This is a genomic window from Pseudomonas fluorescens (assembly GCF_040448305.1).
Lineage (GTDB): Bacteria > Pseudomonadota > Gammaproteobacteria > Pseudomonadales > Pseudomonadaceae > Aquipseudomonas > Aquipseudomonas fluorescens_BH.
Genome location: NZ_CP148752.1, coordinates 1,893,923 through 1,951,593, shown reverse-complemented (window position 1 = coordinate 1,951,593; position 57,671 = coordinate 1,893,923). Strand labels below are relative to the sequence as shown.

Below are 57,671 nucleotides of genomic sequence, written 5' to 3'. Positions count from 1 at the left end.
TGAACTGCACAGCGTGCAGAAAGCCATGGTCGAGTGCCACGGCTCGCAATGCGGCTTCTGTACCCCTGGTTTCGTGATGTCGCTGTTTGCCCTGCAAAAGAACAGCGATGCACCGGATCATGCCAAGGCCCACGAAGCACTGGCCGGCAATCTCTGCCGTTGCACCGGCTACCGGCCGATCCTGGAAGCCGCCGAGCAGTCCTGCTGCGCCAAGCAACCGGACCAGTTCGACGCCCGCGAGAGCGACACCATCGCGCGCCTGAAAGCCATTGCCCCGACCGATATCGGCGAACTCAACAGCGGCGACAAACGCTGTCTGGTGCCGCTGACCGTGGCCGACCTGGCCGACCTCTACGACGCTTATCCACAGGCCCGCCTGCTGGCTGGCGGTACTGACCTGGCGCTGGAAGTCACGCAGTTCCACCGCACCCTGCCGGTGATGATCTACGTCGGCAACGTCGCCGAGATGAAACGCATCGAGCGTTTTGACGATCGCCTGGAAATCGGCGCCGCCACGTCCCTGTCCGATTGCTACGAGGCCTTGAACGCCGAGTACCCGGATTTCGGTGAATTGCTGCACCGCTTCGCGTCCTTGCAGATCCGCAACCAGGGCACCCTGGGCGGCAACATCGGTAACGCCTCGCCGATTGGTGACTCGCCGCCCCTGCTGATCGCCCTCGGCGCGCAAATCGTGCTGTGCAAAGGCGAAACCCGCCGCACCCTGGCGCTGGAAGACTACTTCATCGATTACCGCGTCACTGCGCGCCAGGAAAGCGAGTTCATCGAGAGGATCATCGTGCCCCGCGCCAGCGTCGAAAAACTGTTCCGCGCCTACAAGGTTTCCAAGCGCCTGGACGACGACATCTCGGCAGTCTGCGCCGCCTTCAACATTCGCCTGGAAAACGGCGTAGTGGCTGAAGCCCGCGTGGCCTTCGGCGGCATGGCGGCCATCCCGAAACGCGCCGCTGCGTGCGAGGCCGCCTTGCTCGGTTCGCCGTTCAACAACGCCACTGTCGAACGCGCCTGCGCTGCCCTGGCCGAAGACTTCACGCCGCTCTCGGACTTCCGCGCCAGCAAGGAATATCGCCTGCTCAGCGCGCAGAACCTGCTGCGCAAATACTTCATCGAACTGCAAACACCGCACATCGAGACTCGGGTGACCGCTTATGTCTAATCATCACGCCGTAGAGAAGACCCAAGCCGAATTGGCTGAACTGTTCGCCAAGGACCTGACCACCGGTGTCGGCCGCAGCGTCAAGCACGACAGCGCCGCCAAGCATGTGGCCGGCGAAGCGCAATACATCGACGACCGCCTGGAGTTTCCGAACCAGTTGCACGTTTATGCGCGCATGTCGGACCGTGCCCACGCGCGGATCATCAGCATCGACACCTCGCCCTGCTACGCCTTTGAAGGCGTGCGCATCGCCATCACCCACGAAGACGTACCGGGCCTGAAAGACATCGGTCCGTTGCTGCCGGGCGATCCGCTGCTGGCCATCGACACCGTGCAATTCGTCGGTCAACCGGTGATCGCCGTGGCGGCGAAAGACCTGGAAACCGCGCGCAAGGCGGCGATGGCCGCGATTATCGAATACGAAGACCTGGAACCTGTGCTGGACGTGGTCGAAGCCCTGCGCAAACGCCACTTCGTACTCGACAGCCACACCCACAAACGTGGCGATTCAGCCACCGCGCTGGCCACCGCTGAGCACCGCATTCAAGGCACCCTGCACATCGGCGGCCAGGAACACTTCTACCTGGAAACCCAGATCTCTTCGGTGATGCCGACTGAAGACGGCGGCATGATCGTCTACTGCTCGACCCAGAACCCCACCGAAGTGCAGAAACTGGTGGCCGAAGTGCTGGACGTGTCGATGAACAAGATCGTCGTCGACATGCGCCGCATGGGCGGTGGATTCGGCGGCAAGGAAACCCAGGCGGCGAGCCCGGCGTGCCTGTGCGCGGTGATCGCCCACCTCACCGGCCAGCCGACCAAGATGCGCCTGCCGCGGGTCGAAGACATGCTGATGACCGGCAAGCGTCACCCGTTCTATGTCGAGTACGACGTCGGTTTCGACAGCACCGGCCGCCTGCACGGCATCAACCTGGAACTGGCCGGCAACTGCGGTTGCTCCCCTGACCTGTCGGCGTCGATCGTCGACCGCGCGATGTTCCACTCGGACAACTCGTACTACCTGGGCGATGCGACCATCAACGGTCACCGCTGCAAGACCAACACCGCGTCGAACACCGCCTACCGTGGTTTCGGCGGCCCGCAAGGCATGGTCGCCATCGAAGAAGTGATGGACGCCATCTCTCGCCATCTGGCCCTGGATCCTTTGGCTGTGCGCAAGGCCAACTACTACGGCAAGACCGAGCGCAACGTCACCCACTACTACCAGACCGTCGAGCACAACATGCTCGAAGAGATGACCGCGGAACTTGAAGAAAGCAGCCAGTACGCCGAGCGTCGCGAAGCGATCCGTCGCTACAACGCCAACAGCCCGATCCTGAAAAAAGGCCTGGCGCTGACCCCGGTGAAATTCGGCATTTCCTTCACCGCCAGCTTCCTCAACCAGGCCGGTGCCCTGGTGCACGTCTACACCGACGGCAGCATCCACCTCAACCACGGCGGCACCGAAATGGGCCAGGGCCTGAACACCAAGGTCGCGCAGGTCGTGGCTGAAGTGTTCCAGGTGGAAATGGACCGCGTACAGATCACCGCGACCAACACCGACAAAGTACCGAACACCTCGCCAACCGCCGCTTCCAGCGGTGCCGACCTGAACGGCAAGGCCGCGCAGAACGCCGCCGAAACCATCAAGCAACGCTTGGTGGAATTCGCGGCTCGCCAGTACAAGGTCAGCGAAGAAGACGTGGAATTCCACAACGGCCACGTGCGGGTCCGCGATCACATCCTGACCTTCGAAGCACTGATCCAGCAGGCGTACTTCGCCCAGGTGTCGCTGTCGAGCACCGGCTTCTACAAGACCCCGAAAATCTACTACGACCGCAGCCAGGCGCGCGGCCGTCCGTTCTACTACTTCGCCTTTGGCGCGGCGTGCTGTGAAGTGCTGGTCGACACCCTGACCGGCGAATACAAGATGCTGCGCACCGACATCCTCCACGACGTCGGCGCCTCGCTGAACCCGGCCATCGACATCGGTCAGGTCGAGGGCGGGTTCATCCAGGGCATGGGCTGGCTGACCATGGAAGAGCTGGTGTGGAACAACAAGGGCAAGCTGATGACCAACGGCCCGGCCAGCTACAAGATCCCGGCCGTGGCGGACATGCCGCTGGACCTGCGGGTGAAGCTGGTGGAAAACCGCAAGAACCCGGAAGACACGGTGTTCCATTCCAAGGCCGTGGGCGAGCCGCCGTTCATGCTCGGCATCGCCTCGTGGTGTGCGATCAAGGACGCCGTGGCGAGCCTGGGTGACTACAAGCATCAGCCGAAAATCGACGCACCGGCGACCCCGGAGCGAGTGTTGTGGGGCTGTGAGCAGATGCGCCAGCTGAAGGCGGCGAAGGCTGTCGAAGCCGAGACCGAGTTGGCTTCGCTCTAAGACCGAGGTGCGGCCTTCGCGAGCAGGCTCGCTCCCACAATGGATCTCCAGCGGGCACAAATTTTGTGTATGACAGAGATCAAAATGTGGGAGCGAGCCTGCTCGCGAAGAGGCCGGAACAGACAACAGAGATGTTGAGGTGTTTATGTACAACTGGATCGACGCCCTCGCCGACCTGCAAAACCGGGGTGAGCCCTGCGTGCTGGTGACCATCATCGAAGAGCTCGGCTCGACGCCGCGCAACGCTGGCTCGAAGATGGTCATCAGCGCGAACCAGAGCTTCGACACCATCGGTGGCGGGCACCTGGAATACAAGGCCATGAAGATCGCCCGCGAGATGCTCGCCAGCGGCAAGCAGGACACCCATCTGGAGCGTTTCAGCCTCGGCGCCAGCCTTGGCCAATGCTGCGGTGGTGCAACCGTTTTGCTGTTCGAACCGATGGGCCAGGTTCAAGCGCAGATCGCCGTGTTCGGTGCCGGCCACGTCGGCCGCGCCCTGGTGCCGCTGTTGGCCAGCCTGCCCTGCCGGGTGCGCTGGATCGACTCGCGCGAAGATGAATTCCCCGAGCAGATCCCCCATGGCGTGCGCAAGATCGTCAGCGAAGAACCGGTGGATGAAATCGATGATCTGCCGGCCGGCAGTTATTGCATCGTGATGACCCACAACCACCAGCTCGACCTCGAACTGACCGCTGCGATCCTCAAGCGCAACGACTTCGCCTACTTCGGCCTGATCGGTTCGAAGACCAAACGGGTGAAGTTCGAACATCGCCTGCGCGACCGCGGTTTCGACAACAACGTCGTGCAACGCATGCGCTGCCCGATGGGCATCGGCGAAGTCAAAGGCAAGCTGCCTGTGGAAATCGCCATCTCCATCGCCGGCGAAATCATCGCCACCTATAACGCGAACTTCGGTCAGCACACCGCCAGCGCCGGATCGATTGCCAAACTGCTGCCTGCGTCACGCCGCAGTCAAGCCTCCAATTGAGAACTCACATGCCTTTGACTCGCAAAGCTTACCGCGCCGCCATCCTGCACAGCATCGCCGACCCAGCCGTCGTGGGCATCGAAGCCTCCTACGAGTATTTCGAAGACGGCTTGCTGGTTGTGGATAACGGCCAGATCAGCGCCCTGGGCCACGCCAGCGAACTGCTGCCGACCCTGGCGGCTGACGTCGAAATCACCCACTACCAGGACGCACTGATCACCCCCGGCTTCATCGACACCCACATCCACCTGCCGCAAACCGGCATGGTCGGCGCCTATGGCGAGCAATTGCTGGACTGGCTCAACACCTACACCTTCCCGTGCGAAAGCCAGTTCGCCGACAAGGCCCACGCCGACCAGGTCGCGGACATTTTCATCAAGGAACTGCTGCGCAACGGCACCACCACGGCGCTGGTATTCGGCAGCGTGCACCCGCAATCGGTGAACTCGTTCTTTGAAGCCGCCGAGCAGCTCGACCTGCGGATGATCGCCGGCAAGGTGATGATGGACCGCAACGCCCCGGACTACCTGACCGACACCGCCGAATCCAGCTACGTCGAAAGCAAGGCGCTGATCGAGCGCTGGCACGGCAAGGGCCGCCTGCACTACGCGGTCACCCCACGCTTCGCACCGACCAGCACCCCGGAACAGCTGACCCTGGCCGGCCAGCTGCTGACCGAATACCCGGATCTGTACATGCAGACCCACATCAGCGAAAACCTCAAGGAAATCGAGTGGGTCAAGGAGCTGTTCCCTGAGCGCAAGGGTTACCTGGACGTCTACGACCACTACCAGTTGCTCGGCGAGCGCTCGGTGTTCGCCCACGGTGTGCACCTGTGCGATGACGAGTGCGCGCGCCTGGCAGAAACCGGTTCGGCCATCTCGTTCTGCCCGACCTCGAACTTCTTCCTCGGCAGCGGCCTGTTCAACCTGCCGATGGCCGAGAAGCACAAACTCAATGTCGGCATCGGCACCGATGTGGGCGGCGGAACCAGTTTCTCGCTGCTGCAAACCCTCAACGAAGCCTACAAGGTCATGCAGCTGCAAGGTGCTCGCCTGAGTCCGTTCAAGTCGCTGTACCTGGCCACCCTCGGCGGCGCCCGCGCACTGCGCCTGGAAGACAAGATCGGCACCCTGCAACCGGGCACCGACGCCGACTTCCTGGTGCTGGACTACAACGCCACGCCGCTGCTGGGCTATCGCCTGAAGCAGGCCAATAACATTGCCGAGACGTTGTTTGTGTTGATGACCCTGGGGGATGACCGGACTGTGCAGCAGACCTATGCGGCGGGGAATCTGGTGCATCAGCGCTAAATTTCTTCAGGCATAAAAAATCCCCCGTTGCTTTTCAGCCCGGGGGATTTTTATTGCCTGTCACACCGCCTTCGCGAGCAGGCTCGCTCCCACAATAGATCTTCAGTGATCTTAGCTTATGTATTCAACACAAACCCTGTGGGAGCGAGCCTGCTCGCGAAAGCAGCGACTCGGCCTATCAGATTTTCGCCGGCGAGCGCCCAGGCTTCTTGGTCTGCAGCAAATGCGAGAACACCGCATGCAGATCATCCGAAGCACTTTCCTCGTCGAGGTTGAGCTTGCTGTCGATGTGATCCATGTGATGCATCATCAGGTCGACCGCCAGTTCAGCGTCGCGCTTCTCGATGGCATCGATCAACTGGGTGTGCTCATCGTAGGAGCAATGGGAACGGTTGCCGCTTTCGTACTGGGCGATGATCAGCGACGTCTGGGACACCAGGCTGCGCTGGAAGCTGATCAGCGGGGCGTTTTTCGCGGCTTCGGCCAATTTCAGGTGGAATTCACCCGACAGGCGGATACCAGCACCACGGTCGCCACGGGAGAAGCTGTCGCGTTCGTCGTTGACCATCTGGCGCAATTCGGCAATCTGCTCGGCGGTTGCGTGCTGAACCGCCAGTTCAGTGATCGCTCGCTCCACCAGACGGCGGGCCATGAACACCTGGCGGGCTTCTTCGACGCTCGGGCTGGCGACCACGGCGCCGCGATTCGGACGCAGCAACACCACGCCTTCATGGGCCAGGCGCGACAAGGCGCGGCGAATGATGGTGCGGCTGACCCCGAAAATTTCCCCCAGCGCTTCTTCGCTCAACTTGGTGCCGGGCGCCAGGCGCTGCTCGAGGATGGCCTCGAAGATATGCGCGTAGACAATATCGTCCTGGGTACCGCTGCGGCCGGCTTTGCCTGCTCGCGGTTGTTTCTTTAGGGGTTGCAACTGTTCGTTCATGGGCACTCGAGTCGGAAGAACTGCGGCGAATTGACCGCGACTGTAATACGGCACAGTGGGTCGCTGGCAAGTATCGCGTAAAAAACACTGCGATTGTACACAATGGAGGGTGGCAACACGACTGTACGGCTGAATGTTGCCTCGGCTGTATCGCAACGCCTGATTACTTTTGAGTTTAGGCTTGTTCGCAGAATCCGCCTTTGTAACGCAATCCCTGTGGGAGCGGGCTTGCTCGCGAATGCGGTCTGTCAGCTAAATCAATGTCGACTGACACGTCCTCTTCGCGAGCAAGCCCGCTCCCACAGGATTCAGCGTTGCAGCGGACATCTTCATCTGTAAAAGGAACACCACCGTCATGAACGACGCCACCCACACGCATATCCGCCCTCTGGCCGACACCTCGCCCTCGGCCATCGTCGCTGGCTTCATCGCCATGATGACCGGCTACACCAGCTCCCTGGTGCTGATGTTCCAGGCCGGGCAAGCGGCAGGGCTGAGCAGCGGGCAGATTTCTTCGTGGATCTGGGCCATCTCGATCGGCATGGCGGTGTGCTCCATTGGCCTGTCCCTGCGTTATCGCACGCCGATCACCATTGCCTGGTCGACCCCCGGCGCCGCGCTGCTGATCACCAGCCTGGGCGGCGTGAGCTACGGCGAAGCCATCGGCGCCTACATCACCTGCGCGGTGCTGGTGACGATTTGCGGGCTGACCGGCAGCTTCGAACGACTGATGAAAAAGATTCCGGCGTCCCTGGCCGCCGCCCTGCTGGCGGGGATCCTGTTCAAGATCGGCAGCGAGATTTTCGTCGCGGCGCAACACCGCACCGCCCTGGTACTGGGGATGTTTGTCACTTATCTGGTGGTCAAGCGCCTGTCGCCGCGCTACGCGGTGTTGGCAGCATTGCTGATCGGCACGGCATTGTCAGGCTTCATGGGGCTGCTGGACTTCAGCGGTTTCCATCTGGAAGTGGCCACGCCGGTCTGGACCACGCCGCACTTCTCCCTGGCGGCGACCATCAGCATCGGCATCCCGCTGTTTGTCGTCGCCATGACCTCACAAAACATGCCCGGCATCGCCGTATTGCGCGCCGATGGTTACACGGTACCCGCCTCACCGCTGATCACCACCACCGGCATCGCCAGTCTGCTGCTGGCACCGTTCGGCTCCCACGGGATCAACCTGGCGGCGATCAGCGCAGCGATCTGCACCGGACCGCACGCCCATGAGGATCGCAACAAGCGCTACACCGCAGCCGTCTGGTGCGGGATTTTCTACGGGATTGCCGGCGTGTTCGGCGCGACGCTCGCGGCATTGTTTGCCGCGCTGCCCAAGGAGCTGGTGCTGTCGATTGCGGCGCTGGCGCTGTTCGGCTCGATCATCAACGGCTTGAGCATCGCCATGAGCGAAGTGAAGGAACGTGAAGCGGCGCTCATCACCTTCATGGTCACGGCATCGGGGCTGACGCTGTTTTCCATCGGTTCGGCATTCTGGGGGATTGTCGCGGGGGTGGTGACCCTGGTGATACTGAACTGGCGCAAGGCCTGAAACCAAAAACCATCGGCATAAAAAAACGGCGACCCTTGGGTCGCCGTTTTTTTAGAACATCAAGCTACCGGATTGATCGGCTTTTCCGGGTACCAGACGTCCAGCAACGGGCTGACTTCAACGCTGGTCAGCTCGGTGCGGCCTTTGAGCCAGGCTTCAACGGCAGCGCGCTGTTCAGCGCTGACCGAGCCACGCTTCTGCAGGCAAACCAGACCGTAGTCGTCGCCGCCAACATAGCCCAGACCGTTGGCTTCCATGGCTTCTTTGAGGAACGCATCGAGGAAAGCATCAATGGCTTCATCAGCCAAATCTTCTTTGAAATCCAGGTTCAGTTCGAAACCCAGCTCTTGAAATTCATCGACGCACAGTTTTTTGCGCAGACGCTGGGAACGGTTAGTCGCCATTGGAACAATCCTCTTAAGTAATAACGGGCGGCACTTTAGCAGTTTAAGCCGCCGATTGCCTGACTCTCTGGGCCACCACGCCTACCGTCGGTAAAAAATAGCCGATCAGAATGCCCGCGCACGGCCCAAGCCGCGACACCTTGGGGCATAATGCCGACACTTTCATGACCATTGAGGGAATTTATCTCCATGCCCTCATCTTTTTTCCCCTCGGCTGTAGGGTTTTATTTCAGATGATCAAATCTTTGCGTCCATTGCTGTTGGCCGGTTTTCTTCTCCCCCTGGCCCTTCCCGTTTGCGCCGCTCCAATCAATACCGCGTTGTCGCCCAACGTTGAAAAAGCCCTGAAAGCCAGCAAGTTGCAGGACAACGCCCTGTCGCTGGTGATGATCCCGCTCACCGGCCCCGGCACCGCGACGGTGTTCAACGCCGACGTGTCGGTCAACCCGGCGTCGACCATGAAACTGGTCACCACCTACGCGGCGCTGGAAATGCTCGGCCCGAACCACCAGTGGAAAACCGAGTTCTACACCGACGGCACCTTGAGTGGAGGCATTCTCAACGGCAACCTCTACCTCAAGGGTGGCGGCGATCCGAAGCTGAACATGGAAAAACTCTGGCTGCTGATGCGCGATCTGCGCGCCAATGGCGTGACCCAGGTCACCGGCGACCTGGTGCTGGATAAAACCTTCTTCGTGCAACCGCAACTGCCGGAGTTCAATGACGACGGCAACGACGAGAACAAGCCGTTCCTGGTCAAGCCCGACTCGCTGCTGGTCAACCTCAAGGCGCTACGCTTCGTCGCGCGCAATGACTCGGGCAAGGTGCTGGTCTCGGTGGAGCCGCCGATTGCGAGCATCCGCATCGACAACCAGGTCAAGGCCCTCAATTCCAAACAATGCACCGGTGGCGTGCGCTACAACCCGGTGGCACAGGCCGACGGCAGCATGACCGTGACGGTCGGCGGTCAGCTGGGCGAAGGCTGCAGCTCACAGACTTACCTGTCGCTGCTCGACCACGCGACCTACACCGCCGGCGCCGTCCGCGCGATCTGGAAGGAACTGGGTGGCAGCATTCAGGGCAGGGATGTGCTGGCGCCTACACCGAAAGACGCCAAGGTCCTGGCCCGGGCGTTCTCGCCGGACCTGGCGGAAATCATCCGCGACATCAACAAGTACAGTAACAACACCATGGCCCAGCAGTTGTTCCTGAGCCTCGGCCAACGCTTCCGTACCGATGCCGACGGTGACGACGCCAAGGCCGCCCAGCGTGTCGTGCGTCAGTGGCTGGCGAAAAAGGGCATCACCGCACCGCACCTGGTGATGGAGAACGGCTCCGGCCTGTCCCGTTCCGAGCGTGTCAGCGCCCGGGAAATGGCCTCGATGCTCGAAGCGGCCTGGCACAGCCCGTATTCTGCCGAGTACATCAGTTCGATGCCGATTGCCGGCACCGACGGCACCATGCGCAAACGCCTGAAGACCACTGCCATGCGCGGTGAAGCCCACGTCAAGACCGGCACCCTGAACACCGTGCGGGCGATTGCCGGTTTCAGTCGCGACGTCAACGGCAACACCTGGGCGGTGGTGGCGATCCTCAACGATAAGGCCCCGTTCGGCGCCTCGTCGGTGCTTGATCAGGTGCTGCTGGACCTGTACCGCCAACCGAAACTGCCACAGACGGCTTCGGTGTTGTAACCGGATCTAAAGAACACTGTAGATCCCTTGTGGGAGCGAGCCTGCTCGCGATAGCGTCAGCCCAGTCAATACTGATGGTGACTGACACTCCGCTTTCGCGAGCAGGCTCGCTCCCACAGGACCGCATGCACTCTGGGCTAATTCATCTCCCCCTCAACCCTATCCCTTCCCGCCTGCTTCGCCGCGTAAACCCCCGAATCCGCGCGCAACAGCAAGGCATCGGCGCCCTCCCCGACCCGCCAACTGGCTATCCCGAAACTGGCGGTGACCGTACCGACACCTTCAATGGGTGAGCTGCGCAAGCCTTGCCACAATTGCTGGGCCAACATATAGGCATGTTCGCCGCTGATATCCGGGCACAGCACCATGAACTCCTCACCGCCCAGGCGGCAGAACACATCGGTGCGACGCAGCCGGTGTCCGATCCGTTGGCACACGGCCTGCAACACCCGATCACCGATGGCATGGCCATGCAGGTCATTGATGCGCTTGAAATGGTCGATATCGAGCATGATCACCGACAGATCCCCACCGCCGCGCTCCACCCGGGCCATTTCGGTGGTCAGGCGTTCCTGGAAATAACGCCGGTTGTGGATACCGGTCAGCGAATCGGTGACCGACAACGCCCGCAACTCCTCCTCCACCCGCTTCATATCGGAAATGTCCGAGATGTAGCCATGCCACAGCACGCCGCCACCCGGCAGTTCCTCCGGCGTGGCCTCGCCACGTACCCAACGCAGACCCCGTTGCGGCAATTGCACGCGGTATTCCTCGCGCCAGGGGCTGAGGGTGTCGGCCGAGGCGCGGATCGAGGCGCGGACACGGGTGGTGTCCTGGGGGTGAATCCGGGTGAAGATCGCTTCGGCATTGAACAGCAGCACATCAGGTTCCAGCTCGTAGATATCGCGAATGCCGTCGCTGGCATAGATCACGCTGAAGCGTCCGTCGAATTCCATCTTGAACTGGTAGATGCCGCCGGGCACGTGGGCGCTGAGCTTCTTCAACAACAGGTCCCGCGCCGCGAGCGCTTCATGGACCCGTTTGCGTTCGGTGATGTCGATGCACACCGCCAGGTGCCCGACCCAAAGGCCTTGCTCGTCGAGCACCGGCGTGGCGAGCATGTTGACCATCAAATGGCTGCCATCGCCGCGCACCAGCGTCCACTCCCGCGCCTCGTGGCCGCCCTCCACGTCGCCTTCGACCAGCATCGCCTGGCAAGTCGGCACTGGTTTGCCAAAGCGGCCGCTCAACTCTGTAGAGCGAGCGACCAGTTCCCGGGGCAGGTGCAGGTTCTCCAGGGTCATATGACCGACCACTTCGGCACTGGTATAGCCAAGCATCTGCTCGGCACCGGCGTTGAAGGTGCTGATGACGCCGCGCAGGTCGGTGGCGATGATCGCGACCTGGGTGGCGGCATTCAGCACGCCACGCAACTGGCCATGGGTGCCGCGCAGCTCCTGCTCTCGATCGCGCAGCTCCCGGGTGCGTTGCTCGACCAGTTTCAACGCCCGCTGCCGCTGGCTGACCAACACATACAGCAAGGCACTGAGCATCACGCTGAGCAATCCACCCAACACCACCACACTGGTCACGGAGGAATGGTTGGCCTGCACGAACGCGTCGCTGGGCTGGATATCGACTTGATAGTCATGGTCGGCCATGCGCAACAGGCGAGTGGCGGACAGCTCGCTGATGGCCGGCGGGTTGGGCGACTCGAACAGCACTTCGTGCTGGTCGTCGATCGACAAATCGAGGATGCGCACCGAGAGATAATCACGGCTCGCGTCCGGCAGTCCGTCCGCCAGCAACTGGCGCATGCTGATCACGGCCATGACATAACCGTAGGGCTTCGCGGCTTTGTGGTCCTGACTGTTGCGCTGCATGACCGGCGCGACCAGCAGCACACCACGCGCATAAGCCGGCTCGATACTCACCAGGTGCATCGGTTGCGACACCGCCATGCCGCCATGCTGATCGGCCCGATCGAGCGTGGCACGCCGCAGCGGCTGGGCCAGCAAGTCGTAACCGAGGGGAGCGCCGAGTTTGCTTTGAGTCTGGCTATACAGCACCGCTACGTACTCATCTCGCTCGCCGGCCGGGTGCAATTGGCCGTCGGCGTTGAGCTCTCTCAGGGCGAAGTTGCTCAAGCCTTCGTCACGCACCCGACGCTCGAACGTCGCCCGCTCTTCACGGGTGATCCGCTGGGCGTAGGAATAAGCCTGGGTTCGCAGCAGCAAAGGTTGGGTGTAGCCGTCGAATTCCGCTCGGGAAACCGAATCGGAATTGGCGAAAAACCGGCGCAGGCCATCGAGGCGCTGCTCCTGATCTTCGAAACGCTCTTCGATACGGCTGTAACGTTCACTGGCCAGCAGTTGGAAACGTTGCCGCAATTGATGGTGAAACAGATTCAGCGTCGACCACGCCAGCAACCCGGTGAGCACTCCACCGACAAGCAATACCAGCAACGCGACCAGCCAGGCCGAGACATCTTCACTGATAATTCCCAGGATCTTGGGGCGCACGGCGTGCAACGACATAAAACGCAAACTCAAAACGCCAGGTGCGGAGAAGCCCTTTGGCCATGAACTGAGTTATAGCTATTAGCCACTAATTTGACCAGCACTGTAGGAGCGAGCTCGCTCGCGATGGACTCAAGAACACCGCGTACATTCAGAAAGCACGCGTTATCGTTGTCGACCATCGCGAGCAGAGCTCGCTCCTACACAGATCCAGGTGTCAACGAGCCATGATTTTCCAGGCACGATGGATTTTGGCGTTGCGGGAAAAATCCGGATCGATGGTCTGGGCAGTGATCTCCTCGACCGCATAACGCTCGCCGAGATTGGCTTCCAGTTCGAACTTGCGGAAGTTGTTGGAGAAGTACAACACGCCGCCGGGCGCCAGTCGTGCCATGGCCAGGTCGATCAGTTGCACCTGGTCGCGCTGTACATCGAAGACACCTTCCATGCGCTTGGAGTTGGAGAACGTCGGCGGGTCGATGAAGATCAGGTCGTACTCGTCACGACTGGCTTCGAGCCACGCCATCACATCGCCCTGCTCCAGACGGTTCTTGTCGGAAAAACCGTTCAGCGACAAGTTGCGACGCGCCCAGTCCAGATAGGTTTTCGACAGATCGACACTGGTGGTGCTGCGCGCGCCGCCCTTGGCCGCATGCACGCTGGCGGTCGCGGTGTAGCAATACAGATTGAGGAAGCGTTTGCCGGTCGCCTCTTTCTGGATACGCATGCGCATCGGACGATGGTCGAGGAACAGACCGGTGTCGAGGTAGTCGGTGAGATTCACCAGCAGCTTGATCCCGCCTTCATTGACCTCGACGAACTTGCCCTGTGCTGCCTGGCGCTCGTACTGCTTGGTGCCGCTCTGACGCTCGCGGCGCTTTACCACCACGCGGCTCTTGTCGATGTTCAACGCCTGCGGGATGGCTGCCAGGGCATCGAACATGCGCGCCGAGGCCTTTTCCGGATCGATCGATTTCGGCGCGGCGTATTCCTGGACGTGGACCCAATCGTGATACAGGTCGATGGCCATGGAGTATTCCGGCATGTCGGCGTCATACACGCGGTAGCAGTCGATGCCTTCACGCTTGACCCACTTGCCCAGGGTCTTGAGGTTCTTTTGCAGACGGTTGGCAAACATCTGCCCGCCTTCGCTCAGGCGCGGCTGCTCGATCACCGGGGCCGGGGCTGGAACCGGTTTGATCGGATTGCCGTTTTTGTTGTATTTGCGCTCTTGCGGCTCGCTCGGCGCTTCATCGTAGGCCGCTTGCTCTCGCTCGGCCTGACGCTGTTCCGGAGTACGACGCTCACCGGTGACGAACTGATCCGGCAGCACCTTGATCAGCAACAGCTTGCACGGCAAGGCGCCGTTCCAGAACGAATACTGCTTGTGGCTGCGGATCCCCATGCGCTTGCCCAGGTTCGGCGCACCGGTGAACACCGCCGCCTCCCAGTTCAGGCAGGCCTGACGCAGGCGCTCGCCGAGGTTCTGGTAGAGGTAGAGCAGGCTCGCCTCATCACCCAGACGCTCGCCGTACGGAGGGTTGCAGATCACCAGGCCTTTCTGGTTCTGGTCCGGGCGCGGCTCGAAAGTCGCAACTTCGCCCTGGTAGATCTTGATCCACTCGCTCAGGCCGGCACGCTCGACGTTGTTGCGGCCCGGTTGAATCAGCCGTGGATCGGCTTCGTAGCCGCGAATCCACAATGGTGTTTTGGCCAGACCGGCAGAAGCACGCTCGGAAGCTTCTTCGTGGAGTTTTTTCCACAACGCCGGGACGTGACCGAGCCAGGCGGTGAAGCCCCACTGCTCGCGACGCAGGTTCGGCGCGATGTCGGCGGCAATCATCGCCGCTTCGACCAGGAAGGTGCCGACACCGCACATCGGGTCGGCCAGTGCGCCGCCTTCGGCCGCGATACGTGGCCAGCCGGAACGGATCAGGATGGCGGCCGCGAGGTTTTCCTTCAGCGGTGCCGCACCTTGCTGCAGGCGATAGCCGCGCTGGTGCAGGCTGTGACCCGACAGGTCCAGGGAAAGAATGGCTTCGCCGCGGTCCAGGCGCAGGTGAATGCGCAGGTCCGGGTTGAGCTTGTCGATGGACGGACGGTCGCCTTGCGGGGTGCGCAGTTTGTCGACGATGGCGTCCTTGACCTTCAGTGCGCCGAAGTGGGTGTTGTCGATACCCGAGCCATGGCCGCTGAATTCGACGGCCAGGGTGCCGTCATTGAGCATGTGGTCTTGCCACTCGATGTCCAGCACGCCGTGGTACAGGTCTTCGGCGTCCTTCATCGGGAAACGCTTGAGCACCAGCAGCACACGGTTGGCCAGGCGCGACCACAGGCACAGGCGATAAGCGGTTTCCATGGTGGCCATGCCGCGCACGGCAGAGGTGTGCTCGCGCGCTTCCTCAAGGCCAAGCCCGACGGCTTCCTCGATGAGCAGGCCTTCAAGGCCTTTTGGGCAAGTGAGGAAGAGTTCGAAATGATCGGACATGGGAATTCCAGAACCTTTAGCTGAGTGACCGGGCAACGCATTGCCGGTCCGGTTTTCAATCAGGCGCTTTTCTCGAAGAGCGCCCGCGTGGCACGAAGGTGTGCCGTTCCACCCCTGCTGCCCGGGTTAAATGAGCTTAGATGCAAGGACAGAAAAAAAAGTTGATGCAACAAAATGTCATAAGTCGACCCTTCGTCGAATAGTGCTTCCCGGCAACGGGAGCCATTCTCACTAAAGGATTAAGCCCATCATCCAGCGCAGGGCCGATCATACCGGGGTTTGGCCAATAAATACGCTAAAAACACGCTGTTACTTATGGCCTTAGCACATGAATAGTTACGTCCTTATGACAAAACGATCATTCCCTCGATGTGACGCATTGGTTAGAACTCAATACAGGTTGGCGCCGCAATGACGCCAACACCTTGGCTCGTCACGCCGGCAACGAGCCGCCAACGGCAGAGTTTTTCTGCCAGACCTCAATAGAGGTCGACGCGATAAATACAGTCAACAAGTGAGGGCAACACCCTATGAGAAGACTTAAGCGTGATCCGTTGGAAAGAGCATTTTTGCGCGGATATCAATATGGCGTTGGTGGTAAATCCCGTGAGCTTTGCCCATTTACTCTACCGTCGGTACGTCAAGCCTGGATTAACGGCTGGCGAGAAGGACGCGGCGACAACTGGGACGGTATGACCGGCACTGCGGGAATCCACAGACTCAACGAACTTCACGCCGTCGGCTAATTACAGGGCACAACACTCCGACACGACAATCTGATTTTGTACTGAATTAACCACGCACGTCCCATCCGGACGGCGGGCTACGGCCCAGGGGCTCCTTCATGGAGCCCTTTTTTATGCCTGCAGATTACTCACCTTCGAGTTGCAAACACACCTGTGGGAGCGAGCTTGCTCGCGATAGCGGTTTAACATTCAACGATGATGTTGACTGAAAGGCTGCCATCGCGAGCAAGCTCGCTCCCACAGGAGTTCAGCGTAGCGCTGCGATTGCGTCTACCGACTCACGAATCAGCGCCGGGCCTTTGTAGATGAAGCCCGAATAGATCTGCACCAGGCTCGCGCCTGCGGCGATTTTCTCCGCCGCGTGCTTGCCTTCGGTAATGCCGCCGGCAGCGATGATCGGCAGGCGACCACCCAGCTCCGACGCCAGCACTTGCACCGTGTGGGTGCTCTTGTCGCGAACCGGCGCGCCGGACAGACCACCAGCTTCTTCGCCGTGCTCCATACCTTCGACGCCTACGCGGCTCAGGGTGGTGTTAGTCGCAATGACCGCATCCATCCCGGTTTCGATCAGCGCCTGCGCAACTTGTGCGGTTTCTTCGTCGCTCATGTCCGGCGCGATCTTGATCGCCAGCGGTACATGCTTGCCATGACGCAATGCCAGTTCCGCGCGGCGCTCGGCCAGATCGGCCAGCAACTGCTTGAGCGAGTCACCGAATTGCAGGCTGCGCAGGCCCGGCGTGTTCGGCGAGCTGACGTTGACCGTCACATAGCTGGCGTGGGCGTAAACCTTGTCCAGGCAGATCAGGTAGTCGTCCACGGCACGCTCGACCGGCGTATCGAAGTTCTTGCCGATGTTGATGCCCAGCACGCCTTTGTACTTGGCCGCCGCCACGCGGGCCAGCAGGTGATCGACGCCGAGGTTGTTGAAGCCCATGCGGTTGATGATCGCCTCGGCTTCCGGCAAACGGAACAGGCGCGGCTTCGGGTTGCCCGGTTGCGGACGCGGCGTGATGGTGCCGATTTCGACAAAACCGAAACCCAGTTGGGCGAAACCATCGATGGCCGCGCCATTCTTGTCCAGGCCGGCGGCCAGCCCCACAGGATTGGGGAAGTCCAGGCCCATGACATTCACCGGCAGCTTCGCCGGGGCCTTGCACAGCAAGCCGTTGAGCCCAAGACGCCCGCCCGCGCCGATCAGGTCCAGGGACAGATCGTGGGAGGTTTCCGGGGAGAGTTTGAACAACAGCTGACGGGCCAGGGTGTACATGGGCGGATTTGACTCGATTGGCGGCGAATTGAGGCGGCGATTATAGCCGGGCAACGGGGTGGCAAGCGAGGCGCGTGATCAAATCAACGGATAATGGCATATGCCTTGCACCACTCTGGGCACCAGCACCCATGCCAACGACCGAATGTGTGCAAAGACAATGGCGTCGTCCCCGGCCTGCTCATGCAAGAACTCGGGACGACGTTTTTTTGCAAGGTGAACACGCGATGAATGAACCGTCAGCCGGCCCTCTGGCCTGGGTCAATGGCAGCGATGCCCCGGAAAAAACCGAAATCAATCTCGGCTTCATGGCCCTGAGCGACTGCGCCTCGGTGGTAGTCGCCGCCACTCAGGGCTTCGCCCAACCCCACGGCCTGACCCTGAACCTCAAGCGTCAATCGTCATGGGCCAACCTGCGGGACAAACTGGTCAGCGGCGAACTCGATGCCGCCCACAGCCTCTACGGTCTGATTTATGCCGTTCACCTGGGCATCGGTGGCGTGGCCGCAACCGACATGGCTGTGTTGATGGGCCTGAATCAGAACGGCCAGAGCATCAACCTGTCCCGCGGCTTGCAGACACTAGGAGTGACCAGTCCTGAAGCACTGGATCGGCACGTGCACCAAACTCGCTCAAAACTCACCTTCGCTCAGACGTTTCCCACCGGCACCCACGCCATGTGGCTGTATTACTGGCTCGCCAGCCAAGGCATACACCCGCTGCTGGATGTCGACAGCGTGGTGGTACCGCCGCCGCAGATGGTCGCGCACCTGCGAGCCGGGCGTATCGACGGGTTCTGCGTCGGCGAACCCTGGTCCGCCAGCGCCGTGCAACAGGACCTCGGCTTCACCCTGGCCACGACTCAGACCATCTGGCCCGATCATCCGGAAAAGGTCCTCGGCTGCACCCGTGCGTTCGTCGAGCAATACCCCAATACCGCCCGGGTGTTGGTGATGGCGGTTCTGGAAGCCAGCCGCTTCATCGAAGAAAGCACCGAGAATCGCCGCAGTACCGCACAATTGCTCAGTGCCGCGCAGTACCTTGACGCGCCACTGGACTGCATCGAACCACGCCTGCTGGGCGAATACGCCGACGGCCTTGGTCACCGCTGGCAAGACCCGCACGCGCTGCGCTTGCATGGGGATGGCGAGGTCAACCTGCCGTACCTGTCCGACGGCATGTGGTTCATGACCCAGTTCCGCCGCTGGGGCTTGTTGCGCGATGATCCGGACTATCTCGCGGTGGCCCGGCAGGTCCAGCAACTGGACCTCTACCGTGAAGCCGCCCGTGCCGTCGGCGTCGCTTCATCAGCCGAGCAAATGCGCAGCAGTCAATTGATCGACGGCAAAATCTGGGACGGCTCGGACCCGGCCGGTTATGCCCGCAGTTTCAAACTGCACGCCATGAGCGACAGCTCACACCGATCCGCCAGCCGCTGACAGGAGACCACGAACATGCTGCGTATCCTGCTGATCAACGACACCGCCAAGAAAGTCGGACGCCTGAAGGCCGCCCTGACCGAGGCCGGATTCGAAGTGATCGATGAATCCGGCCTGACCATCGACTTGCCAGAACGCGTCGAAACGGTGCGTCCGGATGTGATTCTGATCGATACCGAGTCACCGGGCCGCGATGTCATGGAACAAGTGGTGCTGGTGACGCGCGACCAGCCACGACCGATTGTGATGTTCACGGACGAACACGACCCCGATGTGATGCGACAGGCGATCAAGTCCGGGGTCAGCGCCTACATCGTCGAAGGCATTCACGCACAACGCCTGCAGCCGATTCTCGACGTGGCCATGGCACGCTTCGAGAGCGACCAGGCCTTGCGTGCCCAGTTGCATGCCCGCGACCAGCAATTGGCCGAGCGCAAGCGCATCGAACTGGCCAAGGGACTGCTGATGAAAATGAAGGACTGCAACGAGGAAGAGGCCTACACACTGATGCGCCGCCAGGCGATGAGCCGCCAGCAGAAGCTGATTCAAGTGGCGGAGCAGATTATTGCCATGAGCGAGTTGCTCGGCTGAAACCCAGTGGTGAATGTTCTATCGCATTCGCGAGCAAGCCCGCTCCCACAGTTGATTTGTGTTCGACGCCATTCCCTTGTGGGAGCGGGCTTGCTCGCGAATGGCAGCGACTCGATTTCGGTTGTTGGCACAAATCTCGCTATGTAATCGATACAGGTAACCAACGGCGGTTGCCCCACCTACGACAAAGACGTCGCGCACCTCATTTGCCCTTGGCGGATCGGGTGGCGGCGTTTTTTCGTTTTGGCCCCACAGCATGGGGCCGGTGGTGCGGCCGTAACGGCGCCCCACCTGCAAGCTCATGACTCCTTTCGAGACTCTTCACAGCTGAGGTGCGCGATGAATTCAAGCTTCTGGAAATCCGGCCATACACCTACATTGTTCGCAGCCTTCCTCTATTTCGACCTGAGCTTCATGGTCTGGTACGTGCTCGGTCCTCTGGCGGTACAGATCGCCGCCGACCTGCACCTGACGACGCAGCAACGGGGTCTGGTGGTCGCCACGCCGATTCTGGCCGGGGCGGTGTTGCGCTTCGTGATGGGGATGCTGGCTGATCGCCTGTCGCCCAAAACCGCCGGCCTGATCGGCCAGGTCATCGTGATCTGCGCCCTGTTCGGCGCCTGGAAACTCGGGATCCACAGCTACGAGCAAGCGTTGCTGCTGGGACTGTTCCTCGGCATGGCCGGCGCTTCGTTCGCCGTCGCCCTGCCCCTGGCCTCGCAGTGGTATCCACCGCAGCATCAAGGCAAGGCCATGGGCATCGCCGGTGCGGGTAACTCGGGCACAGTGCTCGCCGCATTGATTGCCCCGGTGCTGGCGGCAGCGTTTGGCTGGAGCAACGTGTTCGGCTTTGCCCTGATTCCGTTGATCCTGACCCTGATCGTCTTCGCCTGGCTGGCCCGCAATGCCCCCGAGCGGCCAAAAGCCAAATCCATGGCCGACTACTTCAAGGCCCTGGGTGATCGTGACAGCTGGTGGTTCATGTTCTTCTACAGCGTGACGTTCGGCGGTTTCATCGGCCTTGCCAGCGCCCTGCCCGGTTATTTCAACGACCAGTACGGCCTGAACCCGGTGACTGCCGGCTACTACACCGCTGCCTGCGTGTTCGGCGGCAGCCTGATGCGCCCCTTGGGTGGCGCGCTGGCTGACCGGTTCGGCGGCATTCGGACCCTGTTGGCGATGTACACCGTCGCGGCGACCTGCATTGCCGTGGTCGGCTTTAACCTGCCGAGTTCCTACGCCGCACTGGCGCTTTTTGTCTGCACCATGCTCGGTTTGGGTGCAGGCAATGGCGCGGTGTTCCAGTTGGTGCCCCAGCGGTTTCGCCGGGAAATTGGCGTGATGACCGGCCTGATCGGCATGGCCGGCGGCATCGGCGGATTTGCCCTCGCGGCCGGCATGGGCGCGATCAAGCAAAGCACCGGCAGCTATCAACTGGCGCTGTGGTTGTTCGCCAGCCTCGGCGTTCTGGCCTGGTTCGGTCTGCACGGCGTGAAACGTCGTTGGAGAACCACTTGGGGTTCGGCCGCCGTGACGGCTGCGCGGGTTTGACGCCTCGATGAGCCTGCAACTGAGTTTCGCCGAAGCCAGCGCCATCGGTCCTCGCGAGGAAAACCAGGACGCCCTGCGCCTGGTCACGCCGGCTCCGGCGCTGGCCGCAAGCAAGGGTTACCTGTTCGCCATCGCCGACGGTGTCAGCCAGTGCGTCGATGGCGGTCTGGCTGCCCGTTCGACGCTGCAGGCCCTGGCGCTGGATTACTACGCCACGCCGGAAACCTGGAGCGTCGCACAGGCACTCGATCGTCTGCTGCTAGCGCAAAACCGCTGGTTGCAGGCCAATGGCGGCGGGCAACCGCTGCTGACCACCCTCAGTGCGCTGGTCCTGCGCGGCCGGCGTTTTACCCTGGCTCATGTCGGCGATTGTCGGGTGTATCGCTGGCACGCCGACCAATTGCAGCGAATCAGCGAGGATCACGTCTGGGACCAGCCGGGCATGCAGCATGTGCTGAAGCGGGCGCTGGGGCTCGATCAACACCTGGTGCTGGATTTTCTCGACGGCGAGTTGCGCCCCGATGAAAGCTTCGTCCTGCTCAGCGACGGCGTCTGGGCCGTCCTGGGCGATACCGCGATTGCCGCGATCCTGCGCGATCAACCGGACTTGCACAGCGCTGCGCAAACCCTGGTCAATGCCGCGCACCTCGCGGGCAGCCAGGACAACGCCAGCGCCTTACTGGTACGGGTCGATGCCCTCGGCGAAGCGAGCATTGGCGATGCGCTGATGCACTTACAGCAATGGCCACTGCCGCCAGCCCTGAAACCAGGTCAGGCGTTCGAGGGCTGGCAGGTCGAAGGAATCGTCGCACAGAGCCAGCAATCGCTGCTTTATCGCGTTCGCGACAGTCAGCAACAACCCTGGCTGCTGAAAACCCTGCCCGGTCGCCTGCACGACGATCACCAGGCCGGGCAAGCGTTACTGTCGGAAGAATGGTTTCTTAAACGCGTGGCCGGTCGACACTTTCCTGAAGTCCATCCAGCCAGTCAGCGTCAGCATTTGTATTACGTGATGCGTGAATACTCGGGCGCTACCCTGGCCCAACGGCATGAACAAAGCGGACCCTTGCCGCTGCCCCAGTGGCAAGACATCGCCGAACGCTTGTTGCGAGCGGTCGGCCTCTTGCATCGACGGCAGATCCTGCACCGCGATATCAAACCGGAAAACCTGTTGCTGGGAGATGATGGTGAGTTGCGCCTGCTGGATTTCGGCCTGGCCTACTGCCCCGGACTCTCGCAAGACCTGCCCTGGGCGCTGCCGGGCACACCCAGTTACATCGCGCCCGAAGCCTTTCGCGGCGATGTACCGACGCCACGGCAGGACTTGTACGCCGTCGGTGTAACCCTGTATTTCCTGCTCACCGGGCACTATCCCTATGGCGAAATCGAAGCGTTCCAACGCCCGAGGTTTGGCCTCCCGGTCAACGCCAGCCGCTACCGGCCCGACCTGCCGGACTGGATCGCCCATAGCCTGGAGCGCGCCGTGGCGGCGGCCCCCGACCAGCGTTTCGAAACGGCGGAAGAATGGCTGCTGCTGATGGAACAGGGCGAACGCCGCAGCTTGAGCGTACGCCCCAAGCCCTTGCTGGAGCGCGAGCCGCTGAAGGTCTGGCGGACATTGGCGCTGGTATCGTTGCTGCTGAACCTGGTGCTGCTGGTGGTTGCGCTCCATTAGTGGGCAACGCGCCTTGAATCGGTGCATTCCCTCACGGCTCTACCCTTGTGAACGGGGAAAAAGCCAACAAACACGGGATTTGAGCGACTTGGCATAACCACTGCATTAGCTCTTGCAACAGACATACAGCGCAGGCTTCAACGACGAAGGTTGCACTTCCCGAGAGAACGGGACCAGGACAAAGGCGTCCTCGCTAGGCAACTAGCGGGACGCCTTTTTTTGTTTGCGCAAAATTTGTCGAGCATGGCCTGAACCCTGATGAGGCAGGCCTGAGCTCCCCGGAGAACCTGATGAAAAAACTAAAACTGGTGATGATCGGCAATGGCATGGCCGGGGTCCGGACCCTGGAAGAGCTGCTCAAACTGAGCACTGAGCTGTACGACATCACGGTCTTCGGCGCCGAACCGCACACCAACTACAACCGCATCCTGTTGTCGCCGGTGCTGGCGGGCGAACAGACCTTCGAAGAGATCGTGCTCAACGACCTGGACTGGTACCTGGAAAACAACATCAAGCTGCTGCTCAACCGCAAGGTGGTGGAGATCGACCGGGTCAAGCGCCGGGTCATTGCCGAAGACGGCAGCGAAGCCGAATACGATCGCCTGCTGATCGCTACCGGCTCAACGCCTTTCATCCTGCCCATTCCCGGCAACACCCTTGAGGGCGTGATCGGCTACCGCGACATCGCCGACACCCAGGCCATGATCGACACCGCGAAAACCCATCGGCACGCCGTGGTGATCGGTGGCGGCCTGCTCGGCCTGGAGGCCGCCAACGGCCTGATGCTGCGGGGCATGCACGTGACCGTGGTGCATATCGGCGAGTGGTTGCTTGAGCGGCAGCTGGACAAGACCAGCGGCCAGCTGCTGCAAAGCGCTCTGGAATCTCGCGGCCTGCACTTTCGCCTGTGCGAGCAGACCCAGGCCTTGCACGACGCTGGTAACGGCCGGGTCGGTTCGGTGCAATTCAAGAACGGCGACATCATCCCCGCCGACCTGGTGGTGATGGCCGCCGGCATTCGCCCCAATACCGAACTGGCGGAGAAATCCGGCATTCCGTGCAGCCGCGGGATTCTGGTCAACGACACACTGCAAACCTACGACCCACGGATCTATGCGATCGGCGAGTGTGCCAGCCACCGCGGCATCGCCTATGGCTTGGTGGCGCCGCTGTTCGAACAGGCCAAGGTCTGCGCCAACCACCTGGCCCAACTGGGTTTTGCCACCTACAAGGGGTCGGTGACCTCGACCAAATTGAAGGTTACCGGCATCGACCTGTTCTCCGCCGGCGACTTCATGGGCGGTGAAGGCACCGAGACCATCACCCTCTCGGACCCGATTGGCGGGGTCTACAAGAAACTGGTGATCAAGGATGACGTGCTGGTCGGTGCCTGCCTGTACGGCGATACGGCAGACGGCGGCTGGTATTTCCGGCAGATCCGTGAAAATCACGCCATCGGTGAGATCCGCGATCACTTGATGTTTGGCGAAAACGCTTTAGGCGACGTAGGACATCAAGGCCAGGACAAAGCCATGAGCATGGCCGACACGGCCGAAGTCTGCGGCTGCAACGGCGTGTGCAAGGGCACCATCGTCAAGGCCATTCAGGAACACGGGCTGTTCAGTGTCGACGACGTCAAGAAACACACCAAGGCTGCCAGCTCCTGCGGTTCCTGCGCCGGCCTCGTCGAACAGATCCTGATCAACACCGTGGGCGGCGCGGCGGACGTCAAACCGAAAAGCGAAAAGGCCATCTGCGGCTGCAGCGACCTCAACCACGGGCAAATCCGCCAGGCCATCCGCGAGCAGCACCTGCTGACCATCGCCGGCACCATGAGCTACCTGAACTGGCGCACACCCAACGGCTGCGCTACCTGCCGGCCGGCGCTCAACTACTACCTGATTTCCACCTGGCCAGGGGAAGCCAAGGATGATCCGCAATCGCGCCTGATCAACGAACGCGCCCACGCCAACATTCAGAAGGACGGCACCTACTCGGTAGTCCCGCGGATGTGGGGCGGTGTGACCAATCCTTCAGAGCTGCGGCGCATTGCCGACGTCGCCGACAAGTACAACGTGCCGATGGTCAAGGTCACCGGTGGCCAGCGCATCGACTTGCTGGGCATTCGCAAGCAAGACCTGCCGGGGGTGTGGAAAGACCTGGACATGCCGTCCGGCCACGCCTATGGCAAATCCATCCGCACGGTGAAAACCTGTGTAGGCAGCGAGTTCTGCCGCTTTGGCACCCAGAACTCCACACAACTGGGCATTGAACTGGAACATGACCTGTTCAACATGTGGTCGCCGCACAAGGTGAAGCTGGCTGTCTCCGGTTGCCCGCGCAACTGCTCGGAAGCCGGTATCAAGGATGTGGGAATTATCGGTGTGGACTCCGGCTGGGAGATGTACATCGGTGGCAACGGCGGGATCAAGACCGAAGTCGCGGAGTTCTTCGTCAAGCTGAAGACCGCCGAAGAAGTGCGCGAATACAACGGTGCATTCCTGCAGCTCTATCGCGAAGAAGCCTTCTACCTCGAACGCACCGTGCACTACCTGCAACGGGTCGGCATGGAACACATCAAGAAAGCCGTGCTGGAAGATCCGGACCGGCGCAAGGCGCTCAACGATCGCCTGCAATTTTCCCTGTCGTTCGAACAGGACCCGTGGAAGGAGCGCCTGGAACAGCCCCAGCTGAAAAAAGAATTCGACGTCATCCCCGTGAAAAACCTGGAGGTGCTGGCATGAACTGGCTGGATATCTGCGCACTGGAAGAGATCAATGCCCTGGGCTCACGGATCATCGCCGGGCCAAAGGGAGACATCGCGATTTTTCGTACCAGCGACGACGAAGTGTTCGCCCTTGACGACCGCTGCCCGCACAAGGGCGGCCCGTTGTCCCAAGGCCTGGTCTACGGCAAGCGGGTGGCCTGCCCGTTGCACAACTGGCAAATCGACCTGCAAAGCGGCGAAGCCCTGGCTCCGGACATCGGCTGTGCCCATCACCATCTCGCCCGGGTGGAAAATGGCCGGGTGATGCTGGCCCTGCGGGATGCAGGCTGATGGACCGCCAGATCACTGCATCCACCTGCTGTTACTGCGGGGTCGGCTGCGGCGTGCTGATCGAGCACGACGGTTCACGCATCCTCGGCGTCAGCGGCGATCCGACGCACCCGGCCAATTTCGGCAAACTGTGCAGCAAGGGCTCGACCCTGCACCTGACCGGCGACTTGACGGCGCGGGCGCTGTACCCCGAACTGCGCCTCGGCAAAGGCCTGGCCCGCCACCGCACCGACTGGGATACCGCCCTCGATCACGCCACCAGCGTGTTTGCCGCGACCATTGCCGAACATGGCCCGGACAGCGTCGCGTTCTACATTTCCGGGCAACTGTTGACCGAGGACTACTACGCCTTCAACAAGTTGGCACGTGCCTTGGTAGGTACCAACAACATCGACAGCAATTCGCGCCTGTGCATGTCCTCGGCGGTGGTCGGCTACAAGCGCAGCCTGGGTGCCGACGCCCCGCCCTGCAGCTACGAAGACCTGGAGCTGAGCGATTGCGTGATGATCGTCGGCAGCAACATGGCCTACGCCCACCCGGTGCTGTTTCGCCGGCTGGAAGCAGCCAAATCCCGCCGGCCGCAGATGAAGGTCATCGTCATTGACCCACGTCGTACAGATACCTGCGATCTGGCAGACCTGCACCTGCCGATCTTGCCGGGCACCGATGTCGCCCTGTTCCATGGGATTTTGCATCTGCTGCTGTGGGAAGACTGGATCGATCGTGACTTCATCCGGGACCACACCGAAGGCCTGGCCGAGCTGAAAAACCTGGTGCGTGACTACACGCCGCAAATGGTTTCGCAGCTCTGCGGAATCAGCCTCGGGCAATTGCAGCAATGTGCCGAGTGGATCGGCACATCACCGAGCTTTCTGTCGCTGTGGTGCATGGGGCTTAACCAGTCCACCGCCGGCAGCGCGAAAAACAGTGCACTGATCAATCTGCACCTGGCCACCGGGCAGATCGGTCGTCCCGGTGCCGGACCTTTCTCCCTCACCGGTCAGCCAAATGCCATGGGCGGGCGGGAAACCGGCAGTTTGTCCAACCTGCTGCCCGGCCACCGTGACGCCGCCAATCCGCAACACCGTGCGCAAGTGGCATCCTACTGGGGCGTCGAGCAACTGCCGGAAAATCCCGGGCTCACCGCGATCGAACTGTTCGAGCAAGTGCGCAACGGCAAGATCAAGGCGTTGTGGATCGCCTGTACCAACCCCGCGCAATCCATGCCGGACCAGACGGCCGTGCGCGCAGCCTTGCAAGCCTGCCCGTTCGTGGTGTTGCAGGAAGCCTTCAGCACCACTGAGACCGCGAAATTCGCCGACCTTCTGCTGCCCGCCGCCAGTTGGGGGGAAAAGGAAGGTTGCGTGACCAACTCCGAGCGGCGCATTTCCCACGTACGCCAGGCAATCGTCGCACCGGGTGAGGCGCGGCCGGACTGGGCAATCACCGTAGATTTCGCACAACGCCTGGAAAAACACCTGCGTCCCGGCCAAACCAGCCTGTTTGAATTTGATAATCCCGCTCAGGTCTTTGACGAATACAAACAACTGACTCAAGGTCGCGATCTGGATCTGTCCGGTATCAGCCATGCACTGATCGATCGTCTCGGCCCGCAGCAGTGGCCCTTCCCGGCGGGTGCCATTGAAGGCACGGCACGGCTTTACGTCGACGGGAAATTTGCCACTGCCAATGGGCGCGCACAGTTCGTGGCCGATCCATACCGCGCCGCCAAAGAGCAACGCGATGCACGCTTCCCGCTAACCCTGATCACCGGCCGCCTGCGCGATCAATGGCACGGCATGAGCCGCACCGGCACCGCCGCGCAGCTGTTCGGCCATGTCAGCGAAGCGGAGTTGAGCCTGCACCCGTACGAACTGCGTCGCCATCGCCTGCAGCCGGGGGATCTGGTCAGCCTGAAAAGCCGCCGCGGCGCAGTCGTCGTCGCGGTTGCCAGCGATGACAGCGTGCGCCCGGGCCAGGCCTTTTTGCCGATGCATTGGGGTGACCGTTTTCTCAAGGGCGGGGTGAACAGTCTCACCCTGCCCGCATTCGATCCTTTGTCGAAACAGCCCGAACTCAAACACAGCGGTGTTCGCCTGGATCCGGTGGATTTGCCCTGGAAACTGTTCGCACTGATCGAGGGCGATGTTCAACGGCATTTTGAGGCGCTACGACCGCTCTGTGAGGCGTTTTCCTACGTCAGCCTCAGCCTTGTTGGTCGCGAGCGCCCTGCCCTGCTTGTACGGGCTGCCAATACTTCAGCACCTTCGGCAGAGCTGCTAAGCGAAATCGATAAAAACCTGGCGCTCGATGACGGCCCGGTGCTGGCTTACGACGACCCTCGACGGGCCATTGGCAAGCGCGTGCGAATCGAAAATGGCCGGATCACTGCCATTCGACTGGCCGGTGAAACCCTTGCCCAACACTGGTTGCAGGGGCTGTGGCTCGAAGGTCGCGCGGACCAGCAACTGCGGCGCTGGCTGCTTGCGCCGCTGAGCGCACCACCGGGCAATCTCGACGCGCCCGTCAACGCGAACAAGATCCTGTGCAATTGCAAGAACGTCGGCCAGAACGCGATCTGCGCCGGCATCAGCCGTGGCTTGGACTTGCAGGGACTCAAGCAGGAACTGGGTTGTGGCACGCAATGCGGGTCCTGCGTTCCGGAAATCAAACGCCTGCTGGCTGCCACGGCGCAGCCAGTCACCGTCTTCTCGTGAGGAAAACACTATGAGTGCAAAAGTCTGGCTGGTAGGTGCGGGCCCGGGTGATCCGGAGTTGCTCACGTTGAAAGCGGTACGTGCCTTGCGCGAGGCAGATGTGGTGCTGATCGACGACCTGGTTAATGTCGCGGTACTCGAGCATTGCCCTGGGGCGCGGATCATCCCGGTGGGCAAGCGCGGCGGCTGCCGCTCTACCCCGCAAGCGTTCATCCATCGCCTGATGCTTCGTTATGCCCGGCAGGGTAAATGCGTGGCGCGGCTCAAGGGCGGCGATCCGTGCATTTTCGGCCGCGGCGGTGAAGAGGCGCAGTGGTTGCGTGAGCGTGGGGTCGAAGCCGAGTTGGTCAACGGCATCACTGCCGGGCTGGCGGGGGCAACGCAATGCGATATTCCGCTGACTTTGCGCGGTGTCGCCCGTGGTGTCACGCTGGTCACCGCACACACCCAGGACGACAGCCAATTGAACTGGCAGGCACTGGCCCAAGGCGGAACGACGTTGGTGATTTACATGGGAGTGGCCAAGCTCGGTGAAATCCGTGAGCAGCTGTTGGCCGGCGGCATGGCGACGGATACGCCCGTGGCCATGATTGAAAACGCCTCTTTGCCCCATCAACGAGAATGTCGGAGCACTCTCACAGACATGGATGAAGCTGCCTACAGATTCCAACTGAAAAGCCCTGCCATACTGGTGATCGGTGCAGTGGCAGCCTGTGCAACTCAATCCCTTTGGGAGCGTGATTTACCTGCGATGGCGGCAGATCAGTCAGCTTAGTTTCATCTGTTTCACCAAATCGCAGACAAAGAAAAGCCCGGCCTGAGCCGGGCTTTTCAGAGCTGCGAGCTAATTACTTAGCTTGAGCTTCAACCTGCGCTTCTACGCGACGGTTAACAGCGCGACCAGCTTCAGTTTTGTTGTCAGCAACTGGGCGGGATTCGCCGTAGCCAACGGACTGAACGCGGGACGACTCAACACCGTACTGGTTGGTCAGAACTTGCTTAACGGCGTTTGCACGACGCTCGGACAGTTTCTGGTTGTAAGCGTCAGGACCGACGGAGTCAGTGTGACCTTCAACAGTAGTGGTGGTGGATGGGTACTGCGTCATGAAGTCAGCCAGGTTCTTGATGTCGCCGTAGCTGTTTGGCTTGACTACCGACTTGTCGAAGTCGAACTTCACGTCCAGCTCTACACGAACGACTTCAGCAACAGCTGGGCAGCCATCAGCGTCAACAGTTACGTTGGCCGGGGTGTCCGGGCACTTGTCAACGTTGTCGCAAACGCCATCGTTGTCGCTGTCGGAGCAAACTTCTGGTACTGGAGCTGGAGCAACCGGCTTGCTGCCGCCGCCGAAGTTTACACCGACACCGACGCTAGGAGCCCACTCGGTGTTGCCCTGGTCGATGTTGTACTGAGCTTCAACGCCAGCACGGGCGTAGAAGTTGTCGGTGAAGTACAGCTTGGCACCGCCGCCAACGTTGGCGAAGGTGGAACGGTCACGGCTGTTCGAACCGAACTGGTCGATGCTCTGGTCGGAGAAACCGCCCGAGACGTAAGGACGCAGCATGTCACCTGGGTTGTTGAAGTGGTACAGAGCGTCCAGAGCGGTGTTCGCGCCCTTTACGTTCTTGCCGTCGTTGGTAACGGCGTTGTGCACTTCGTCATAGGCCAGACGCAGTTCAACGTCGTCAGTCAGGAAGTAACCGATAGAACCACCCGGCAGGATGCCGTCGTTCTTGAAGTTACGGTCGCTATCGAAATATTGCTTCTTTGCGTAGCCTTCGATTTCAACTGCGCCTTGGCCCTGTGCCAATGCGCCGAACGAAGTAGCGGCAATAAGAGTACCAATGGCCAAGCCCAAGGTGTTTTTCAGTTTCATCCGTTAAATCCCCATCTGGTGATTGTGAAGCAGTCCCGCAAACCGGGGGACAACTCGGCGGCAAGTCTAACAGAACTTGCCTACACGTAAGAGATATTTGCGCTGAACTAAGTTTCAGCAATGCCTGCAAATTTCTCACGCAATTTATCTAGAGCGCGTTTGTACCGCATTTTTGTTGCACTCAAACCCATATGCATGATGTCTGCGATTTCCTGAAACTCCAGCTCTGCGACAAATCGTAGCACCAGAATTTCACGGTCAATCGGGTTCACATACACCAGCCAGCGATCAAGTCCACCCTTTTCCTCAGGTTTCGGCGTCTTTTCTTCGGACGCTTCCTCGAGGGGGTCAAGACTCAAAGCGTCCATCAAGCGACGCTTTCGCCGTTCCTTGCGATACTGTGTGATGCACTCGTTGTACGTGATGCTATATAGCCATGTCTTGAACTTCGATTTACCTTCGAAGTTCTTCAGGCCATACAGCACCTTCAACATGACCTCCTGACAGACATCGTCTGCGTCGCGATCGTTCCCGAGATATCGTGCACACACATTAAATAATGTCCGCTGGTAACGCCGCATCAGTTCTTCATAGGCGCGTGTTACGTGAAACAGCTCGGAATGCGAGCGCGCGACCAACTCCTCATCAGAGAGCTCGCGGGGGTCGTAGCGCATGGATAGCGATTGGGCTTTATTCAAAACAAGTCGGGCCGACAGTCAGGTCAATGTCCGCCGCAGCCAGCTTCAGCAGGCATTTTGCGGCGGCATACATTAGCAGGGTTTGCCGGGTTAGCGGCTACTCACATGCTGCTCAAGGAGGATCCGATTGGAAAGAGAGACTAGCTCACCCTCATCGGTCAGCAATGTGGTTTTAACCGTGCCGATCTCTTCGATCTGGCCTTCGACCTCGCCAACACGCACTTGTTGCCCAACCTGGTACAGCTCACGCACGTAGATTCCCGCAAGAATCTGGCCGGCAATTTCCCGGCTTCCCAACCCCATGGCCAGCGCTACCGCCAGACCAACGGTTATCAACACAATCACGATCACATGGTTCAGCAGGTCAGTCTTGACCTCCAACTGGCTGATCGCAACCGAAATACTGATGATGATCACCAAGCCCTGGGCAATTCGTCCAAGCCCTGAAGCATAGTCCAGACCTACGCCTTCTGCCGCTCCGCGCACCAGCCCGTTGGCCAGTTGCGCCAGCAAGACACCTACCAGCAACACCAGCGCCGCGCCGAATACCTTCGGCAAATACAACGCAAGCATGTCCAGCGTAGCTGAAACTCGCTCAAGTCCAAGGGATTCTGCGGCAGAAACCAGAAAAATGAGCAGAACGAACCAATAGACGATCTTGCCGATCAGGGTCGAAATAGGAACTTGCAATCCAGCACGGGACAGCAATTTGGTGAGGCCGGTACCACCCATCAAGCGGTCAAGGCCCAGTTTGGCGAGCAACTTGGAGAGCAAGGTGTCGAGCAGCTTGGCCACGACAAAACCCAGCAGCAGCACAACCAGTGCGCCGAACAGGTTCGGAATGAAGTTCGCAACCTTGGTCCACAACGCAGTCATTGCAGTGACGAGGCTCTGAGTCCAGAGATCAAGTTCCATATTCAATCAGCCTTATCAGCAGTGCGAGCAGCAGGTTTACGAAGACGGGATACCGGCGCGACATGGGCCGATCCGTTATTCAGGGCGATCATCAGTGCGGGCAGCCAGCGCCCCAGCAGGCTGAACAAATCACCGGCGCCGACCTGGCGGTTGGCGGTTTTCAGCACGCGCCCAAGGCACGCATCGTCGTCCCGGGTGGACGGTGAGGCCTTGAGCATGTCGCGTAAAGACTGTTCAAACGGATCGTGCATACGCACCTCTCGTGATGTCTGTGGAAGACGCGATGAAAATTGGTCGGGTCACATGACTGTCCGTCAGACCCAGCGCAAACGTCGGTACAACCACCACTGCCCCAACGCCACCGAGACCACCAAAAGGCAAGCGATCAGGAAACCATACGGGCTCGCAGAGAATGGAATGCCACCGACGTTGATCCCCAAAAGCCCGGTCAGAAAACTCATTGGCAAAAAGATCCCGGTGATGACACCGAAGCGATACATCGTGCGACTCATGCGCAGGCTCAATCGCCGGTCTTCCGCCTCCAGCACAAGCCCCACGCGCTCCCGGGTCAACTCGAGCTCTTCGAGATAACGGGTCAGGCTGTTGTTCAATTCGTTCCAGTAATCGCCATCGTCCTCGACAAACCAGGGCAATTTGATCCGCGTCAGTTGACCGAAAATGTCCCGCTGCGGAGCGAGAAAACGCTTCAACGCAGCCGCCCGGCGACGAATCTGCAAAACCGATCCGTGCTCAGGAGTATACCGTTCGTCGGCGTCCAGCTTTTCTTCTTCCGCATCGACCACTTCCGAGAGGTCGCTGACCAGATCCTGCACCTTGTTGGTGAGGTACTGCGCCATGCAAAGGATGAGTTCGGAGGCTGTTTTCGGCCCCTTGCCTTCGGACAGTTGCACCAGCAACTCTTCAGTGGCACGCAACGGACGCAAACGCAGGGAAATGACACGCTGGGCAGAGCCGAAGATCCGCACCGACACCATGTCTTCCGGTTCGGCACCGGGGTTCAGATTGACCCCGCGCAAAAATAGCAGCAGTTCGCTGTCCGAAAGTTGTAAAAGTCGCGGACGGGTGTTTTCTTCGAGTAACAGGTCACAGCTGAACTCGCTCAGACCGCTGGATTTGCGTAACCAGGTCCGGGTTTGCGGATGACTGCGATCCCAGTGCAGCCAAAGGCTCTCATTGGCCTGCAGCTGCAAGTCATCGAGTTCAGTCCGGGCAATCGAACGCGCGCCGCCTCTACCGTCCAGCACCAGGGCATGCACCAGCCCCCATTGCGCGTTTTCTTCCTCGAACATCCGCACTCCTTTAGTCGATCAGCGCTTTATTCAGGCATTTTCAGCGGGCTTGGCGAGATGATCACGCCGTTGTTGTCCGCATAAATATATTCGCCTGGACGGAGCGTCACACCGGCAAACGTCACCACAACGTTGAGATCGCCGAGCCCGCGCCTGTCGGATTTCCTCGGGTGGCTGGCGAGGGCCTGAACGCCCAGATCGGTCTGCGCGATGATATCGACGTCGCGGATGCAACCGTAGATCACCAGCCCTTCCCAACCGTTTTTCGCGGCTTTCTCGGCCAGCATGTCACCCAGCAACGCATGACGCAGGGAACCGCCACCGTCTACCACCAGCACTTTGCCATTCCCCTTGAGCTCGACCTGCTCCTTGACCCGCGAGTTGTCTTCGAAGCACTTGATGGTCACGATTTCGCCGCCGAACGAATCACGGCCGCCGAAATTGCTGAACATCGGTTCCAGCACCTGCACCAGTTCCGGATAGGCGTCGCACAGGTCAGGCGTGAGGTAATGGATCATCGAGAAACTCCTGTGAAGAGGAAGACAGCACGAACATCAGTGATGACTCAGTCACGGAAAGTGACCGGAACAGCTCAATGCGTCATATCTTAGCCGCAAGCCGATCAGAGCGAAATGCCCTTGTTAGAGCGTCAGGCTCAGATTGCCGCGGCAAAATCCTGTTGTGCTCCCGGCAAAGGCGTCTGCTGATCGGCCAACCAGCGACTCACCAACGGCCAGACTTCAGCCTGGGCTGCCTTGCTGACGAGCATTTCCACGTGACCGAAATTGTCGCCGAAGCCCTGCTCGCGCCCCAGATTGATGAATTGCTTGTGCTGCGAACCGACCTGATCGAACAGCTTGCGACACGCCCAGGCCGGGTCCTGATGATCACCCGCGGCACTGACCGCCAGTACGGGCAACTTGACCTCGGCCAGGCCTGCCCACCAGTCCTTGTCGGCATCGCCGAAGCGCCCGAACAAGCCAAACCAGCGCATGCTTTCCAGGGCCAGGCCAATCGGTTCGTCCTCCGGGCCACGCTTGAGGCGTGAACCGGACAACTGGGCAAACCGCTTGAGAATGAAGCGACCGCTCCACTCCACCGGCGGAATCTTCAATGGCCAGTAGGTGCGGCTGACTTGTGTACCGAAAAACGCCGCCGAGGCCACCACCGGCTCGCCGATGTACTCGCCACCCAACGCTGCGGCCAGCGTAGTACCGCCCAGCGAGTGACCGATCCAGTGCGGCACCTGCCCGCTCTGTTCGCGCACGAACGCGCCAATGGCCGGCAGGTCATAGCGTGCGTAGTCGGCGACACGGTTCTTGCGGTAGTCGTGGTTACGCTGGGACAGGCCGTGACCGCGCATTTCCGGAATCCAGACGTCGAACCCCAGGCGGGCCAGGTAAGCGCCCAACCCCAGGCCCTTGGGAGAAAACCAGAACCGGCGATTGGAAAAGCTGCCGTGCAGCAGGATCACCGGCACACCACGGGAGGACGACTCATCGGCCATGCCAAGGCGTGTCACAGCCAGTTCGACGGTGAAGTCGGGGCTGTTACCGGGTTTCAAACGATAGACATCTTCGCTCAGATCACCGCGCCGTTCGGCGCTGATCAGGGCGACAGGAAATAGGTTGCTGCTGCTTTGCATAATCTCTTGCACAAAAAAGGGCGGCATCCGGATGGAGCCCGCCCTGCTTGAATCTTAAAGGCAGCGTTCACCGACCACGCTGCCAATCATTGTAGGAGCGAGCCTGCTCGCGATGGTCGCCAACGATGACGCGTTCATACTGAAAAAACGCGCCGTTCTGCAGTCCATCGCGAGCAGGTCGGATCGCCGCACCGTCGCTCCTACAGGATCAAGCCTGCGCCTGACCCTCAGCCAGGAAGAACCAGGTTTCCAGTACGGAGTCCGGGTTCAACGAAACGCTTTCAATGCCCTGCTCCATCAGCCACTTGGCCAGGTCCGGGTGGTCCGAAGGGCCCTGACCGCAGATGCCGATGTATTTGCCGGCCTTGTTGCACGCGGCAATCGCATTGGCCAGCAGCTTCTTCACCGCCGGATTACGCTCGTCGAACAGGTGCGCAATGATCCCGGAGTCACGGTCCAGGCCCAGGGTCAACTGGGTCAGGTCGTTGGAACCGATGGAGAAACCGTCGAAGAACTCGAGGAATTCTTCAGCCAGGATCGCGTTGGACGGCAGTTCGCACATCATGATCACGCGCAGGCCGTTCTGGCCACGGGCCAGGCCGTTTTCCGCCAGCAGATCGACCACCTGGCTCGCTTCGCCCAGGGTACGGACGAACGGCACCATGATTTCGACGTTGGTCAGGCCCATCTCGTTGCGCACGCGCTTGAGGGCGCGGCATTCGAGTTCGAAGCAGTCGCGGAACGATTCGCTGATGTAACGCGACGCACCGCGGAAGCCCAGCATCGGGTTCTCTTCTTCCGGCTCGTACAGCTTGCCGCCGATCAGGTTGGCGTATTCGTTGGACTTGAAGTCCGACAGGCGCACGATGACTTTCTTCGGCCAGAAAGCTGCAGCCAGGGTGCTGATGCCTTCGACCAGTTTCTCGACGTAGAAACCGACCGGATCGTCGTAACCGGCGATACGCTTGTCGACGCTTTCCTTGATGTCCAGCGGCAGACCGTCGTAGTTCAGCAGTGCCTTGGGGTGCACGCCGATCATGCGGTTAATGATGAACTCCAGACGGGCCAGGCCCACACCGGCGTTCGGCAGCTGCGCGAAGTCGAAGGCGCGATCCGGGTTGCCGACGTTCATCATGATCTTGAACGGCAGCTCCGGCATGGCATCCACGGAGTTCTTCTTGATGTCGAAGCCCAGTTCGCCTTCGAAGATGAAACCGGTGTCGCCTTCAGCGCAGGAAACCGTCACGCCCTGGCCGTCTTTCAACAGCTGGGTGGCGTTGCCGCAACCTACTACCGCTGGAATACCCAGCTCACGGGCGATGATCGCCGCGTGGCAAGTACGGCCGCCACGGTTGGTGACGATCGCGCTGGCGCGCTTCATGACCGGTTCCCAGTCCGGGTCGGTCATGTCGGAAACCAGTACGTCGCCTGGCTGGACCTTGTCCATCTCGGACACGTCCTTGATGATGCGGACCTTGCCGGCGCCGATGCGCTGGCCAATGGCGCGGCCTTCCACCAGCACGGTGCCGGTTTCTTTCAACAGGTAACGTTCCATGACGTTGGCCTGGGTGCGGCTCTTCACGGTTTCCGGACGGGCCTGCACGATGTACAGCTTGCCGTCGTCACCGTCCTTGGCCCACTCGATGTCCATCGGGCACTTGTAGTGCTTCTCGATGATCATCGCCTGCTTGGCCAGCTCGCTGACTTCAGCGTCGGTCAGGCAGAAACGCGCGCGCTCGGCTTTGTCCACGTCGACGGTCTTCACCGAACGACCGGCCTTGGCTTCGTCGCCGTAGATCATCTTGATGGCCTTGCTGCCCAGGTTGCGACGCAGGATGGCCGGACGACCGGCCGCCAGCGTGCCCTTGTGGACGTAGAACTCATCCGGGTTCACCGCGCCTTGCACGACGGTTTCACCCAGGCCGTAGGCGCCGGTGATGAACACCACGTCACGGAAGCCCGATTCGGTATCGAGGGTGAACATCACGCCGGCGGTGCCGGTTTCGGAACGAACCATGCGCTGCACGCCAGCAGACAGGGCAACCAGCTTGTGGTCGAAGCCCTGGTGTACGCGATAGGAAATGGCGCGGTCGTTGAACAGCGAAGCGAACACCTCTTTGGCGGCGCGAATGACGTTTTCGACACCACGGATGTTCAGGAAGGTTTCCTGCTGGCCGGCGAAGGAAGCGTCGGGCAAGTCTTCGGCGGTGGCCGAAGAACGCACGGCCACGGCCATGTCAGGGTTGCCGGCGGACAGCGTGGCGAACGCGGTACGAATTTCGGCATTCAGTTTTTCAGGGAACTCGGCTTCCATGATCCATTGGCGGATCTGGGCACCGGTCTTGGCCAGGGCATTCACGTCATCAACGTCGAGGGCATCAAGGGCGTCGTGAATCTGCTGGTTCAGGCCGCTCAACTCCAGGAAATCACGATATGCCTGAGCGGTCGTGGCGAAGCCACCGGGCACCGATACACCGGCACCTGCAAGGTTGCTGATCATCTCGCCCAGGGATGCGTTCTTGCCCCCCACATGCTCTACATCATGGACGCCGAGCTTATCGAGGGAAACTACGTACTCTACCAAGGTGATCTCTCCACTAACTGTGTTGGAAAAGCTCAGAAACCGGCTGCTTAAGTGAGCATTTGCCGGCTATATGGCCTGGACCTGGAAAATAAGTGAGAATGCGGGCCAATGGCGGCCGGCAAATCGCGCCTATCATATCCAAGATTCGTCACTAGCTTAAGGCCCAAGGTGCAAATGAAACGATCTGCTTTCTTTATCTCCGATGGTACCGGCATTACCGCCGAAACCCTCGGCCAAAGCCTTCTGGCGCAGTTCGAAAACATTACCTTCAGCAAAGTCACGCGGCCGTACATCGACAACGTGGACAAAGCGCGGGCCATGGTACAACAAATCAACAAAGCCGCCGAAACCGACGGCTTCCGTCCGATTATCTTCGACACCATCGTCAATCAGGACATTCGTGAGATTCTCGCAACCTCGAATGGTTTCATGATCGACATTTTCTCGACGTTCCTGGCACCGCTTGAACAGGAACTGACCGAGCACTCTTCCTACACCGTGGGTAAATCCCACTCCATCGGCTCCAACACCAACTACATGGAGCGTATCGAAGCGGTGAACTTCGCCCTCGACAACGACGACGGCGCCCGCACGCACTATTACGACAAGGCCGACCTGATACTAGTGGGCGTGTCGCGATGTGGTAAGACGCCGACGTGCCTGTATATGGCCATGCAATTCGGTATCCGCGCAGCCAACTACCCGCTGACCGAAGACGACATGGAACGCCTGCAACTGCCGTCCGCCCTGCGCGCCCACCAGCACAAGCTGTTCGGCCTGACCATCGACCCGGACCGCCTCACCGCGATCCGCAACGAGCGCAAACCCAACAGCCGCTATTCGAGCTACGCCCAGTGCGAGTTCGAGGTGCGCGAGGTCGAGAACCTGTTCCGCCGCGCAAACATCCCGCACATCAACTCCACGCACTTTTCCGTGGAAGAAATCTCCGCGAAAATCCTCGTCGAGAAAGGTGTGGAGCGGCGGTTCAAATAATCCTGCGGAGCCTGATCTGCCGCTTTCGCGAGCAAGCCCGCTCCCACACTAAATCTCGGTCGTGCACAAATTTTGTGTTCACTGTAGACCCAATGTGGGAGCGGCGGTGCGGCGATCCGACTTGCTCGCGAAGAACGATAACGCGGTCTCCTAGATAACAAACAAATCCACAAACCGGTTCACCGGTGTCGCCTCAAGTTTTTGCTGATCCTTGCACAGCGCGAAAATCTCCTCGCTGCGCCGACCCGCGAATCGTGTCAGCAAGTTCGCCCTGAATTTCTCCTCCAGCAACGGAATACCTTCAGCCCGACGCCGACGATGCCCAATCGGGTATTCCACGACGACGTTTTCCGTGCTCGAACCGTCCTTGAAAAACACCTGCACCGCATTGGCAATCGAGCGCTTGTCGGCCTCCAGATATTCACGGGTGTAGCGCGGCTCTTCGACGATGACCATTTTCTCGCGCAGCACATCGATGATCGGATGCGCCTGGTGGAAATCGTCTTCGTAGTACTCCGCAACCAGGTTGCCGAAGGCCAGCGGCACGGCGGTCATGTACTGGATGCAGTGATCGCGGTCGGCGGCATTGGCCAGCGGACCGACCTTGGAAATGATGCGAATCGCTGACTCATGAGTGGTGATGACGATCCGGTCGATTTCGTGCAGACGATTGCGCACTTGCGGATGCAGGATCACCGCCGCTTCACACGCGGTTTGCGCGTGAAACTCGGCCGGGAAACTGATCTTGAACAGCACATTTTCCATCACATAACTGCCGTACGGCCGCGAGAAACTGAACCCGCGCTTGTCTTCAGGCTTGAGTGCCAGATCGCTATTGGTGTGGCTGAACAGTACGTCATAAAAACCCCACTGCTTGGCACTCAATACGCCGGGGATGCCCATCTCGCCGCGCATCGCGATGTCCGCCAGGCGCACGCCACGGCTGGATGCATCACCTGCTGCCCAGGACTTTCGCGATCCGGCATTCGGCGCATGCCGATACGTGCGCAACGCCTGGCCGTCAGCAAAAGCGTGGGACAACGCCGACAACAACTGCTCGCGATTCGCGCCCATCAGTTTGGCGGTGACCGCCGTCGAGGCGACCTTCACCAGAATGACGTGATCGAGGCCGACACGATTGAACGAGTTTTCCAGCGCGATCACGCCCTGAATCTCATGGGCCATGATCATCGCTTCAAGCACTGTACGCACGGTCAGCGGTGCCTCGCCATTGGCCAGCCTTTTTTGCGAAAGATGGTCAGCCACCGCAAGGATGCCACCGAGGTTATCCGACGGATGCCCCCACTCGGCCGCGAGCCAGGTGTCGTTGTAATCGAGCCAACGCACGATACAGCCGATGTCCCACGCAGCCTTGACCGGATCAAGCCGATAAGACGTGCCCGGAACCCTGGCGCCGAACGGTACAACGGTGCCTTCGACCACAGGCCCGAGATGCTTGGTGCACTCGGGAAAACGCAGGGCCAGCAGGCCGCAACCCAAGGTATCGATCAGGCAGTTGCGCGCGGTGTCCAGCGCCTCTTCGGACTCGATCTTGAAGTTGAGAACGTAATCGGCAATGTCCTGCAGGACCTTGTCGTAATCCGGACGGTTGTTCAGGTCGACGTTGGCGCTCATGTTCGATTCACTCTATGAAGCGGGTCGTTGATGGGACCTCGGTTCAGGGCATTCTCAGCGGGTTACTGCTTTCTTGTTTTGGTAATGCATTCAAAATGTGGGAGCGGGCTTGCTCGCGAAGACGGTGTGTCAGTCGACATCAATATTGCCTGATTCACCGCCTTCGCGAGCAAGCCCGCTCCCACATTGGTCCTGTGTCAGGTTTAGAAAGAGTCACCCGGTACACGGACATAACCTTCCATCAACACCCGCGCACTGCGGCTCATGATTGCTTTGTTCACGGTCCATTCGCCATTGACCTGGCTGGCCTCGGCGCCGACGCGCAAGGTGCCGGACGGATGGCCGAAGCGCACCGCGTTGCGTTCGATACCGCCTGCCGCGAGGTTCACCAAAGTACCGGAAATCGCTGCGGCCGTACCGATCGCCACTGCCGCCGTGCCCATCATCGCGTGGTGCAACTTGCCCATGGACAGTGCACGCACCAGCAGGTCGACATCGCCTGCGGCAATCGCCTTGCCGCTGGACGCCACGTAGTCCGCCGGCTTGGCCACGAAGGCCACTTTTGGCGTGTGTTGGCGTTTGGCCGCTTCGTCGATGTTGGAAATCAGGCCCATGCGCAATGCGCCGTAAGCGCGAATGGTTTCGAACATGAGCAAGGCTTTCGGGTCGCCATTGATCGCACCCTGCAACTCGGTGCCCTTGTAGCCGATGTCTTCGGCATTGACGAAAATCGTCGGGATGCCAGCGTTGATCATGGTCGCCTTGAAGGTACCGACGCCGGGTACTTCCAGGTCATCCACCAGGTTGCCGGTAGGGAACATCGAACCGCCACCACCCTCTTCGTCCGCTGCCGGATCAAGGAACTCGATCTGCACTTCGGCCGCCGGGAAGGTCACGCCGTCGAGTTCGAAATCACCGGTCTCCTGCACTTCACCATTGGTGATCGGCACATGGGCGATGATGGTCTTGCCGATGTTGGCCTGCCACACGCGAACCACAGCCACGCCGTTGTGCGGGATGCGGCTGGCGTCCACCAGGCCATTGCTGACGGCGAACGAACCGACCGCCGCCGACAGGTTGCCGCAGTTGCCGCTCCAGTCCACGAAAGGCTTGTCGATGGAGACCTGGCCGAACAGGTAATCGACGTCGTGATCAGCCTTGATGCTCTTCGACAGGATCACGGTTTTGCTGGTGCTGGAGGTCGCGCCGCCCATGCCGTCGATTTGCTTGTCGTACGGATCGGGGCTGCCGATCACGCGCAGCAACAAGGCATCGCGGGCCGGGCCTGGAACCTGTGCCGCTTCTGGCAAATCCGTCAGGCTGAAAAACACGCCCTTGCTGGTGCCGCCGCGCATGTAGGTGGCGGGAATCTTGATCTGAGCTGCGTGAGCCATGGTGCTGCTTACTCCTGATCTGAAAACAGACACGGGACTCAAAGTCCCGCGTCTGCACAGCTTGTTTTAGACGGCAACCGCCGATTCTTCGAGGAAGTCCTGGGCGAAGCGTTGCAGCACGCCACCGGCTTCGTAGATCGACACTTCTTCAGCGGTGTCGAGGCGGCAGGTCACCGGCACATCGACGCGTTCGCCGTTCTTGCGATGGATCACCAGCGTCAGGTCGGCACGTGGAGTGCGGTCGCCAATCACGTCGTAGGTTTCGCTGCCGTCGATGGCCAGGGTGTGACGGTTGGTGCCCGCTTTGAACTCCAGCGGCAACACGCCCATGCCCACCAGGTTGGTGCGGTGAATGCGCTCGAAACCTTCGGCGGCAATCGCTTCCACACCCGCCAGGCGCACGCCCTTGGCCGCCCAGTCGCGGGACGAACCCTGACCGTAGTCGGCACCGGCAATGATGATCAGCGGCTGCTTGCGATCCATGTAGGTCTCGATGGCTTCCCACATGCGCATTACTTTGCCTTCCGGCTCGACGCGGGCCAGCGAACCTTGCTTGACCTTGCCGTCTTCCTGAACCATTTCGTTGAACAGTTTCGGGTTGGCGAACGTCGCACGCTGCGCGGTCAGGTGGTCACCACGGTGAGTCGCGTAAGAGTTGAAGTCCTCTTCCGGCAGGCCCATTTTCGCCAGGTATTCGCCAGCGGCGCTGTCGAGCATGATGGCGTTGGACGGCGACAGGTGATCGGTGGTGATGTTGTCCGGCAGCACTGCCAGCGGACGCATGCCCTTGAGCGGACGAGCGCCGGCCAGCGCGCCTTCCCAGTACGGCGGACGGCGGATGTAGGTGCTCATTTCACGCCAGTCGTACAGCGGCGCGACTTTCGGGCCGGTGTCTTCGTGGATGGCGAACATCGGGATGTACACCTGACGGAACTGCTCCGGCTTCACCGAAGCCTTGACCACTGCGTCGATTTCTTCGTCGCTCGGCCAGATGTCTTTCAGACGGATTTCCTTGCCATCCACTACGCCCAGCACATCCTTTTCGATGTCGAAACGGATGGTGCCGGCGATGGCGTAAGCGACGACCAATGGCGGCGACGCGAGGAACGCCTGCTTGGCGTACGGGTGAATCCGCCCGTCGAAGTTACGGTTACCGGACAACACGGCAGTGGCGTACAGGTCGCGGTCGATGATCTCTTGCTGGATCACCGGGTCCAGTGCACCGGACATGCCGTTGCAAGTGGTGCAGGCGAAAGCCACGACGCCGAAACCGAGCTGGTCCAGTTCTTTAGTCAAACCGGCTTCATCGAGGTACAGCGCCACGGTTTTCGAACCCGGTGCCAGGGACGACTTGACCCATGGCTTGCGGGTCAGGCCGAGCTTGTTGGCGTTGCGCGCCAGCAAGCCGGCGGCGATCACGTTGCGCGGGTTGCTGGTGTTGGTGCAGCTGGTGATGGCGGCGATGATCACCGCGCCGTCCGGCATCTGGCCCGGCACATCGTCCCATTGGCCGGAGATGCCTTTGGCTGCCAGATCCGAAACCGCGACACGGGCGTGCGGGTTGCTTGGGCCAGCCATGTTGCGCACAACCGAGGACAGGTCGAAGGTCAGGCCGCGCTCGTATTGCGCGCCTTTGAGGCTGTCAGCCCACAGGCCGGTCTGCTTGGCGTAGTTCTCGACCAGCTGCACCTGCTCGTCTTCACGGCCGGTGAGCTTGAGGTAGTCGATGGTCTGCTGGTCGATGTAGAACATCGCCGCGGTGGCGCCGTATTCCGGAGCCATGTTGGAGATGGTCGCGCGGTCGCCAAGGGTCAGCTTTGATGCGCCTTCGCCGAAGAACTCCAGCCACGCGCCAACCACTTTTTGCTTGCGCAGGAACTCGGTCAGCGCCAGCACCATGTCGGTGGCGGTGATGCCCGGTTGCAGCTTGCCAGTCAATTCGACGCCAACGCTTTCCGGCAGACGCATCCACGATGCGCGGCCGAGCATCACGCTTTCGGCTTCGAGACCACCGACACCGATGGCGATCACGCCCAACGCATCGACGTGCGGGGTGTGGCTGTCGGTGCCGACGCAGGTATCAGGGAAGGCCACGCCGTCACGCACCTGGATCACCGGAGACATTTTCTCCAGGTTGATCTGGTGCATGATGCCGTTGCCCGGCGGGATCACGTCGACGTTCTTGAACGCCTTCTTGGTCCAGTTGATGAAGTGGAACCGGTCTTCGTTGCGACGGTCTTCGATGGCGCGGTTCTTCTCGAACGCCTCTGGATCGAAACCACCGCGCTCGACGGCCAGGGAGTGGTCGACGATCAGTTGGGTCGGCACCACCGGGTTGACTTGCGCTGGGTCACCGCCTTGCAGGGCGATGGCGTCACGCAGGCCGGCGAGGTCGACCAAAGCGGTCTGGCCGAGGATGTCGTGGCACACCACGCGGGCCGGGAACCACGGGAAGTCGAGGTCGCGTTTGCGCTCGATGAATTGCTTCAGGGATTCGGTGAGCGTGGCCGGGTCGCAGCGACGCACAAGGTTTTCCGCCAGCACACGGGAGGTGTACGGCAGGGTGTCGTAGGCGCCAGGCTGGATCGCCTCGACTGCCGCGCGGACGTCGAAGTAATCCAGGTGGCTGCCGGGCAGCGATTTGCGGAATTCAGTGTTCATCGTCAGGACTCGGTCACGGTAGTTACAAAAGGTGGGGCCTGGCACCAGTACTGAAGGTCACACTATCCACTGTGGGAGCGAGCCTGCTCGCGAAAGCGGTATATCAGTCAACATCGATGTTGAATGTCAGTCCGTCTTCGCGAGCAGGCTCGCTCCCACAGGTTCTCGGTTCCTTCAGTTGCCGAGGTTCAGGCCTCCACCATTCAGCGTTGTTCGATTGGTACGAACTTGCGCTGTTCAACGCCGGTGTACTCGGCGCTTGGACGGATGATGCGGTTGTTGGCACGTTGTTCGTACACGTGGGCGGCCCAGCCGGTCAGGCGCGAGCAGACGAAGATCGGTGTGAACAACTTGGTCGGGATGCCCATGAAGTGGTACGCCGAGGCATGGTAGAAGTCGGCGTTCGGGAACAGTTTCTTCTGCTCCCACATGGTCTTGTCGATGGCTTCGGACACCGGGAACAACACCTTGTCGCCCACTTCGTCGGCGAGCTTTTTCGACCAGCCCTTGATCACCTCGTTGCGCGGATCGTTGTCCTTATAGATCGCGTGGCCGAAGCCCATGATCTTGTCCTTGCGCTCGAGCATGCCGAGGGTGCCCTTGATCGCGTCTTCCGGCGACAAGAAGCGCTCGATCATTTCCATCGCCGCTTCGTTGGCGCCGCCGTGCAGCGGGCCGCGCAGCGAGCCGATGGCCGCAGTGATGCACGAATACAGGTCGGACAGGGTCGATGCGCAAACACGTGCGGTGAAGGTCGACGCGTTGAACTCGTGCTCTGCGTAGAGGATCAGCGAAACGTTCATCACCTTCACGTGCAGCTCGCTCGGCTTCTTGCCGTGCAGCAGGTGCAGGAAGTGGCCACCGATGGACTGCTCGTCGCTCACGCAATCGATGCGCTTGCCTTCGTGGCTGAAGCGATACCAGTAAGTCATGATCGCCGGGAACGCAGCCAGCAGGCGGTCGGTCTTGTCGTGCTGCTCGGAGAAGTCGTTCTCCGGCTCCAGATTGCCCAGGAACGAGCAGCCAGTGCGCATCACGTCCATCGGGTGGGCGTCGGCGGGGATGCGTTCCAGCACTTCTTTCAGCGCTTGCGGCAGGTCACGCAGCTTGCTCAGTTTGGCAACGTAGGCTGCCAGTTGCGCTTTGCTCGGCAGTTCGCCGTACAGCAGCAGGTAGGCCACTTCTTCAAACTGCGCGTCTGCCGCCAGTTCACGGACGTCATAACCACGATAGGTCAGACCGGCACCCGACTGGCCCACGGTGGACAGTGCGGTTTGCCCGGCTACCTGGCCACGGAGCCCGGCGCCACTGAGTACTTTTGCTTCGGCCATTTCTGCCTCCAATTTCTTGAATTTATTAGGGAGTTATTCGACTTACTTTTTCGCGGCGAACAACGCATCGAGCTTCTGCTCGAAGGTGTGGTAGTCGATGCGATCGTAAAGCTCCATGCGGGTCTGCATGGTGTCGATGACGTTTTGTTGAGTGCCGTCGCGACGGATCGCGGTGTAGACGTTTTCCGCGGCCTTGTTCATGGCACGGAACGCCGACAGCGGGTACAGCACCAGCGATACGTCGGCAGCGGCCAGCTGTTCGGTGGTGTACAGCGGCGTCGCGCCGAACTCGGTGATGTTGGCCAGGATCGGCGCTTTCACACGGCTGGCGAACAGCTTGTACATTTCAAGCTCGGTGATGGCTTCCGGGAACACCATGTCGGCGCCGGCCTCGATGCACGCAGCGGCGCGATCCAGGGCAGACTCCAGGCCTTCCACCGCCAGGGCGTCGGTACGGGCCATGATCACGAAGCTGTCATCGGTACGGGCATCGACGGCCGCCTTGATGCGGTCGATCATTTCCTGCTGGGTCACGATTTCCTTGTTAGGACGGTGACCGCAGCGCTTGGCGCCGACCTGGTCTTCGATGTGAATCGCTGCGGCGCCAAACTTGATCATCGACTTGACGGTGCGAGCGACGTTGAACGCCGAGGAACCGAAACCGGTGTCCACGTCCACCAGCAGCGGCAGGTCGCAAACATCGGTGATACGGCGCACGTCGGTCAGCACGTCATCCAGGCCGGTGATGCCCAGGTCCGGCACGCCGAGGGAGCCGGCAGCCACCCCGCCACCCGACAGGTAGATCGCCTTGAAACCGGCGCGCTTGGCCAGCAGCGCATGGTTGGCGTTGATCGCGCCGACCACTTGCAATGGATGCTCGCTGGCGACCGCATCGCGGAAACGCTGGCCTGGAGTGCTCTTGTTCAAACTCATGACTCACCTCGTTTGGCTGTCGGGTTAGCGCCGTCCTGGTAATGACGGGCGATGTTGCGTTTGGAGGCGCCGATGTGACGGCGCATCAACAACTCGGCCAGTTCACCGTCACGGTCGGCAATGGCATCGAGAATTCGGTGGTGCTCGGCGAACGCCTGGTGCGGGCGATTGGGCGTGGTGGAAAACTGGATGCGGTACATGCGCACCAGTTGATACAGCTCGCCACAGAGCATTTGGGTCAGCGTGCGGTTGCCGCTGCCCTGGATGATTCGGTAATGGAAGTCGAAATCGCCTTCCTGCTGGTAATAGCCTCTCCCGGCCTGAAACGCCTCATCGCGCTCGTGGGTTTCCAGGACCCGACGCAGTTCGTCGATTTCTTCGAGGCTCATGCGCTCGGCGGCCAGGCGACAGGCCATGCCTTCCAGGGATTCGCGGATTTCGTATAGTTCAATCAGTTCGGCGTGGTTGAGCGACACCACCCGAGCGCCGACATGCGGCACGCGAACCAGCAGGCGCTGGCCTTCCAGACGGTGGATGGCCTCGCGCAGCGGGCCACGGCTGATGCCGTAGGTGCGCGCCAGTTCCGGCTCGGAGATTTTGCTGCCCGGCGCGATATCGCCTTTGACGATAGCCGCCTGAATGCGTCGGAAGACATTCTCGGAAAGCGTCTCCGTATCGTCTTGCGTAGAAACCGGGGGATCGAGTTGATCCAGCATATTGTCGACACCTTGTGAGCCAATGCCGTAAAAACTAACGAATACAGGCGATGCAGTCAAAGGATAAATATATATTGTCGACAATCTTCTGATAACCGGTTGCACCATAACGAAGCAACCCGTCTATTTATAGCCACCGGCCAGCGCTGGCGCCATCAAACCACCGTGCTAGAATGCCGCCCGCATTTGTTTGTCACATCTGCACTGCCTGTCATAAAACCCTGACAGGCATACGAGGGAGCTTGCGCAGCGATGCCAGGGCCTTGAATCAAGTCGGACCGCTGCGCACCAGGATTTATGAGACTCAAGCCCTTCCCCACCTTCCTTTATTTCCTTTGCCTGCCCGGCTTCGCAATGGCCGGGGAAAAGACCGTGTATGGCCTGAATGAGTACGCATCGCTCAACGGCATCGATCTGGAAGTGGCGGCCAAACTCGACACCGGGGCGAAAACCGCTTCCCTGAGTGCACGGGATATCAAACGTTTCAAACGCAACGGCGAGTCGTGGGTACGTTTTTACCTGGCCATCGACGCCGCCCATTCGCACCCGATCGAACGCCCGCTGGCCCGTGTCAGCAAGATCAAGCGCCGGGCCGGCGACTACGACCCGGAGGAAGGCAAGAAGTACACCGCCCGCCCGGTGATCGAACTGGACATCTGCATGGGCTCGGCCCTGCGCAGCATCGAAGTGAACCTGACCGACCGCAGCGCGTTCCAATATCCGCTCCTGATTGGCTCCGAAGCACTCAAGCGCTTCGATGCACTGGTTGACCCCAGCCTTAAATATGCTGCCGGCAAACCCGCCTGCACCACCGACGCTCATACCGCCGAGTAATTCAAATGCGCTCTCTTACCCTTCACCTGAAACTGCTGATCGCCATCCTGGTGGTGCTGGGCATTTCAGTTACGGCCTATCAGATCTTCGTACTGGGCATCCCGGTGACCGAAGACGCCACCGACGACCTGTGGAACATCGACGCCAAGGTCGAGTTCGTCGCCAGTGCCAAGGACCCGGTCAAGATCCAGATGTTCGTGCCGCCGCTGAGCCGCGACTTCGTCAGCCTCAACGAGAGCTTCATCTCCAACAACTACGGCGTGGCCGTGAACCGGGTCGATGGCAACCGCAAGGTCACCTGGTCGGCACGCCGGGCCAAAGGCAATCAGACGCTGTATTACCGCCTGGTGCTGACCAAGCGTTATTCCGGCGAGAAAGCCAAGATCAAAGGCCCGACCTTTCGCGACAGCATGACTATCGAAGGCCCGGAAAAAATCGCCGCCGAAGCCCTGCTCGCACCGATTCGCCAACACTCGGCCGACGTCGAAACCTTCGTCGGCGAAGCCATCAAGCGGGTCAACAACCTCAACGACGACAACGTGAAACTGCTGCTGGCCGGTGATCCATCCGCGGCGCACAAGGCGAAAATCGTCGAGTTGCTGTTGTCCATCGCCCACGTACCGATCGAGAAGGTCCACACCATCCGCCTGGTGGCCGACCAGCCGCAAATACCGGAACTGTGGCTGCGCAGTTTCAATGGCACCGACTGGCTGTACTTCAACCCGGAATCCGGTGAACAGGGCCTGCCGACCGACCGCCTGCTGTGGTGGAGCGGCGATGAAAACCTGATCACCGTCGATGGCGGCAAGAAAGCCAACGTGACCTTCAGCCTGAACAACAGCGAAATGAACGCCATTCGCCTGGCCAAGCTGACCGATGAAAACACCGACGCCAACTTCCTCGAATATTCGTTGTACGGCCTGCCGCTGCAAACCCAGCAGACCTTCATGATCATGGTGATGATCCCGATCGGCGTGTTGGTGATCCTGATCCTGCGCAACCTGATCGGCATCCAGACCCTGGGCACCTTCACCCCGGTACTGATCGCCCTGGCCTTCCGCGAAACCCAGCTCGGTTTCGGTATCGTGCTGTTTACCATCATCACGACGCTCGGCCTGTCGCTGCGCTCCTATCTCGAACACCTGAAACTGCAAATGCTGCCGAGGCTGTCGGTGGTACTGACGTTCGTGGTGGTGCTGATTGCGGCCATCAGCCTGCTCAGCCATAAACTCGGCCTGGAACGCGGCTTGTCGGTGGCGCTGTTCCCGATGGTGATCCTGACCATGACCATCGAACGCCTGTCGATCACCTGGGAAGAACGCGGCGGTGGCCATGCCATGAAAGTGGCCATCGGCACGCTGTTCGCCGCGTCCCTGGCACACCTGATCATGACCGTGCCGGAACTGGTGTACTTCGTGTTCACTTTCCCGGCGATCCTGCTGATCCTGGTGGGCTTCATGCTGGCCATGGGTCGTTATCGCGGTTACCGCCTGACCGAGCTGGTGCGTTTCAAGGCCTTCCTGAAGAAGGCTGACGCCTGATGTTCGGCTACTGGAAGACCTGGAAGGCCCTGGAAGCCCGGGGCATCATGGGGATCAATCGGCGCAACGCAGACTACGTGCTCAAGTACAACAAGCGCAGCCTGTACCCGATCGTCGATGACAAGATCATCACTAAGGAACGCGCCATTGCCGCCGGCATCCATGTGCCCGAGTTGTATGGCGTGATCTCCACCGAGAAGGAAATCGACAATCTCGAAGAGATCATTGGCGCACGCAGTGACTTCGTGATCAAACCTGCCCAGGGCGCTGGCGGTGATGGCATCCTGGTGATCGCCGACCGCTTTGAAGGGCGTTACCGCACGGTGTCCGGCCGGATCATCAGCCATGAGGAAATCGAGCACCAGGTTTCCAGCATCCTGACCGGCCTGTACTCTCTGGGCGGTCACCGCGACCGGGCGCTAATCGAATACCGGGTGATTCCGGACCAGATCTTCAAGAGCATCAGCTATGAAGGCGTGCCGGACATTCGCATCATTGTTTTGATGGGTTACCCGGTGATGGCCATGTTGCGCCTGCCGACGCGCCAGTCCAATGGCAAGGCCAACCTGCACCAGGGCGCCATCGGTGTCGGCGTGGACCTGGCCACCGGCCTGACCCTGCGCGGCACCTGGATGAACAACATCATCAACAAACACCCGGACACCACGAATGCAGTGGATGGCGTGCAACTGCCCTACTGGGACGGTTTCATGAAACTCGCCGCTGGCTGTCATGAGTTGTGCGGCTTGGGCTACATCGGTGTCGACATGGTCCTGGACCAGGAAAAAGGCCCGCTGATCCTGGAACTCAACGCCCGGCCGGGGCTGAATATCCAGATTGCCAATGACTGCGGCCTGACGTTGCGTACTCATGCGGTCGAGGCGCGGCTGGAAGACCTCAAGGCTCATGGCGTGACCGAAACGGTCGAAGAGCGCGTGGCGTTTGTGCAGGAGATGTTTGGGCATATTCCTGCGGTTGAGATTTGATCCAGAACCGAGTCGCCTCTTTCGCGAGCAGGCTCGCTCCCACAGGGTTCAGCGCCGTTTTTGTGGGAGCGAGCCTGAACTGGTCAAGTAATCCCGGACACCGGTTACGGTGTTTATGCCGCTTTTTGCTCCATGGCTATTGGCGACAGGTAGTTGTTGTAGCTGTGGAGCCTGGTGCGGTTGTAGTACAGGAAGAAACGCACCATATCGGTTTTTGCTTCCTCGATCTTGCTGTAGCCACTACGAGGCACCCATTCTGATTTCAGCGTGCCGAAAAAACGCTCCGTTGGAGCATTGTCCCAGCACTGCCCGCGATGATTCATGCTTTGCAAAATGCCATGACGCTTCAGTTCTTCTTGAAACTTGCGACTGGTGTACTGACAGCCCTGATCTGAATGGAACATCAGTCCAGGAGGACACGCTCGCACCTCTGTCGCCATGCGTAGCACCTTGCTGACCAAGTTGGCGTCATTGACCAGCGAAAACGCCCAGCCAATGACGCGGCGAGCAAACAAATCGATCACGATGGCCAGATGAACCCAGCGCTCGCCCACCATCAAGCTGGTAACGTCGCCACACCAGACCTGATCAACTGCAGTCGGCTTAAAATTGCGCTTGAGTCGATTGGGCGCGACAAATGCTTCAACGCCTTTGGATCTGAATGGGTGAGGCTGGCGTTGTTTACTGACAATGTTGGCCTCCCTCATTAGCGCCCTGACAAGGCCTCTTCCGATCGCGATGTTTTGGGACTTCAGGTTCTTGCTGATCATTCTGGAACCCATGGCTTCCCGGCTTTCGCTGTGCAGTTCAACCACTTTCAACTTGAGGTCTTCGCGTCTGATCCGCGGTTTGGCTCGCCGCTGAAGCCACTCATAAAAGCTGCTGCGCTTCACATCGAAAACACGACACACAATGGCAGTCGGGAATGACTCTCTTAGTTCCGCAATCATCGAAAACGATCGGGATCCGACATCAAGAGAGCGGTAGCCTTTTTTAAGATCTCGGCTTCCATTTCCATGCGTTTGATCTTGGCCTTTAGTTCCTGGATCTGGCGCTGATCTTCGGTAATCGCCTTGGTGCCTTTGACTGGCTGTCCCTCGCGTTCCTTGCGAACCTGATCGACCCAACGCCGTAAAGCGGTAGGGCCGATATCCAGCGATGCACACACTTCTGGAACCGGGCAGTTATCATCAAGCACCATGCTGGCAGCATGCAGCTTGAACTCGCGGGTATAGACCTTTCTTTCGTTCATGGAACCTCCAAGTTGGCGAAATCATATCGCCCTTAAGAGGTGTCCGGAATTATTAGGCCAGTTCAGCCTGCTCGCGAAGACCATCTGACAGATTGCACAGCACTCATGCCTGCCTCCAACCTGCCAATCCCCGACATCCCCTCTAGGAGCAATTCCCCGAGGGGACTACAATCGCCACCCCGCCTCAATGGCTGACTTCCCCCGCCCATGTTGACCTGCTCCGTACACCCGCTGCCCTATCGCGCCAACCCCGCCGAATATTTCGCGGCGATTCGCCATGCTCCCGGCGCCATCCTGCTCGACAGTGGCCGCCCCAGCGCCGACCGCGGTCGCTATGACCTGCTCAGCGCCTGGCCGCTGGAACAACTGACGGTATCGCCCGATGAAAGTGGCGACGCTTTCCTGCAACGCCTGCGCGACAACCTGACACGCCTGGGCGAAGCCAGTCTGCCGACACCTTATGAGTTACCGTTTGCCGGTGGATTGATCGGCTACCTGAGTTACGACTTCGGCCGACACCTGGAGCGCCTGCCGAGCCAGGCCCATGACGACCTGCAACTGCCTGACGCGCGTTTCGGCTTGTACAGCTGGGCATTGATCAGCGATCACCTTTCGCTGACCAGTCAATTGGTGTTCCACCCGACCCTGCCCGACAGCGAGCGTCAGCGCCTGATCGAATTGTTCAGCCAGCCTGCCCCGGAAGTGCTCGCGCCCTTCAAACTGCTCACCCCGATGACTGCCGACTTGAGCGCAGACGAGTATCAACAGGCCATCGAGCGCATCCAGCAGTACATTCAGGCCGGCGACTGTTATCAGGTCAATTTCGCCCAACGGTTTCGCGCACCCTGCCAGGGTGACCCGTGGGCCGCTTACTGCGCACTGCGCGCAGCGTGCCCAACGCCTTTTTCCGGTTTCCAGAGCTTGCCTGATGGCAATGCCGTACTCAGCCTGTCGCCGGAACGCTTCGTCAAAATCAGCCAGGGCCATGTGGAAACCCGCCCGATCAAGGGCACTCGCCCGCGGGGCCTGACGCCTGAGCAAGACGCCGCGAACGCCGCCGAATTGCTGGCCAGCCCCAAGGACCGGGCGGAAAACCTGATGATCGTCGACCTGCTGCGCAATGACCTCGGTCGTACCTGCCGTACAGGTTCAGTACGGGTGCCGGAATTGTTCAGCCTGGAAAGCTATCCGAACGTGCACCACCTGGTGAGCAGCGTCACCGGTGAACTGGCGGATGAGCGCGACGCCCTGGACCTGATCGCCGGCAGCTTCCCGGGAGGCTCGATTACCGGCGCGCCAAAGATTCGCGCCATGCAGATCATCGACGAGCTGGAGCCGACCCGACGCGGACTGTATTGCGGTTCATTGTTGTATCTCGATGTGCGGGGCGAGATGGACAGCTCCATCGCCATCCGTAGTTTGCTGGTCAAGGACGGGCAGGTGTGTTGCTGGGGCGGTGGCGGGATTGTTGCGGACTCGGAGTGGCAGGCTGAGTATCAGGAATCGATTACCAAGGTGAAGGTGTTGCTCGACACACTGCAAAACCTTTAAAAGCTTCGTCGGATCGCCGCCCGGAGCAAGCCCGCTCCCACAGGTGATCACCGAACCCTGTGGGAGCGGGCTTGCCCGCGAAGGCGTCAGATCAGACGACTACACACTCAGAGTCCGGTTCGAAGCCTTGATGAACTCCTGCTTCAACGCTTCAAACGTATGCACCGCCGGGAACTGCGGGAACTGCGCAATCACGTTGTCCGGCGCATGGAACAGAATCCCGGCATCGGCCTCGCCCAGCATCGTGGTGTCGTTGTAGGAATCCCCCGCCGCGATCACCCGGTAGTAGAGGCTCTTGAAGGCCAGGACCGACTGACGCTTGGGGTCTTTCTGACGCAGTTGATAGTCAGTGACTCGCCCGCTGTCGTCAGTAATCAGACGATGGCAGAGCAACGTCGGGAAGCCCAGCTGGCGCATCAGCGGCTGGGAGAACTCATAGAAGGTGTCCGACAGAATCACCACCTGGAAGCGCTCGCGCAACCAGTCGACGAACTCGATGGCGCCGTCCAGCGGCTTGAGCGTGGCGATCACTTCCTGAATGTCGGAGAGCTTCAGGCCGTGCTCGTCGAGAATCCGCAGGCGCTGCTTCATCAGCACGTCGTAGTCGGGAATGTCCCGGGTGGTGGCCCTGAGGGATTCGATCCCGGTTTTTTCGGCGAAGGCGATCCAGATTTCCGGAACCAGCACACCTTCAAGATCCAGACAGGCAATTTCCACAAGACACTCCCATTTGTATTGATTATTGAGTCGAGCGAGCAAAAAGACTGCCGAACTCTAGCGACTCAGGCCTGCCTGCGCAACGCAGAGGATGCCCCGGCCCGTGCAGCTTTTTGTTACCATCGACCCCATATAGAGCGCCCAGCGCCACCGACCTGTAGGAAGCCGCCCTGATGAGCCCAACGTTCGACGTCGTGGAACTCGCCACGACCTATGCCAACAAATCCGCCCAGGACATTCTGAAACTCGCTTTTGCCGAGTTCGGCGATGACCTGTGGATATCTTTCAGCGGCGCCGAGGATGTGGTGCTGGTGGACATGGCCTGGAAGCTGAACAAGAACGTCAAGGTGTTCAGCCTCGACACCGGCCGCCTGCACCCCGAGACCTACCGCTTCATCGATCAGGTGCGCGAGCACTACAAGATCGACATCGAACTGGTGTCGCCGGACCACACCAGACTCGAACCGTTCGTGAAGGAAAAAGGCCTGTTCAGTTTCTACAAGGACGGTCATGGCGAATGCTGCGGCATCCGCAAGATCGAACCGCTGCGCCGCAAGCTGTCCGGCGTGAAAGCCTGGGCCACCGGCCAGCGCCGGGACCAGAGCCCCGGCACCCGCAGCGCCGTCGCGGTGATGGAAATCGACACCGCGTTCTCCACCCCGGAACGCACCTTGTACAAGTTCAACCCGCTGGCACAAATGACCAGCGAAGAGATCTGGGGCTACATCCGCATGCTGGAACTGCCGTACAACAGCCTGCACGAACGCGGCTTCATCAGCATCGGCTGCGAGCCTTGCACCCGCCCGGTACTGCCGAACCAGCACGAGCGCGAAGGCCGCTGGTGGTGGGAAGAAGCGACGCAGAAGGAATGTGGGCTGCATGCGGGGAATATCATCAGTAAGTCGAAAGGTTGATCCCAGCCTTGTGAAATCCCCCCTGTGGGAGCGGGCTTGCTCGCGAAGGCGGTGTATCAGTCAGTAAATACGTCGACTGACACGACGCCTTCGCGAGCAAGCCCGCTCCCACATTTGCTCTGTGCTGGCCTGATAAAATGTGTACACACGAATGTCACCATCGGTGCCATTTGTGTGTGCACTTTTAGTTTCAGCGCCCCAGAAAGTTACATCTCTTTTCCCATCACCTCGCCTGCATCCCCTCTAAAAAAATAAATACCTGTTCAATCGGTCAATTTAAATTTTCTATTTTTCAGTCAGTTATTCGTTATCGATAACAAAACGAAATGAGCGCTGGTTTTTATAGAATCGCGACTGGCATGGATCTGGCTTAAGTGCATACATGTTTTGTATACAATCAAATCAAAACATACACACACTTTAGATCCGCAAGCCTGAAGCGCCCTATCCCGTACAGGCTGCAGATGCCCCGTAACCAATGATATTCGCCACCCGCGACGAAGATTTGTCGAGCCAACGCTCATGCACAGTCATCGCGGCGTCGAGCATCAGGAGCCTGCCGGAATGCGTACTAGTCTCTCCAATAACAACATCGCGCTGGATCTACCCTCCTCCCAATCCACCCACACCGCCGACAATCAGGCGCATCATGCCCCCGTGGTGCTCAGTCCCCGATTGCACAACAAGGACCTGGCACCGACCAAGGCCGAAGGCCGACGCTGGGGCCGCTACAGCATCTTTGCCCTGTGGACCAACGACGTGCACAACATTGCCAACTACTCGTTTGCCATCGGCCTGTATGCCCTTGGCCTGGGCGGCTGGCAGATCCTGTTGTCCCTGGGGATCGGCGCGGCACTGGTCTACTTCTTCATGAACCTGTCTGGCTACATGGGCCAGAAAACCGGGGTGCCCTTCCCGGTCATCAGCCGGATCAGCTTCGGCATCCACGGTGCGCAGATTCCTGCGTTGATCCGCGCCGTTATCGCCATCGCCTGGTTCGGTATCCAGACGTACCTTGCGTCCGTGGTCTTTCGCGTGTTGTTGACGGCGGTCCATCCCGGGTTCGCCGACTACGACCACGACTCGATCCTCGGCCTGTCGACCCTGGGCTGGGCGTGTTTCGTCGCGATCTGGTTCGTGCAACTGGCGATCCTTGCCTATGGCATGGAGATGGTGCGGCGCTACGAGGCGTTTGCGGGCCCGGTGATTCTGCTGACCGTCGCCGCCCTCGCCGCATGGATGTACACCCAAGCCGATGCGACCATCGCCTGGTCGATCCGTGAGCCGCTGACTGGCGGTGAGATGTGGCGCAACATCTTTGCCGGTGGCGCGTTGTGGCTGGCGATCTACGGCACCTTGATCCTCAACTTCTGCGACTTCGCCCGCTCTTCGCCGTGCCGCAAGACCATCAAGGTCGGAAATTTCTGGGGCTTGCCGGTGAATATCCTGGTGTTCGCCAGCATCACGGTCCTGCTGTGCGGCGCGCAATTTCAGATCAATGGCCGGATCATCGAAAGCCCGACCGAAATCATCGCCTCGATCCCCAACACCTTCTTCCTGGTGCTCGGCTGCCTGGCGTTCCTGATCGTCACCGTGGCGGTGAACATCATGGCCAACTTCGTCGCCCCGGCGTTCGTGCTCAGCAACCTGGCGCCCAAGTACCTGACCTTCCGCCGCGCCGGTCTGATCAGCGCGACCATCGCCGTGCTGATCCTGCCGTGGAACCTCTACAACAGTCCGCTGGTGATCGTGTATTTCCTGTCCGGCCTCGGTGCCCTGCTCGGCCCGTTGTACGGGGTGATCATGGTCGACTACTGGCTGGTTCGAAAAGGCCAGGTCAACGTCCCGCAGTTGTACAGCGAAGACCCGAACGGCCCTTATTACTACAGCCGCGGGGTCAATTTGCGCGCCGTGGCGGCGTTCATTCCCGCCGCCCTGATCGCCATCGTCCTGGCCCTGGTGCCGGGGTTCCACAGCGTGTCGCCGTTCTCCTGGCTGATTGGTGCCGGCATCGCCGGGATGCTCTACCTGATCATCGCCAAGCGCCAACCGCACTATGCCGATGTCAGCGGCGAAGCCATCGCGGTCGACAACGTCAGCCACTGATCCTGTCGCGGTCCGGCGTTGTCGGGCCGCAGAACCAACCGCAATAAGGACTCCCCATGCGCATTCTCGTGGTCAACGTCAACACCACCGAATCCATCACCCAGGCCATCGCCCGCTCGGCGCAGGCCGTCGCGTCGCCCGGCACGGAAATCGTCGGCCTCACCCCGCACTTCGGCGCCGACTCCATCGAAGGCAATTTCGAAAGTTACCTGGCGGCCATCGCGGTCATGGACCGGGTGATGTCCTACGACCAGCCGTTCGACGCCGTGATCCAGGCCGGCTACGGCGAGCACGGCCGTGAAGGCTTGCAGGAACTGCTCAATGTGCCGGTGGTGGACATCACCGATGCCGCCGCCAGCACGGCGATGTTTCTCGGTCACGCCTATTCCGTGGTCACCACCCTCGACCGCACCGTGCCGCTGATCGAAGATCGCCTCAAGCTCTCCGGACTCTGGGACCGTTGCGCCTCGGTACGGGCCAGTGGTTTGGCAGTGCTGGAACTGGAACACGAACCGCAGCGCGCACTGGAGGCCATCGTGCATCAGGCCGAACTGGCGGTGACCCAGGACAAGG

Annotated in this window: 45 protein-coding genes (2 of these 45 running past the window's edge); 23 read left to right on the top strand and 22 right to left on the bottom strand. The window is 60.3% G+C overall.

Annotated elements, in window-relative coordinates; translation table 11 throughout:
* The 4 genes from xdhA to guaD form a co-directional block, all read left to right on the top strand.
* Positions 1-1,174, top strand: partial view of a xanthine dehydrogenase small subunit gene (xdhA, locus tag WHX55_RS08920; protein ID WP_150724670.1) — the 3' portion only. The gene continues 281 nt to the left of window position 1, outside the view; 1,174 of the gene's 1,455 nt are visible here — the last part of the coding sequence; its start codon lies off the left edge, out of view; it ends in the stop codon at positions 1,172-1,174.
* Positions 1,167-3,566, top strand: a complete 2,400-nt coding sequence (xdhB, locus tag WHX55_RS08915) for a xanthine dehydrogenase molybdopterin binding subunit (RefSeq protein WP_150756582.1) — start codon at positions 1,167-1,169, stop codon at positions 3,564-3,566. Before xdhA ends, xdhB begins: the two co-directional genes overlap by 8 nt.
* A gap of 145 nt (positions 3,567-3,711) precedes the next feature.
* Entirely contained in the window at positions 3,712-4,554 is an 843-nt protein-coding gene (xdhC, locus tag WHX55_RS08910) for a xanthine dehydrogenase accessory protein XdhC (RefSeq protein WP_150724668.1), read from the top strand.
* Between the two features lie 8 nt (positions 4,555-4,562).
* Positions 4,563-5,867, top strand: a complete 1,305-nt coding sequence (guaD, locus tag WHX55_RS08905; RefSeq protein ID WP_150724667.1) for a guanine deaminase — start codon at positions 4,563-4,565, stop codon at positions 5,865-5,867.
* Positions 5,868-6,045: 178 nt separating this feature from the next.
* On the opposite strand, the gene WHX55_RS08900 is transcribed toward guaD, so the two are convergent.
* Positions 6,046-6,810 (bottom strand): GntR family transcriptional regulator, encoded by a 765-nt coding sequence (locus tag WHX55_RS08900; RefSeq protein WP_008021853.1) that lies wholly within the window; start codon positions 6,808-6,810, stop codon positions 6,046-6,048.
* Positions 6,811-7,165: 355 nt separating this feature from the next.
* On the opposite strand from WHX55_RS08900, the gene WHX55_RS08895 reads away from it, so the two are divergent.
* Positions 7,166-8,356 carry a benzoate/H(+) symporter BenE family transporter gene (locus WHX55_RS08895; RefSeq protein WP_150724665.1) on the top strand — a complete coding sequence of 397 codons (1,191 nt, stop codon included), beginning with the start codon at positions 7,166-7,168 and terminating at the stop codon, positions 8,354-8,356.
* A 59-nt stretch (positions 8,357-8,415) separates the two neighbouring features.
* On the opposite strand, the gene WHX55_RS08890 is transcribed toward WHX55_RS08895, so the two are convergent.
* Positions 8,416-8,760: a YggL family protein gene (locus WHX55_RS08890; protein ID WP_007971486.1), complete on the bottom strand. Its 345-nt coding sequence runs from the start codon at positions 8,758-8,760 to the stop codon at positions 8,416-8,418.
* Positions 8,761-8,993: 233 nt separating this feature from the next.
* Between WHX55_RS08890 and dacB the strand changes: the two genes are divergently transcribed.
* Positions 8,994-10,454, top strand: a complete 1,461-nt coding sequence (gene dacB / locus WHX55_RS08885) for a D-alanyl-D-alanine carboxypeptidase/D-alanyl-D-alanine-endopeptidase (protein ID WP_150724664.1) — start codon at positions 8,994-8,996, stop codon at positions 10,452-10,454.
* A gap of 137 nt (positions 10,455-10,591) precedes the next feature.
* Here the strand turns inward: dacB and WHX55_RS08880 are convergent, their stop codons facing one another.
* Both WHX55_RS08880 and rlmKL read right to left on the bottom strand, forming a co-directional pair.
* Positions 10,592-12,991, bottom strand: a complete 2,400-nt coding sequence (locus WHX55_RS08880; RefSeq protein WP_353742416.1) for a diguanylate cyclase — start codon at positions 12,989-12,991, stop codon at positions 10,592-10,594.
* Positions 12,992-13,190: 199 nt separating this feature from the next.
* On the bottom strand, positions 13,191-15,461 hold the full coding sequence (rlmKL, locus tag WHX55_RS08875; RefSeq protein ID WP_150724662.1) for a bifunctional 23S rRNA (guanine(2069)-N(7))-methyltransferase RlmK/23S rRNA (guanine(2445)-N(2))-methyltransferase RlmL: 2,271 nt from the start codon (positions 15,459-15,461) through the stop codon (positions 13,191-13,193).
* A gap of 530 nt (positions 15,462-15,991) precedes the next feature.
* Between rlmKL and WHX55_RS08870 the strand changes: the two genes are divergently transcribed.
* On the top strand, positions 15,992-16,207 hold the full coding sequence (locus tag WHX55_RS08870) for a ribosome modulation factor (RefSeq protein WP_003223300.1): 216 nt from the start codon (positions 15,992-15,994) through the stop codon (positions 16,205-16,207).
* A gap of 247 nt (positions 16,208-16,454) precedes the next feature.
* Here WHX55_RS08870 and WHX55_RS08865 read toward each other — a convergent pair whose 3' ends face one another.
* A complete protein-coding gene (locus WHX55_RS08865; RefSeq protein WP_008048626.1) occupies positions 16,455-17,474 on the bottom strand; it encodes a quinone-dependent dihydroorotate dehydrogenase in 1,020 nt (339 codons plus the stop codon).
* Between the two features lie 227 nt (positions 17,475-17,701).
* Here WHX55_RS08865 and WHX55_RS08860 point away from each other — a divergent pair, with 227 nt between their 5' ends.
* From WHX55_RS08860 to cobA, 8 genes are all read left to right on the top strand, one after another.
* Positions 17,702-18,913, top strand: a complete 1,212-nt coding sequence (locus tag WHX55_RS08860; RefSeq protein WP_150724661.1) for a CmpA/NrtA family ABC transporter substrate-binding protein — start codon at positions 17,702-17,704, stop codon at positions 18,911-18,913.
* Between the two features lie 15 nt (positions 18,914-18,928).
* Complete coding sequence (locus tag WHX55_RS08855; protein WP_008048624.1) at positions 18,929-19,504, top strand: ANTAR domain-containing protein; 576 nt, start codon at positions 18,929-18,931, stop codon at positions 19,502-19,504.
* Positions 19,505-19,843: 339 nt separating this feature from the next.
* Positions 19,844-21,055 carry a nitrate/nitrite transporter gene (locus WHX55_RS08850; protein WP_150724659.1) on the top strand — a complete coding sequence of 404 codons (1,212 nt, stop codon included), beginning with the start codon at positions 19,844-19,846 and terminating at the stop codon, positions 21,053-21,055.
* A gap of 7 nt (positions 21,056-21,062) precedes the next feature.
* Positions 21,063-22,730 (top strand): bifunctional protein-serine/threonine kinase/phosphatase, encoded by a 1,668-nt coding sequence (locus WHX55_RS08845; protein WP_150724658.1) that lies wholly within the window; start codon positions 21,063-21,065, stop codon positions 22,728-22,730.
* 290 nt (positions 22,731-23,020) lie between these two features.
* Complete coding sequence (gene nirB, locus WHX55_RS08840; protein ID WP_150724657.1) at positions 23,021-25,474, top strand: nitrite reductase large subunit NirB; 2,454 nt, start codon at positions 23,021-23,023, stop codon at positions 25,472-25,474.
* Positions 25,471-25,788: a nitrite reductase small subunit NirD gene (gene nirD / locus WHX55_RS08835; RefSeq protein ID WP_085723155.1), complete on the top strand. Its 318-nt coding sequence runs from the start codon at positions 25,471-25,473 to the stop codon at positions 25,786-25,788. The genes nirB and nirD overlap by 4 nt, the downstream gene beginning before the upstream one ends.
* Entirely contained in the window at positions 25,788-28,505 is a 2,718-nt protein-coding gene (locus WHX55_RS08830; protein ID WP_353742415.1) for a molybdopterin-dependent oxidoreductase, read from the top strand. Before nirD ends, WHX55_RS08830 begins: the two co-directional genes overlap by 1 nt.
* Before the next feature lie 10 nt (positions 28,506-28,515).
* Entirely contained in the window at positions 28,516-29,280 is a 765-nt protein-coding gene (gene cobA / locus WHX55_RS08825) for a uroporphyrinogen-III C-methyltransferase (RefSeq protein ID WP_150724655.1), read from the top strand.
* A 73-nt stretch (positions 29,281-29,353) separates the two neighbouring features.
* On the opposite strand, the gene WHX55_RS08820 is transcribed toward cobA, so the two are convergent.
* The 8 genes from WHX55_RS08820 to ppsA all read right to left on the bottom strand — a co-directional run bounded on the left by WHX55_RS08820 (position 29,354) and on the right by ppsA (position 37,534).
* Positions 29,354-30,382, bottom strand: coding sequence for an OmpA family protein (locus tag WHX55_RS08820; RefSeq protein ID WP_150724654.1), 1,029 nt, complete (start codon positions 30,380-30,382; stop codon positions 29,354-29,356).
* Positions 30,383-30,489: 107 nt separating this feature from the next.
* Positions 30,490-31,080 carry an RNA polymerase sigma factor SigX gene (sigX, locus tag WHX55_RS08815; RefSeq protein WP_095945166.1) on the bottom strand — a complete coding sequence of 197 codons (591 nt, stop codon included), beginning with the start codon at positions 31,078-31,080 and terminating at the stop codon, positions 30,490-30,492.
* Between the two features lie 90 nt (positions 31,081-31,170).
* Positions 31,171-31,995: a mechanosensitive ion channel domain-containing protein gene (locus WHX55_RS08810; RefSeq protein ID WP_008048604.1), complete on the bottom strand. Its 825-nt coding sequence runs from the start codon at positions 31,993-31,995 to the stop codon at positions 31,171-31,173.
* Between the two features lie 2 nt (positions 31,996-31,997).
* A complete protein-coding gene (locus tag WHX55_RS08805; RefSeq protein ID WP_007996720.1) occupies positions 31,998-32,246 on the bottom strand; it encodes a hypothetical protein in 249 nt (82 codons plus the stop codon).
* Between the two features lie 63 nt (positions 32,247-32,309).
* On the bottom strand, positions 32,310-33,305 hold the full coding sequence (locus WHX55_RS08800; RefSeq protein WP_150724653.1) for a zinc transporter ZntB: 996 nt from the start codon (positions 33,303-33,305) through the stop codon (positions 32,310-32,312).
* A 26-nt stretch (positions 33,306-33,331) separates the two neighbouring features.
* Complete coding sequence (gene rraA, locus WHX55_RS08795; RefSeq protein WP_191624969.1) at positions 33,332-33,820, bottom strand: ribonuclease E activity regulator RraA; 489 nt, start codon at positions 33,818-33,820, stop codon at positions 33,332-33,334.
* Positions 33,821-33,960: 140 nt separating this feature from the next.
* Positions 33,961-34,950 carry an alpha/beta fold hydrolase gene (locus WHX55_RS08790; RefSeq protein ID WP_150724651.1) on the bottom strand — a complete coding sequence of 330 codons (990 nt, stop codon included), beginning with the start codon at positions 34,948-34,950 and terminating at the stop codon, positions 33,961-33,963.
* Between the two features lie 208 nt (positions 34,951-35,158).
* Complete coding sequence (gene ppsA, locus WHX55_RS08785; RefSeq protein ID WP_150724650.1) at positions 35,159-37,534, bottom strand: phosphoenolpyruvate synthase; 2,376 nt, start codon at positions 37,532-37,534, stop codon at positions 35,159-35,161.
* 174 nt (positions 37,535-37,708) lie between these two features.
* Here ppsA and WHX55_RS08780 point away from each other — a divergent pair, with 174 nt between their 5' ends.
* On the top strand, positions 37,709-38,527 hold the full coding sequence (locus tag WHX55_RS08780) for a pyruvate, water dikinase regulatory protein (RefSeq protein ID WP_150724649.1): 819 nt from the start codon (positions 37,709-37,711) through the stop codon (positions 38,525-38,527).
* Positions 38,528-38,677: 150 nt separating this feature from the next.
* Here WHX55_RS08780 and prpD read toward each other — a convergent pair whose 3' ends face one another.
* The 6 genes from prpD to WHX55_RS08750 form a co-directional block, all read right to left on the bottom strand.
* Entirely contained in the window at positions 38,678-40,162 is a 1,485-nt protein-coding gene (prpD, locus tag WHX55_RS08775) for a 2-methylcitrate dehydratase (protein WP_150724648.1), read from the bottom strand.
* 203 nt (positions 40,163-40,365) lie between these two features.
* Complete coding sequence (prpF, locus tag WHX55_RS08770) at positions 40,366-41,556, bottom strand: 2-methylaconitate cis-trans isomerase PrpF (protein ID WP_150724647.1); 1,191 nt, start codon at positions 41,554-41,556, stop codon at positions 40,366-40,368.
* Positions 41,557-41,622: 66 nt separating this feature from the next.
* On the bottom strand, positions 41,623-44,217 hold the full coding sequence (gene acnD, locus WHX55_RS08765; protein WP_150724646.1) for a Fe/S-dependent 2-methylisocitrate dehydratase AcnD: 2,595 nt from the start codon (positions 44,215-44,217) through the stop codon (positions 41,623-41,625).
* A 203-nt stretch (positions 44,218-44,420) separates the two neighbouring features.
* On the bottom strand, positions 44,421-45,548 hold the full coding sequence (gene prpC, locus WHX55_RS08760) for a 2-methylcitrate synthase (RefSeq protein WP_353742414.1): 1,128 nt from the start codon (positions 45,546-45,548) through the stop codon (positions 44,421-44,423).
* Between the two features lie 42 nt (positions 45,549-45,590).
* Positions 45,591-46,481 carry a methylisocitrate lyase gene (gene prpB, locus WHX55_RS08755; RefSeq protein ID WP_095945174.1) on the bottom strand — a complete coding sequence of 297 codons (891 nt, stop codon included), beginning with the start codon at positions 46,479-46,481 and terminating at the stop codon, positions 45,591-45,593.
* Positions 46,478-47,197: a GntR family transcriptional regulator gene (locus tag WHX55_RS08750; protein ID WP_008048579.1), complete on the bottom strand. Its 720-nt coding sequence runs from the start codon at positions 47,195-47,197 to the stop codon at positions 46,478-46,480. Before WHX55_RS08750 ends, prpB begins: the two co-directional genes overlap by 4 nt.
* 297 nt (positions 47,198-47,494) lie before the next feature.
* Here WHX55_RS08750 and WHX55_RS08745 point away from each other — a divergent pair, with 297 nt between their 5' ends.
* Genes WHX55_RS08745 through WHX55_RS08735 form a run of 3 tightly spaced genes read left to right on the top strand, consistent with a single transcriptional unit; the run spans position 47,495 to position 50,558 of the window.
* Positions 47,495-48,031, top strand: coding sequence for an ATP-dependent zinc protease (locus tag WHX55_RS08745; protein WP_046042906.1), 537 nt, complete (start codon positions 47,495-47,497; stop codon positions 48,029-48,031).
* Positions 48,032-48,036: 5 nt separating this feature from the next.
* On the top strand, positions 48,037-49,572 hold the full coding sequence (locus WHX55_RS08740) for an inactive transglutaminase family protein (protein WP_150724644.1): 1,536 nt from the start codon (positions 48,037-48,039) through the stop codon (positions 49,570-49,572).
* On the top strand, positions 49,572-50,558 hold the full coding sequence (locus WHX55_RS08735; RefSeq protein ID WP_353742413.1) for an alpha-L-glutamate ligase-like protein: 987 nt from the start codon (positions 49,572-49,574) through the stop codon (positions 50,556-50,558). Before WHX55_RS08740 ends, WHX55_RS08735 begins: the two co-directional genes overlap by 1 nt.
* A 113-nt stretch (positions 50,559-50,671) precedes the next feature.
* On the opposite strand, the gene WHX55_RS08730 is transcribed toward WHX55_RS08735, so the two are convergent.
* Complete coding sequence (locus WHX55_RS08730) at positions 50,672-51,508, bottom strand: IS3 family transposase (protein ID WP_353742412.1); 837 nt, start codon at positions 51,506-51,508, stop codon at positions 50,672-50,674.
* Positions 51,505-51,810: a transposase gene (locus tag WHX55_RS08725; protein ID WP_150753137.1), complete on the bottom strand. Its 306-nt coding sequence runs from the start codon at positions 51,808-51,810 to the stop codon at positions 51,505-51,507. Before WHX55_RS08725 ends, WHX55_RS08730 begins: the two co-directional genes overlap by 4 nt.
* A gap of 207 nt (positions 51,811-52,017) precedes the next feature.
* Between WHX55_RS08725 and pabB the strand changes: the two genes are divergently transcribed.
* Positions 52,018-53,361: an aminodeoxychorismate synthase component I gene (pabB, locus tag WHX55_RS08720; protein WP_353742411.1), complete on the top strand. Its 1,344-nt coding sequence runs from the start codon at positions 52,018-52,020 to the stop codon at positions 53,359-53,361.
* Positions 53,362-53,460: 99 nt separating this feature from the next.
* Here the strand turns inward: pabB and thrH are convergent, their stop codons facing one another.
* Positions 53,461-54,078, bottom strand: coding sequence for a bifunctional phosphoserine phosphatase/homoserine phosphotransferase ThrH (gene thrH / locus WHX55_RS08715; protein WP_353742410.1), 618 nt, complete (start codon positions 54,076-54,078; stop codon positions 53,461-53,463).
* A gap of 173 nt (positions 54,079-54,251) precedes the next feature.
* On the opposite strand from thrH, the gene WHX55_RS08710 reads away from it, so the two are divergent.
* The 3 genes from WHX55_RS08710 to WHX55_RS08700 form a co-directional block, all read left to right on the top strand.
* Positions 54,252-54,992 carry a phosphoadenylyl-sulfate reductase gene (locus tag WHX55_RS08710; RefSeq protein WP_151213297.1) on the top strand — a complete coding sequence of 247 codons (741 nt, stop codon included), beginning with the start codon at positions 54,252-54,254 and terminating at the stop codon, positions 54,990-54,992.
* 564 nt (positions 54,993-55,556) lie between these two features.
* Positions 55,557-57,098: an NCS1 family nucleobase:cation symporter-1 gene (locus WHX55_RS08705; protein ID WP_150724639.1), complete on the top strand. Its 1,542-nt coding sequence runs from the start codon at positions 55,557-55,559 to the stop codon at positions 57,096-57,098.
* A 56-nt stretch (positions 57,099-57,154) separates the two neighbouring features.
* Positions 57,155-57,671: the 5' portion of an aspartate/glutamate racemase family protein gene (locus tag WHX55_RS08700; RefSeq protein WP_353742409.1), read on the top strand. Its footprint extends 212 nt past the window's final position; 517 of the gene's 729 nt are visible here — the first part of the coding sequence; it begins with the start codon at positions 57,155-57,157; its stop codon lies off the right edge, out of view.

What these genes read in the sequence shown, in the direction of transcription:
- WHX55_RS08810 (WP_008048604.1), bottom strand. Translation starts at nt 31,995, where the DNA reads ATGGAACTTGATCTCTGGACTCAGAGCCTCGTCACTGCAATGACTGCG.
- WHX55_RS08855 (WP_008048624.1), top strand. Translation starts at nt 18,929, where the DNA reads ATGCTGCGTATCCTGCTGATCAACGACACCGCCAAGAAAGTCGGACGC.
- WHX55_RS08780 (WP_150724649.1), top strand. Translation starts at nt 37,709, where the DNA reads ATGAAACGATCTGCTTTCTTTATCTCCGATGGTACCGGCATTACCGCC.
- prpD (WP_150724648.1), bottom strand. Translation starts at nt 40,162, where the DNA reads ATGAGCGCCAACGTCGACCTGAACAACCGTCCGGATTACGACAAGGTC.
- WHX55_RS08895 (WP_150724665.1), top strand. Translation starts at nt 7,166, where the DNA reads ATGAACGACGCCACCCACACGCATATCCGCCCTCTGGCCGACACCTCG.
- WHX55_RS08740 (WP_150724644.1), top strand. Translation starts at nt 48,037, where the DNA reads ATGCGCTCTCTTACCCTTCACCTGAAACTGCTGATCGCCATCCTGGTG.
- prpB (WP_095945174.1), bottom strand. Translation starts at nt 46,481, where the DNA reads ATGAGTTTGAACAAGAGCACTCCAGGCCAGCGTTTCCGCGATGCGGTC.
- xdhC (WP_150724668.1), top strand. Translation starts at nt 3,712, where the DNA reads ATGTACAACTGGATCGACGCCCTCGCCGACCTGCAAAACCGGGGTGAG.
- WHX55_RS08830 (WP_353742415.1), top strand. Translation starts at nt 25,788, where the DNA reads ATGGACCGCCAGATCACTGCATCCACCTGCTGTTACTGCGGGGTCGGC.
- WHX55_RS08865 (WP_008048626.1), bottom strand. Translation starts at nt 17,474, where the DNA reads ATGTACACCCTGGCCCGTCAGCTGTTGTTCAAACTCTCCCCGGAAACC.
- nirB (WP_150724657.1), top strand. Translation starts at nt 23,021, where the DNA reads ATGAAAAAACTAAAACTGGTGATGATCGGCAATGGCATGGCCGGGGTC.
- WHX55_RS08705 (WP_150724639.1), top strand. Translation starts at nt 55,557, where the DNA reads ATGCGTACTAGTCTCTCCAATAACAACATCGCGCTGGATCTACCCTCC.
- WHX55_RS08710 (WP_151213297.1), top strand. Translation starts at nt 54,252, where the DNA reads ATGAGCCCAACGTTCGACGTCGTGGAACTCGCCACGACCTATGCCAAC.
- WHX55_RS08805 (WP_007996720.1), bottom strand. Translation starts at nt 32,246, where the DNA reads ATGCACGATCCGTTTGAACAGTCTTTACGCGACATGCTCAAGGCCTCA.
- xdhB (WP_150756582.1), top strand. Translation starts at nt 1,167, where the DNA reads ATGTCTAATCATCACGCCGTAGAGAAGACCCAAGCCGAATTGGCTGAA.
- nirD (WP_085723155.1), top strand. Translation starts at nt 25,471, where the DNA reads ATGAACTGGCTGGATATCTGCGCACTGGAAGAGATCAATGCCCTGGGC.
- WHX55_RS08750 (WP_008048579.1), bottom strand. Translation starts at nt 47,197, where the DNA reads ATGCTGGATCAACTCGATCCCCCGGTTTCTACGCAAGACGATACGGAG.
- WHX55_RS08800 (WP_150724653.1), bottom strand. Translation starts at nt 33,305, where the DNA reads ATGTTCGAGGAAGAAAACGCGCAATGGGGGCTGGTGCATGCCCTGGTG.
- WHX55_RS08745 (WP_046042906.1), top strand. Translation starts at nt 47,495, where the DNA reads ATGAGACTCAAGCCCTTCCCCACCTTCCTTTATTTCCTTTGCCTGCCC.
- WHX55_RS08850 (WP_150724659.1), top strand. Translation starts at nt 19,844, where the DNA reads ATGAATTCAAGCTTCTGGAAATCCGGCCATACACCTACATTGTTCGCA.
- WHX55_RS08735 (WP_353742413.1), top strand. Translation starts at nt 49,572, where the DNA reads ATGTTCGGCTACTGGAAGACCTGGAAGGCCCTGGAAGCCCGGGGCATC.
- prpC (WP_353742414.1), bottom strand. Translation starts at nt 45,548, where the DNA reads ATGGCCGAAGCAAAAGTACTCAGTGGCGCCGGGCTCCGTGGCCAGGTA.
- rlmKL (WP_150724662.1), bottom strand. Translation starts at nt 15,461, where the DNA reads ATGTCCGATCATTTCGAACTCTTCCTCACTTGCCCAAAAGGCCTTGAA.
- WHX55_RS08790 (WP_150724651.1), bottom strand. Translation starts at nt 34,950, where the DNA reads ATGCAAAGCAGCAGCAACCTATTTCCTGTCGCCCTGATCAGCGCCGAA.
- WHX55_RS08860 (WP_150724661.1), top strand. Translation starts at nt 17,702, where the DNA reads ATGAATGAACCGTCAGCCGGCCCTCTGGCCTGGGTCAATGGCAGCGAT.
- WHX55_RS08900 (WP_008021853.1), bottom strand. Translation starts at nt 6,810, where the DNA reads ATGAACGAACAGTTGCAACCCCTAAAGAAACAACCGCGAGCAGGCAAA.
- guaD (WP_150724667.1), top strand. Translation starts at nt 4,563, where the DNA reads ATGCCTTTGACTCGCAAAGCTTACCGCGCCGCCATCCTGCACAGCATC.
- WHX55_RS08730 (WP_353742412.1), bottom strand. Translation starts at nt 51,508, where the DNA reads ATGATTGCGGAACTAAGAGAGTCATTCCCGACTGCCATTGTGTGTCGT.
- WHX55_RS08820 (WP_150724654.1), bottom strand. Translation starts at nt 30,382, where the DNA reads ATGAAACTGAAAAACACCTTGGGCTTGGCCATTGGTACTCTTATTGCC.
- cobA (WP_150724655.1), top strand. Translation starts at nt 28,516, where the DNA reads ATGAGTGCAAAAGTCTGGCTGGTAGGTGCGGGCCCGGGTGATCCGGAG.
- WHX55_RS08845 (WP_150724658.1), top strand. Translation starts at nt 21,063, where the DNA reads ATGAGCCTGCAACTGAGTTTCGCCGAAGCCAGCGCCATCGGTCCTCGC.
- acnD (WP_150724646.1), bottom strand. Translation starts at nt 44,217, where the DNA reads ATGAACACTGAATTCCGCAAATCGCTGCCCGGCAGCCACCTGGATTAC.
- dacB (WP_150724664.1), top strand. Translation starts at nt 8,994, where the DNA reads ATGATCAAATCTTTGCGTCCATTGCTGTTGGCCGGTTTTCTTCTCCCC.
- WHX55_RS08870 (WP_003223300.1), top strand. Translation starts at nt 15,992, where the DNA reads ATGAGAAGACTTAAGCGTGATCCGTTGGAAAGAGCATTTTTGCGCGGA.
- pabB (WP_353742411.1), top strand. Translation starts at nt 52,018, where the DNA reads ATGTTGACCTGCTCCGTACACCCGCTGCCCTATCGCGCCAACCCCGCC.
- WHX55_RS08880 (WP_353742416.1), bottom strand. Translation starts at nt 12,991, where the DNA reads ATGTCGTTGCACGCCGTGCGCCCCAAGATCCTGGGAATTATCAGTGAA.
- WHX55_RS08890 (WP_007971486.1), bottom strand. Translation starts at nt 8,760, where the DNA reads ATGGCGACTAACCGTTCCCAGCGTCTGCGCAAAAAACTGTGCGTCGAT.
- WHX55_RS08725 (WP_150753137.1), bottom strand. Translation starts at nt 51,810, where the DNA reads ATGAACGAAAGAAAGGTCTATACCCGCGAGTTCAAGCTGCATGCTGCC.
- prpF (WP_150724647.1), bottom strand. Translation starts at nt 41,556, where the DNA reads ATGGCTCACGCAGCTCAGATCAAGATTCCCGCCACCTACATGCGCGGC.